The 55,798-nt window shown below is 57.0% G+C and carries 55 protein-coding genes, 4 pseudogenes and 1 riboswitch (2 of these 60 cut by a window edge); of the genes and pseudogenes, 27 read left to right on the forward strand and 32 right to left on the reverse strand.

Annotation, left to right across the window (positions count from 1 at the left end; translation table 11 throughout):
- The 5 genes from AC0JZ1_RS20200 to tssI form a co-directional block, all read right to left on the reverse strand.
- On the reverse strand, positions 1–111 hold the 5' portion of the coding sequence (locus tag AC0JZ1_RS20200; protein WP_471884240.1) for a DUF2169 family type VI secretion system accessory protein. The gene continues 987 nt to the left of window position 1, outside the view; only the first 111 of its 1,098 coding nucleotides appear in the window; it begins with the start codon at positions 109–111; its stop codon lies off the left edge, out of view.
- A gap of 17 nt (positions 112–128) precedes the next feature.
- Positions 129–572, reverse strand: coding sequence for a hypothetical protein (locus AC0JZ1_RS20205; RefSeq protein ID WP_471884241.1), 444 nt, complete (start codon positions 570–572; stop codon positions 129–131).
- 371 nt (positions 573–943) lie between these two features.
- Positions 944–1,996, reverse strand: a complete 1,053-nt coding sequence (locus AC0JZ1_RS20210; protein WP_471884242.1) for a hypothetical protein — start codon at positions 1,994–1,996, stop codon at positions 944–946.
- Between the two features lie 122 nt (positions 1,997–2,118).
- Positions 2,119–3,393: a hypothetical protein gene (locus AC0JZ1_RS20215; protein ID WP_471884243.1), complete on the reverse strand. Its 1,275-nt coding sequence runs from the start codon at positions 3,391–3,393 to the stop codon at positions 2,119–2,121.
- Between the two features lie 5 nt (positions 3,394–3,398).
- Positions 3,399–5,513, reverse strand: a complete 2,115-nt coding sequence (tssI, locus tag AC0JZ1_RS20220; protein ID WP_471884244.1) for a type VI secretion system tip protein TssI/VgrG — start codon at positions 5,511–5,513, stop codon at positions 3,399–3,401.
- A gap of 252 nt (positions 5,514–5,765) precedes the next feature.
- On the opposite strand from tssI, the gene AC0JZ1_RS20225 reads away from it, so the two are divergent.
- Positions 5,766–6,707, forward strand: a complete 942-nt coding sequence (locus tag AC0JZ1_RS20225; RefSeq protein WP_471884245.1) for a hypothetical protein — start codon at positions 5,766–5,768, stop codon at positions 6,705–6,707.
- 73 nt (positions 6,708–6,780) lie between these two features.
- Here the strand turns inward: AC0JZ1_RS20225 and AC0JZ1_RS20230 are convergent, their stop codons facing one another.
- The 5 genes from AC0JZ1_RS20230 to AC0JZ1_RS20250 all read right to left on the reverse strand — a co-directional run bounded on the left by AC0JZ1_RS20230 (position 6,781) and on the right by AC0JZ1_RS20250 (position 10,320).
- The gene (locus AC0JZ1_RS20230; protein ID WP_471884246.1) at positions 6,781–7,911 is read right to left on the reverse strand and encodes a site-specific integrase; all 1,131 of its coding nucleotides are present in this window, start codon (positions 7,909–7,911) and stop codon (positions 6,781–6,783) included.
- A complete protein-coding gene (locus tag AC0JZ1_RS20235) occupies positions 7,908–8,156 on the reverse strand; it encodes a type II toxin-antitoxin system Phd/YefM family antitoxin (RefSeq protein ID WP_471884247.1) in 249 nt (82 codons plus the stop codon). Before AC0JZ1_RS20235 ends, AC0JZ1_RS20230 begins: the two co-directional genes overlap by 4 nt.
- Before the next feature lie 11 nt (positions 8,157–8,167).
- A complete protein-coding gene (locus tag AC0JZ1_RS20240; RefSeq protein ID WP_471884248.1) occupies positions 8,168–8,545 on the reverse strand; it encodes a type II toxin-antitoxin system VapC family toxin in 378 nt (125 codons plus the stop codon).
- The gene (locus AC0JZ1_RS20245) at positions 8,542–8,835 is read right to left on the reverse strand and encodes a type II toxin-antitoxin system Phd/YefM family antitoxin (RefSeq protein WP_471884249.1); all 294 of its coding nucleotides are present in this window, start codon (positions 8,833–8,835) and stop codon (positions 8,542–8,544) included. The genes AC0JZ1_RS20240 and AC0JZ1_RS20245 overlap by 4 nt, the downstream gene beginning before the upstream one ends.
- A 351-nt stretch (positions 8,836–9,186) precedes the next feature.
- Complete coding sequence (locus tag AC0JZ1_RS20250; protein ID WP_471884250.1) at positions 9,187–10,320, reverse strand: site-specific integrase; 1,134 nt, start codon at positions 10,318–10,320, stop codon at positions 9,187–9,189.
- A 124-nt stretch (positions 10,321–10,444) separates the two neighbouring features.
- On the opposite strand from AC0JZ1_RS20250, the gene AC0JZ1_RS20255 reads away from it, so the two are divergent.
- From AC0JZ1_RS20255 to AC0JZ1_RS20305, 11 genes and pseudogenes are all read left to right on the forward strand, one after another.
- A complete protein-coding gene (locus tag AC0JZ1_RS20255; RefSeq protein ID WP_471884251.1) occupies positions 10,445–11,398 on the forward strand; it encodes a DUF1403 family protein in 954 nt (317 codons plus the stop codon).
- A 2-nt stretch (positions 11,399–11,400) separates the two neighbouring features.
- Entirely contained in the window at positions 11,401–12,087 is a 687-nt protein-coding gene (gene scpB / locus AC0JZ1_RS20260; RefSeq protein WP_307159680.1) for an SMC-Scp complex subunit ScpB, read from the forward strand.
- Between the two features lie 31 nt (positions 12,088–12,118).
- Positions 12,119–12,232: pseudogene (locus tag AC0JZ1_RS20265) on the forward strand (cytochrome b); the annotation flags it as partial.
- Positions 12,233–12,304: 72 nt separating this feature from the next.
- A riboswitch (Fluoride riboswitch) is annotated at positions 12,305–12,384 on the forward strand.
- A 95-nt stretch (positions 12,385–12,479) separates the two neighbouring features.
- Positions 12,480–14,297: a DUF190 domain-containing protein gene (locus AC0JZ1_RS20270; RefSeq protein WP_471884420.1), complete on the forward strand. Its 1,818-nt coding sequence runs from the start codon at positions 12,480–12,482 to the stop codon at positions 14,295–14,297.
- Between the two features lie 10 nt (positions 14,298–14,307).
- Positions 14,308–14,697 (forward strand): fluoride efflux transporter CrcB, encoded by a 390-nt coding sequence (crcB, locus tag AC0JZ1_RS20275; protein ID WP_165137468.1) that lies wholly within the window; start codon positions 14,308–14,310, stop codon positions 14,695–14,697.
- Positions 14,694–15,131: an EamA family transporter gene (locus tag AC0JZ1_RS20280; protein ID WP_471884252.1), complete on the forward strand. Its 438-nt coding sequence runs from the start codon at positions 14,694–14,696 to the stop codon at positions 15,129–15,131. The genes crcB and AC0JZ1_RS20280 overlap by 4 nt, the downstream gene beginning before the upstream one ends.
- 217 nt (positions 15,132–15,348) lie before the next feature.
- Positions 15,349–15,624, forward strand: coding sequence for a hypothetical protein (locus AC0JZ1_RS20285; RefSeq protein WP_471884253.1), 276 nt, complete (start codon positions 15,349–15,351; stop codon positions 15,622–15,624).
- Between the two features lie 3 nt (positions 15,625–15,627).
- A complete protein-coding gene (locus AC0JZ1_RS20290; protein ID WP_471884254.1) occupies positions 15,628–16,155 on the forward strand; it encodes a hypothetical protein in 528 nt (175 codons plus the stop codon).
- A gap of 176 nt (positions 16,156–16,331) precedes the next feature.
- Entirely contained in the window at positions 16,332–16,754 is a 423-nt protein-coding gene (locus AC0JZ1_RS20295) for a hypothetical protein (protein WP_075627915.1), read from the forward strand.
- A 57-nt stretch (positions 16,755–16,811) separates the two neighbouring features.
- Positions 16,812–17,318 carry a sigma-70 family RNA polymerase sigma factor gene (locus AC0JZ1_RS20300; protein WP_081177394.1) on the forward strand — a complete coding sequence of 169 codons (507 nt, stop codon included), beginning with the start codon at positions 16,812–16,814 and terminating at the stop codon, positions 17,316–17,318.
- Complete coding sequence (locus AC0JZ1_RS20305; RefSeq protein WP_081177378.1) at positions 17,315–18,094, forward strand: anti-sigma factor family protein; 780 nt, start codon at positions 17,315–17,317, stop codon at positions 18,092–18,094. Before AC0JZ1_RS20300 ends, AC0JZ1_RS20305 begins: the two co-directional genes overlap by 4 nt.
- 95 nt (positions 18,095–18,189) lie before the next feature.
- Here the strand turns inward: AC0JZ1_RS20305 and AC0JZ1_RS20310 are convergent, their stop codons facing one another.
- From AC0JZ1_RS20310 to AC0JZ1_RS20335, 6 genes are all read right to left on the reverse strand, one after another.
- Positions 18,190–19,566, reverse strand: a complete 1,377-nt coding sequence (locus AC0JZ1_RS20310) for a YncE family protein (RefSeq protein WP_165137459.1) — start codon at positions 19,564–19,566, stop codon at positions 18,190–18,192.
- Positions 19,563–19,964, reverse strand: a complete 402-nt coding sequence (locus AC0JZ1_RS20315; protein ID WP_165137456.1) for a DUF305 domain-containing protein — start codon at positions 19,962–19,964, stop codon at positions 19,563–19,565. Before AC0JZ1_RS20315 ends, AC0JZ1_RS20310 begins: the two co-directional genes overlap by 4 nt.
- Before the next feature lie 421 nt (positions 19,965–20,385).
- Positions 20,386–21,006: a DsbA family protein gene (locus AC0JZ1_RS20320; protein WP_471884255.1), complete on the reverse strand. Its 621-nt coding sequence runs from the start codon at positions 21,004–21,006 to the stop codon at positions 20,386–20,388.
- Positions 21,007–21,071: 65 nt separating this feature from the next.
- Complete coding sequence (locus AC0JZ1_RS20325; RefSeq protein ID WP_471884256.1) at positions 21,072–22,214, reverse strand: TDT family transporter; 1,143 nt, start codon at positions 22,212–22,214, stop codon at positions 21,072–21,074.
- 63 nt (positions 22,215–22,277) lie between these two features.
- A complete protein-coding gene (locus AC0JZ1_RS20330; RefSeq protein WP_471884257.1) occupies positions 22,278–22,904 on the reverse strand; it encodes a uracil-DNA glycosylase family protein in 627 nt (208 codons plus the stop codon).
- Entirely contained in the window at positions 22,901–23,788 is an 888-nt protein-coding gene (locus AC0JZ1_RS20335; RefSeq protein WP_165137444.1) for a LysR family transcriptional regulator, read from the reverse strand. Before AC0JZ1_RS20335 ends, AC0JZ1_RS20330 begins: the two co-directional genes overlap by 4 nt.
- A 126-nt stretch (positions 23,789–23,914) precedes the next feature.
- On the opposite strand from AC0JZ1_RS20335, the gene AC0JZ1_RS20340 reads away from it, so the two are divergent.
- Positions 23,915–24,676: a substrate-binding domain-containing protein gene (locus AC0JZ1_RS20340; RefSeq protein WP_471884258.1), complete on the forward strand. Its 762-nt coding sequence runs from the start codon at positions 23,915–23,917 to the stop codon at positions 24,674–24,676.
- Between the two features lie 30 nt (positions 24,677–24,706).
- On the forward strand, positions 24,707–25,678 hold the full coding sequence (locus AC0JZ1_RS20345; protein ID WP_471884259.1) for a malate dehydrogenase: 972 nt from the start codon (positions 24,707–24,709) through the stop codon (positions 25,676–25,678).
- Between the two features lie 114 nt (positions 25,679–25,792).
- On the opposite strand, the gene AC0JZ1_RS20350 is transcribed toward AC0JZ1_RS20345, so the two are convergent.
- From AC0JZ1_RS20350 to AC0JZ1_RS20365, 4 genes and pseudogenes are all read right to left on the reverse strand, one after another.
- Positions 25,793–26,074, reverse strand: coding sequence for a hypothetical protein (locus AC0JZ1_RS20350; RefSeq protein ID WP_236769788.1), 282 nt, complete (start codon positions 26,072–26,074; stop codon positions 25,793–25,795).
- A 171-nt stretch (positions 26,075–26,245) separates the two neighbouring features.
- A pseudogene (locus AC0JZ1_RS20355) lies at positions 26,246–26,629 on the reverse strand (TniQ family protein); the annotation flags it as partial.
- Between the two features lie 20 nt (positions 26,630–26,649).
- On the reverse strand, positions 26,650–27,528 hold the full coding sequence (locus tag AC0JZ1_RS20360) for a TniB family NTP-binding protein (RefSeq protein WP_471884260.1): 879 nt from the start codon (positions 27,526–27,528) through the stop codon (positions 26,650–26,652).
- 6 nt (positions 27,529–27,534) lie between these two features.
- Entirely contained in the window at positions 27,535–29,199 is a 1,665-nt protein-coding gene (locus AC0JZ1_RS20365) for a Mu transposase C-terminal domain-containing protein (protein WP_471884261.1), read from the reverse strand.
- A gap of 94 nt (positions 29,200–29,293) precedes the next feature.
- Between AC0JZ1_RS20365 and AC0JZ1_RS20370 the strand changes: the two are divergent.
- From AC0JZ1_RS20370 to AC0JZ1_RS20385, 4 genes and pseudogenes are all read left to right on the forward strand, one after another.
- Positions 29,294–30,367: pseudogene (locus AC0JZ1_RS20370) on the forward strand (RHE_PE00001 family protein); the annotation flags it as partial.
- Between the two features lie 382 nt (positions 30,368–30,749).
- Positions 30,750–31,640, forward strand: coding sequence for an ABC-three component system protein (locus tag AC0JZ1_RS20375; protein ID WP_471884421.1), 891 nt, complete (start codon positions 30,750–30,752; stop codon positions 31,638–31,640).
- Positions 31,637–31,876 (forward strand): ABC-three component system middle component 8, encoded by a 240-nt coding sequence (locus tag AC0JZ1_RS20380; RefSeq protein ID WP_174066944.1) that lies wholly within the window; start codon positions 31,637–31,639, stop codon positions 31,874–31,876. The genes AC0JZ1_RS20375 and AC0JZ1_RS20380 overlap by 4 nt, the downstream gene beginning before the upstream one ends.
- 184 nt (positions 31,877–32,060) lie before the next feature.
- The gene (locus AC0JZ1_RS20385; protein ID WP_471884262.1) at positions 32,061–33,692 is read left to right on the forward strand and encodes a DUF2326 domain-containing protein; all 1,632 of its coding nucleotides are present in this window, start codon (positions 32,061–32,063) and stop codon (positions 33,690–33,692) included.
- 277 nt (positions 33,693–33,969) lie between these two features.
- Here the strand turns inward: AC0JZ1_RS20385 and AC0JZ1_RS20390 are convergent, their stop codons facing one another.
- The 4 genes from AC0JZ1_RS20390 to AC0JZ1_RS20405 all read right to left on the reverse strand — a co-directional run bounded on the left by AC0JZ1_RS20390 (position 33,970) and on the right by AC0JZ1_RS20405 (position 40,003).
- Positions 33,970–35,802: a hypothetical protein gene (locus AC0JZ1_RS20390; RefSeq protein ID WP_471884263.1), complete on the reverse strand. Its 1,833-nt coding sequence runs from the start codon at positions 35,800–35,802 to the stop codon at positions 33,970–33,972.
- 454 nt (positions 35,803–36,256) lie between these two features.
- Positions 36,257–36,907: a hypothetical protein gene (locus tag AC0JZ1_RS20395; RefSeq protein ID WP_471884264.1), complete on the reverse strand. Its 651-nt coding sequence runs from the start codon at positions 36,905–36,907 to the stop codon at positions 36,257–36,259.
- The gene (locus tag AC0JZ1_RS20400) at positions 36,897–38,549 is read right to left on the reverse strand and encodes a hypothetical protein (protein WP_471884265.1); all 1,653 of its coding nucleotides are present in this window, start codon (positions 38,547–38,549) and stop codon (positions 36,897–36,899) included. Before AC0JZ1_RS20400 ends, AC0JZ1_RS20395 begins: the two co-directional genes overlap by 11 nt.
- Before the next feature lie 74 nt (positions 38,550–38,623).
- Positions 38,624–40,003: a hypothetical protein gene (locus tag AC0JZ1_RS20405; protein WP_471884266.1), complete on the reverse strand. Its 1,380-nt coding sequence runs from the start codon at positions 40,001–40,003 to the stop codon at positions 38,624–38,626.
- A gap of 577 nt (positions 40,004–40,580) precedes the next feature.
- Here AC0JZ1_RS20405 and AC0JZ1_RS20410 point away from each other — a divergent pair.
- Together AC0JZ1_RS20410 and AC0JZ1_RS20415 are read left to right on the forward strand one after the other, a co-directional pair.
- Complete coding sequence (locus AC0JZ1_RS20410) at positions 40,581–42,386, forward strand: ATP-dependent nuclease (protein ID WP_471884267.1); 1,806 nt, start codon at positions 40,581–40,583, stop codon at positions 42,384–42,386.
- Complete coding sequence (locus tag AC0JZ1_RS20415; protein ID WP_471884268.1) at positions 42,383–44,146, forward strand: UvrD-helicase domain-containing protein; 1,764 nt, start codon at positions 42,383–42,385, stop codon at positions 44,144–44,146. Before AC0JZ1_RS20410 ends, AC0JZ1_RS20415 begins: the two co-directional genes overlap by 4 nt.
- A 294-nt stretch (positions 44,147–44,440) precedes the next feature.
- On the opposite strand, the gene AC0JZ1_RS20420 is transcribed toward AC0JZ1_RS20415, so the two are convergent.
- Together AC0JZ1_RS20420 and AC0JZ1_RS20425 are read right to left on the reverse strand one after the other, a co-directional pair.
- Positions 44,441–44,914, reverse strand: a complete 474-nt coding sequence (locus tag AC0JZ1_RS20420; protein WP_471883680.1) for an SRPBCC family protein — start codon at positions 44,912–44,914, stop codon at positions 44,441–44,443.
- 38 nt (positions 44,915–44,952) lie between these two features.
- Positions 44,953–45,822, reverse strand: a complete 870-nt coding sequence (locus AC0JZ1_RS20425) for an NmrA/HSCARG family protein (RefSeq protein WP_471884269.1) — start codon at positions 45,820–45,822, stop codon at positions 44,953–44,955.
- A 105-nt stretch (positions 45,823–45,927) separates the two neighbouring features.
- Between AC0JZ1_RS20425 and AC0JZ1_RS20430 the strand changes: the two genes are divergently transcribed.
- A complete protein-coding gene (locus AC0JZ1_RS20430) occupies positions 45,928–46,818 on the forward strand; it encodes a LysR family transcriptional regulator (RefSeq protein WP_471884270.1) in 891 nt (296 codons plus the stop codon).
- Between the two features lie 263 nt (positions 46,819–47,081).
- Here AC0JZ1_RS20430 and AC0JZ1_RS20435 read toward each other — a convergent pair whose 3' ends face one another.
- Positions 47,082–47,693: a substrate binding domain-containing protein gene (locus tag AC0JZ1_RS20435; RefSeq protein ID WP_471884271.1), complete on the reverse strand. Its 612-nt coding sequence runs from the start codon at positions 47,691–47,693 to the stop codon at positions 47,082–47,084.
- Between AC0JZ1_RS20435 and AC0JZ1_RS20440 the strand changes: the two genes are divergently transcribed.
- The 4 genes from AC0JZ1_RS20440 to AC0JZ1_RS20455 all read left to right on the forward strand — a co-directional run bounded on the left by AC0JZ1_RS20440 (position 47,604) and on the right by AC0JZ1_RS20455 (position 50,478).
- Positions 47,604–48,923 (forward strand): GAF domain-containing sensor histidine kinase, encoded by a 1,320-nt coding sequence (locus tag AC0JZ1_RS20440; protein WP_471884272.1) that lies wholly within the window; start codon positions 47,604–47,606, stop codon positions 48,921–48,923. The two genes, AC0JZ1_RS20435 and AC0JZ1_RS20440, sit on opposite strands and share 90 nt — an antisense overlap.
- Positions 48,924–49,321: 398 nt before the next feature.
- Positions 49,322–49,831 carry a DoxX family protein gene (locus AC0JZ1_RS20445; protein ID WP_471884273.1) on the forward strand — a complete coding sequence of 170 codons (510 nt, stop codon included), beginning with the start codon at positions 49,322–49,324 and terminating at the stop codon, positions 49,829–49,831.
- A gap of 87 nt (positions 49,832–49,918) precedes the next feature.
- Positions 49,919–50,074: a hypothetical protein gene (locus tag AC0JZ1_RS20450; protein ID WP_471884274.1), complete on the forward strand. Its 156-nt coding sequence runs from the start codon at positions 49,919–49,921 to the stop codon at positions 50,072–50,074.
- Entirely contained in the window at positions 50,074–50,478 is a 405-nt protein-coding gene (locus AC0JZ1_RS20455; protein ID WP_471884275.1) for a gamma-glutamylcyclotransferase family protein, read from the forward strand. Before AC0JZ1_RS20450 ends, AC0JZ1_RS20455 begins: the two co-directional genes overlap by 1 nt.
- A 145-nt stretch (positions 50,479–50,623) precedes the next feature.
- On the opposite strand, the gene AC0JZ1_RS20460 is transcribed toward AC0JZ1_RS20455, so the two are convergent.
- Positions 50,624–51,121: a DUF4142 domain-containing protein gene (locus AC0JZ1_RS20460; RefSeq protein WP_471884422.1), complete on the reverse strand. Its 498-nt coding sequence runs from the start codon at positions 51,119–51,121 to the stop codon at positions 50,624–50,626.
- Between the two features lie 157 nt (positions 51,122–51,278).
- On the opposite strand from AC0JZ1_RS20460, the gene AC0JZ1_RS20465 reads away from it, so the two are divergent.
- Positions 51,279–51,896 carry an AraC family transcriptional regulator gene (locus AC0JZ1_RS20465; RefSeq protein ID WP_471884423.1) on the forward strand — a complete coding sequence of 206 codons (618 nt, stop codon included), beginning with the start codon at positions 51,279–51,281 and terminating at the stop codon, positions 51,894–51,896.
- Between the two features lie 6 nt (positions 51,897–51,902).
- Here the strand turns inward: AC0JZ1_RS20465 and AC0JZ1_RS20470 are convergent.
- Together AC0JZ1_RS20470 and AC0JZ1_RS20475 are read right to left on the reverse strand one after the other, a co-directional pair.
- Positions 51,903–52,937: pseudogene (locus tag AC0JZ1_RS20470) on the reverse strand (epoxide hydrolase family protein); the annotation flags it as partial.
- Positions 52,938–53,079: 142 nt separating this feature from the next.
- Entirely contained in the window at positions 53,080–53,973 is an 894-nt protein-coding gene (locus AC0JZ1_RS20475; protein ID WP_471884276.1) for an NmrA family NAD(P)-binding protein, read from the reverse strand.
- A gap of 108 nt (positions 53,974–54,081) precedes the next feature.
- On the opposite strand from AC0JZ1_RS20475, the gene AC0JZ1_RS20480 reads away from it, so the two are divergent.
- Entirely contained in the window at positions 54,082–54,729 is a 648-nt protein-coding gene (locus AC0JZ1_RS20480) for a TetR/AcrR family transcriptional regulator (RefSeq protein ID WP_471884277.1), read from the forward strand.
- A gap of 74 nt (positions 54,730–54,803) precedes the next feature.
- Here AC0JZ1_RS20480 and AC0JZ1_RS20485 read toward each other — a convergent pair whose 3' ends face one another.
- A complete protein-coding gene (locus AC0JZ1_RS20485; protein WP_471884278.1) occupies positions 54,804–55,397 on the reverse strand; it encodes an NAD(P)H-dependent oxidoreductase in 594 nt (197 codons plus the stop codon).
- A gap of 166 nt (positions 55,398–55,563) precedes the next feature.
- Positions 55,564–55,798, reverse strand: the 3' end of a protein-coding gene (locus AC0JZ1_RS20490; RefSeq protein WP_471884279.1) for a glycoside hydrolase family 15 protein. 1,577 nt of this gene lie beyond the right edge of the window; only the last 235 of its 1,812 coding nucleotides appear in the window; the start codon falls outside the window, past its right edge — the gene reads right to left on this strand; it ends in the stop codon at positions 55,564–55,566.

Below are 55,798 nucleotides of genomic sequence, written 5' to 3' on the forward strand. Positions count from 1 at the left end.
ACGCGTGCGAAACGTTGCCTTTGCCCACACCAGCCAATAGCTGCGGCCCTGTTTGTCGCGGTCAAAACCGGAAAAGGTGGCGAATGGCGTACGGTTTATAAGTGTCCACATGGCGCGTCTTCCGACGTTCAGTTGAGATCGACGACGGCGCCCCTCAGAGCCATACGCCCGTACGCTTCGATAGAAATGTCATCGCCCACAATCCGGACCCTCCCATCAGGATGAAGCCGCAGTTCGGAGCGGCCGCATTTGAGTGAAAGAGGTTCCTGAGCGATAGCGGGTGTGACGCTCTCAGTTGCCCGCGAAAACGCACGGGCAACAGCATCAAAGGAAACGTGACCGATCAGAACCATTGCGCCCGTAGTCAGTTTCATCCCGATCGCCAGACATCCAATGGAATCCTGCCCAAAAGAATGGCTCGTCATGACATGGGTCGGATCTACGCCAGCGATCGTTGGAACACCGTCAGGAGATACCGCGGTAATCAAATGAAGGCCGAGCTGCGGTGTGGTCGCCGTTGTAGCGAGCGGATTGGAATGACTCTCAAGCTGCGTAGCAATGTCTTGTTTCATGATCGGATCACTCCACTGGTTCAGCAAGGATAGTTATCGTTTAGCTCGTAAGATATGTTTCCAAATCGTACTGCTGAAGAAACGATGGAACGCGACTAAGTAGGCGATGAGCGCTGCGAACGGGAGGAAGGCCGGGTCGCCTTCGGGCTGGAAACCTGTATTGGTTTTGCCCCAAAAATTGCATCGATGAGGAAACCCAGCGCGACGAAGCAGTGATGAGATCAAGAGTGAGAGCAAGAATGATACGGCAGGTTGATATCTGTTTCTCGGCCATGGCAGTCATGAGTATCTCTCCAAATTCAGGCAATGCCCCTGACGCACTGTAGCAATGAGGATCGGCGCTCCTCGTTTCTCTACTTTGCATCTGAGTGTTAGTTCGCCTGAAGCCTATTAAGGATAGAACGCATCACCAAATCGTAGCCAGTCACGCCGCCGAGCCGGACGAAGAACGGGCCGGTTTCATCTACTTCCGGAGAATAGTGCGTCACCATCAACACAGAATATCGAAGGCCGTTCACAGCAAAAAGGCTGAGGCGGATTTGCGCCTGCCCACTTTCACCGGCTCGCTTGTCAACGACGTAGGCATAGGTTCTACCGATGGCCCCGTTTTCCAAACCGGCAAGATCGCCTTTCGTAGCGAGCATTGGATTGGCAAAGAGCTTCTCATTTTGATCTAGCCAGCCCCCAACCAGTTGGTCCGCGACTGAATCGACCGCATCCGCATTGGGAGGAGGCGCTCCGGCAGAGACCGCAATCATGATGACCGACATTGGATTGTCGTCAGCCCCCTGCTGCAGCTGCAGCGTTCCTGGCAAATCGCCTCGGAACTCGTTGGAGGTTATGGAAAACGCAGATGGATAGTCCAAGGGTAGTTTACCCTTACTTCCTAGCGAAAGATCCAGCCGTTTTATTTGACTCGACGCAAATCCTTCCTCCGGTCCTGCATCGAATTGCAGGGATTTCGCCAGAATAGTCGCCTGATCGGCGAATGCAGAGCCGTGTTCGGCATCGCCCTCCATGAAAAAGCAAACGACATTATCATGGCGAACCTGGCAAAGAGAGCGGGCTACCTTCTGCACCTTGCTGCCGTCTCGCGTTTCGCCTCGAGCGTCGGCAGAGGTGAGAGAGCCGTGGTCGTCATCATGAATGTCGTAACCATTTTCCATCAGCAATTGTTCGCTAGTAGACGGCGCCTCTGCAGCAAAGCCTGGCCTCAGAACCGAGATCGTAACCTCGAAGTGATCTCGATCATCCGGGACAAACACTTTTGCGAGTTCGGCGCGGCCAGGCGCCTGGATCGCATCGGCTTTTGCCAACTGCGTTGTCAGAGAATTCGCTTTTGCCAAGAACGAAACTTTGATGCCGCCACCTAAATCCAAGGGCAGCCTGACATAACCAAGCTGTTTTGCCTCTTGATCGTTCAAGCTTTTTGTCCTTTCATCTTGCTGTTGCTGTGGTCTTGCCTGTCCGGCATCCGCGTAGTCGTACAACGGGAGAACAACAACGAGCGCAAGCAGGCATCCCATTGCCAATCGACGCGGCGACATCACCATACAAGTCCAGCCTTTCCTTTGACAGATCCGCCGAGACCGGGAGCAAATTTGACACCCGCCTCGACCCCTGCTTTCCTATTTTTCTTGGAGATTCCTCCTGAAGCTTCCGCCTCAGCCGACAAACCAACCGTCCCTCCGACGGATCCGCCGAGCATTATTCCCCAATCCCAGCCGTCAATATTGTCAAGCTGCTGGCCATAACCGAACCAACTCGCCGCAGTATTTACGCCGCTGACCACAATACCATTCCAGACGCGTCTAGGTGTTATGCGGATCTCGCCGCCGACTTCGCCCTCCATTAGTACCGCTGACGCCCCGAGAGAGCCGGAGGCCGTAGCTTCTACTTCCTTGAACTTGATTTCGCCTTCTACCTTGGCTTTGGCCTCTGCTGATGCGATACGGCCTTCCGCCTTGCCCGCGAGCAAGCTCTTTCTATCGCCGAGATTGCCTTCTGCCTTAAGCATACCGATTTCGCCGCCAGCACTTGCCTCGCCCTTCGCCCCAGCCCTTGAAATAGACCCTTTTGCGGTGCCTTTCGTGTCGCCGTAGAACACGCGTAGATTCCCGGTGGCGGGACCGGTCTTGTCCTCTATCTTCTTGTATTCTCCACTTTTGTCCCAAGCGCTAAATTCCCCGTTGACGCCAATTTCGTCGATCTTGGGATACTTACTTTCGAACTTTTTGGCGCTTTGACTGAGAGATTCGGATGCAGCCTGTCGCATAGTTCGGCCGCTATCACCACCGAATTTCACCTTGGGTTGGTTAAGTTCGCTTTTTACTTCGGTTTCTGCCCCGAACTTCCAAGCGCTTTTCGCTTCTTCCTCATCCGGCTGTTGCGCCCCCGCAGCTTCGCTCTTGATCGTGAGGTTGGGCGGACGTTTTTCGCCCTCTTGAGCGGCCTGCTTCGCCTCGTTGCCAGAGGTGAGCAGCGACTGATCAGTCTGGCCCGGCTGGGATAGTTGAACCGTCATTTCGTCGGTCACTACAGGCTTGCCCAGAAGTTGACCGAGATTGCCCTGAGATGCGGCGGTAACTGGCGTCCACGGTGAAATGCCTTCGGTGCGGGTTAGGGACTGCGTCAGCCATAAACTGGACAGGCCACCATCACCGGCAGTGGATGCATCAATGTCTTTCCAATGCAGTCTCCGCAGCCATTCTTCCCGAAGCCAATCCCGTTGCTGGGCAGGTGGCAGCATCGGCACACGCCAAGTTGGCTCGCCGAGATCTGTGCCATTATTGACGGCCTTTTTCTGCTGTCCCTCGTCCATGATGATCAGTTCTCGTCTATGCGGTCGGCCTTGAAGCGAATCCGCTTGGCCTGGATGACCATATCACCCTCCTTCGACATCGATATCATAACGTTTTTGCCAACGCGGATGGTAAACTGCTCTCCGACATTGATGTTCTTAATGCGTCCTACGTCTTCATCCGAGCGACCTCGGACGATGACACTCATCTTTTTGCCCACGGTAGTTTGATGAAGGTTGCCAACCACTGTCGACTTAGCGACCCCCACGACTTCCGAGGAGCCTGCCAACACAATCTCGGATTTGCTTTTTTCGACAAATATTTGATAGTTTCCCTTGGCAAAATTAAAGGGGTCAGGAATGCGCATTTTTTCCATGAAATCGGAGAAATTGCCGAACACATTCAAGGTCCGCGATAGCAGATATTCCGTCAGCTTGTTTTGACCCACTGCAATGGAGACATTACCAGTCACCACCTGCTCGTAATCGCCGCCTACAAAGCCGGTCTTGTCGTTCGCGACATGTTGGTGGCGGTCACGCTCGACCCGCTCTCTTGTATCGTTGAGAACGTGTATGTCGTGATCCTTTTGGGCATGCAAAAAGAGCTGTTCCTTGCCTGCCTCATCCTCGAAGCTGATCTCGTTGAATCCTTGGCCCTTGTGGGTGTTGGAGCGAAGCACCATGCGCGTCTTGTTGGCCGGCAAATCATAGGGCACGGCATTTGTGGGGTTCGGCACGACACCGATGACGAGGGGGCGATCCGGATCGCCATCGACGAATGCAACCATCACCTCCATGCCGATGCGCGGGATGACCTGCGCACCCCAGGTGCCGCCGCCCCAGCTTTGCGCCACGCGCACCCAGCAGGTGTCGGAGCCGTCTTTCTTGGCCTTGCGGTCCCAGGGGAACCATAGCTTGATGCGGCCGTATTGATCCGGATGGATCTCTTCGCCTTCGGGACCTGCGACAATCGCTACCTGCGTGCCTTCGATCCGGGGACGTCTGGTCTCACGATGCGGGGTGAGGGGAACGCGGGCGGGCAGGGCCTCGAAGGTGTTCTCGTATTCCGGTGTGTCGGTGGAGGTCTCATAGGAGCGATCCACCACCTCATGGCGGATCGAGACGATCACATGCTCTTCATACTGATGATCGGGATGGGCAACCTCGTAAGGGGTGAACCTGCGGCCTGCTTCCAGAATACGGGAGGTGGAGCCACCATGCACACGCTCATGGTCTGCTTCCGTTGCCTGTACCCGCAGTTTTTGCGCACGCTCCGCCTCTGCGACCGAAGAGATGCGGGATGGATATTCGTAAAGCTCGCGTTTGATCGCATCCGGCATCTGGATAAGCGAAGGCGTCTCGGCCCTTGGCACCATGGAGGGTGTCTCAAAATTCCAGTCACCGCCGGTGCGCTTGCCGGATACGTAGGAGAAGTGACGCTGCCATTCGTTGATATGGTTGCGATCCGAGGAGCCTTGCGCCAGCCGCACCTTGCCTTCGTCTTGTGCTGACGGGGAGGGGGAGAGCCAGCCGGACGCGCTATCGGCCACATGCAGCTTGTGGCGACCGTCTTCATGGCTGAACCAGTAGAAGAGGCCGTCCTCTTCCAGCCGCCGTGTCAGATAGGAGAGATCATCTTCGTTGAACTGCACGCTATAGTGCTGCGGTGGCACGGGTGAGATGACGCCGGACGTATCGGGGGCTGGAATGCCATGCTCGGAAAACAGCGTCTCCAGCACCTCCAGCGATGTCTTGTCCATCCAGATGCGGCAGTCGGAGCGGCGTGACAACAACCACATCTGCGGGCGCAACACCATGGAATAGGCGCGAAGCCCGCGGGTGATTGGCGGGCCTTCGTTCAAGGACGTCACCAGACCGTTGAATGGGCGGCGAATGGCAGAGCCTTCCTCGCCATCTCCTTGAGTAATCTCCAGCGATACGTCGACCAGCTTGCCGATCAGTTCTTCAGGCTTCACCTGCGGCTTCTTGGAACGGGCGGAGAGCTTGATCTCGAACAGACGATTGACGCCTTCCTCGATCACCACCCGCTCGGGCAAGAGCTGATCCTCACCCAGCGGCGAGACAATCGTCAATACACGGCTTGCCTGGATGAAGTCTGCGGATGAAGGCTGGTCGTTCATGCAATGACCTCGCAAATCATGGTCAGTTATCGATCAGTTCTCGAATGGCATGCGTCTTCAAAACACGGCATAGATGTAACAAATGATCAGGAAATCAAGCAAAAAATGTGACAGTGAAACGGAAAAGTGCGCATATGACCGACTGCCATATCGTCCACGGCTGCTTCAGACATTGACTTCCCGGCATGGGGTCACAGGATGAGAAGCTCGATAACCGGTACAGGCAGAAGGGCTTAAATAACAGGGATAGGCATGCAATCAACCGGGACTGAAGACCACAGCGATCCGGACAAGACAAGCGATAGCGATGATCAATATGGACTGAAACGGGAGGCGGCCAATGAGCGCCGTGGTGCTGGCTGGTGGGTGAGCTTGCGCCGACGCGGGCGACGCATCTCCAGGTTGTTCAAGGATTCGGTCTATGGCTCGGCAGAGGCCGCCAAAGCGCAAGCGGTTGCCTATCGCAACGCCGTCATTGAAGCCTTACCACCTCTCACCAATCACGAACAGGCCGTGCGTTTGCGCTCCACCAACCAAAGCGGCATCTCCGGGGTTCGCTTCGTCGACACGGATGAAGGGGGTGCATGGCAGGCAACGCTTTTGACCCGTGAGGGTCAGAAGAAAGAAAACTTTCCCGTGTCGAAGTTCGGCGAGCAGGCGGCAAAATCGATGGCCATCTCCAGGCGCCGTCAATGGCTGGAAGCGCTTCCCGTTCGTCATCTGGCCTATGCTCAACATGCCGAAGAGGTGGCGCGTCAGCATTTTGGCGATCAGCTGCTTCCTGCGCGTGACGTGCTGCCGGAGCTTCATCTGTCGGCCGAGGATGTGGATGCCCGGATCGCCGCCATTGAGGCACGCATCGATGCCGCCAAGCCAAAACGTTTACGGGTGAGGGTCAAGGATTATGGCGGCAGCCGGCTGGCGCTTGCGGTTTCCAATGCCGCCAAGCCTGCCAAACGGCGCTTGATCTATGCCCCGCTGACGAAAGGTGATGTTGCCAGGGCTCGTCACTTACTTCGCCAGCGCACGAAAGCTGTGATTACCGAGTTTTATGATGAAGCCGCTGCAGCCTGGTTCATGGATGCGCATGGCAATGCGCTCTTTGACCCGCAGCAGTTCGAGCTCAGCCAAGGCTTCAATATCCTGGTTCTGCTGCCACCGGACATGCAGGCGCAGACGGAAACACTCGGATAGGTGAGACATTGCCGTTCAGCCGGACATTCATTCCAGCAACGCCAATCCAGCCAGCACTATCAATCCGGCACTATCAATCCAGCATCCTCGCTGCACGGCCACTGCGACGCTGGGCACTGTTGTAGTACTCCGACGCCTGCTGCACCGAGCGATGGCGCGACTGTTCCATGGCTTCCGGGAGTGGAATGCCACGATTAGCCGCTTCCGTCAGATAGCCGGAGCGCAGACCGTGGGCGGAGAACTCTGCCGGATCAAGGCCTGCCAGCTTTGCCCGCTGCTTGACGATATCGTTGATGGCTTTCGGATCAAGCGCGCGGGCAGAGACATTGCCCCAACGATCAATGGCCCGGAATATGCTGCCCTTGTCGATCCTGGCCAGTTCAAGCCATGTGTCGAGTGCCTCCACCGGGCGACCGCTCAGATAGACCACTTCATCCATGTCCGCACCGCTGGTCTTCGTGCGACCGAGATGAATGGAGAGCGAGGGCAGGGGGGCTGAACCCTCCACGGCAATGGGCGTCTCCTCAACAAGCTGTTCCTTGCGAAGGCACGCCACCTCACTGCGACGCCGCCCACCGGAGGCGAAGGCAACCATCAGGATGGCTCGATCGCGAACGTCGCGCAGACTGTTTGTGCGGCAGGTCGAAAGCATTCGGGCCAGAACATCGCCTGTCACGGCCTTGGCGCTCTTTTGTTTCCTGGGACGCGGTGTTGCCCGCACCGCTAATCGAATGGCCGATTTGAGGGCAGGGGAGGCGAAGGCACCGTTCAGCCCGCGCCATTTGGTCAATGTCGACCAACTCGCAAGCCGCCTGCGTACCGTATCTGGCGCATGAGGCCCTGTGGATCGCAGAAAACCTTGAATGCGAAGCTTGTGCTCAACCTCATCCGGCATGCCGTGCTGCGGATCAACCAGACGCTTCTGCGCGTCCCAGAGATGATGAGCGACGAACTTCAACAGGATGGCTTCTGGCGCTGGCCAGATGAGAGATTGTCCTGTGGCTGCCATGGACCAGGCCTGCAGATAAGCAAGATCTGAGGTCAGCGCCCGTAGCGTGTTTGCACCCATGCCTTCATTGACCAGATGACGCAGTGTCTCGACATCCTGATCCGTCAGAAGCTCGGCCAGTTCGTCACGCCGCTCCATGGGAAGAACGGAAGCAATCGTGTCGAGTTCATGGATGCGGCGATCAACGGCACTCATCTGGGTAAGCCGTGCTCATCATAGAAGTCGGAATGGTCGGAGGTTGTGCCTGCCGGTACGTTCTTGCGACCCTCTGCTGCTAAAGCCAGAAAATCCTGAAGAGCGTCCGCGTTTCGAGTGACTGACGTGAGCCTGGCGACGGGTCGCTCGTCGCGGCAGATCAGTATCTCGTCGCCGCGGGTGGCAAGTTCAATAAATTCCTCCAGCCGTTCCGCTGCTTCTGCCACCTCAACCAAAACTTTCATGCCACTTGTCCTTACCAAACTCTCTCATGTAGCACAGTATCAAAGACAAGGTCGGTCGAGATCAGTGCGCAATGCTCCAATCTCGTTTGTGCCGCAAGGATGCGGTCCCAGGGATCACGATGCTCCCAGTCAAACGCTGCTGCAAGTTCTGCATGCAGGTCACTGATGGCCAAGGTTTGCAATCCGCTTTCAGTCACGGCTGCCCGCAACTCCTGCGGTTTGAGATCGAGCTTCTTCAGCCGCATCTTATTATCGAGCTCATAGAAAGAAACGGCGCTGACGAGCACGCTGTTGTTCTTGTCCTCGATGAGGGCGCGTGCATGAGGTGAAAGGCGCGCACTGCCGATCGTCCACCAATAGACGGCATGGCTGTCGAGCAGGAGCTTCACGGGCGCTTCCCGCCATCAGCAGGTTCACCGTGAAAAATCCCGGTGTCATCATTCCAGTCACCGGCGTCGATCGCAGCTTGCTCGGCATCATGCTCATCAAACAAGTTGTCCGGAAGTCCCCGCTGCGCCAGAAGCCCGAAGGGTCGCTTACCGGATAGATCCGCGGGACCCACACGGGCATAGATCTCATTGCCTCGCATGATGATGATCTCTTCACCTTGGTTGGCACGTTCAAGAACCTCGGCAAAGTTCTTGCGCGCCTCGCTGATCTTGTAGTGCGTCTGGGGCATCGTGGGCTCCGATTTGAAGGCTTGACCCTCAAGATAACAGGGCGGAAAACGGTGTACAAGGGCTATGTACACATAACCTCCGATAAGGGTTACTTATCGATGGTTAGAGCATCAACCGGAAGTCATACCATGTGAGGAACGGCAATAACCATATAGAGTTCCTTTAGCAAATCATTTACCATAGTTTCAATGGCTTACGATCTCGCGAAAATCAGCATTTCAGCTCTGATGCGGCCCGCGTTTGACACTGGCTGTGGCTTTTAGCTCCCGATTTCAATTGAAGCGCTAAGCGAGAAATTCGGCGCTGAAATCTCCTCTTACGATTTCACTGTGGAGTAGGGGAGGGGCCAACTAAAGCCCTGATGCCTTAGTCAGATTCACGCGGAAGCGATCCCGCCGGCGCTGATATCTGCGTGTCATCTCCGCTGAAGCATGACCTAGCTGTTTCTGGACGTAACGCTCGTCGACTTCAGCGGAGGAGGCCAAGCCCGCGCGAAGGGAATGGCCGGAAAACTTTAAAGCCCGCTCGACCTCACTGAGATCGCCGCGAACGCCGGCAGCCATTGCGGCCCTTTTCACAAGCCGAGCAACCTCCTTGTCGTTCAGCCGCTCCGAGCCGATAGCTTTCCCTTGCCCGGTGACCCGGCGAAACAGAGGGCCATGAGCTAGCTTGGCGAACTTAATCCAGGTTTCGATTGCGGCGACCGGGCAGGTCGCATCGGCCGAGCCGCGACCGACCTCGACCTCTCGCCATCCGGTTTTACCTCGCAGGGTGAGGAGCATACCCTTGTCGAGGATCTCGATCCAACCGCGACCGTCCTCAGTCTGGTCGGCCTTCAGGTCGAGGCCGACGATCTCGGAGCGCCGAAGGCCGCCAGCGAAGCCGATGAGCAACATGGCCCGATCCCGTAGGCCGCGCAGGGAGCCGCGATCGAACGTTTCGACCATGGCAATGATATCCTCAGCCATGACCGCTTCCTTCTGGACAGGTGGCTTGGCGTGGCTGTTGCGGATGCCGGCCATCACGGTGGCGATATGCCGGTCCTTGCGATCGAGCGAGAGGCCACGCTGGGCATAGTTCCAGGAGAGTGAGGAGAGGCGGCGTTCGATGGTCGAGACAGAGTTCGCTTTTGCACCCCGTTCAGCCGTGCCGGAAGCGCAGGCTGTGATGTAGAGTCCGACGGTTTGCGGATGCGGGGGCACGGGGGCCAGATTGGAGCGCCGGCACCACGCCGAAAAATGCTTCCAGTCGGCCGCGTAGGCCTTGCGCGTGTTGGCGGAACTGGCCGCCTGGACATATTCACGAGCGCGATCGGCGAGGCTGGCAAGATGAGCAGGTGTCTCGCCACCGCCGGCCAGAGAGGGGAGGGGGCTTGCGCCTAACACCTCCGGCGCGGAAACATCACGCCCAGCTGCCGTGCTGAGAGACGGCGCTGAGGTCTCCTCGACGTGATTTTTGGTGTTTTGCTCGATGACTTGGGCCATTCCTCTATAATGAGCATAACGTCCGATAATGCAACATTATCGGACGTTTTATCCACGCGACAAGCGGTGCGGTTTATAACGAAAAAAGTAGCACTAACCGCACATCTGATTTATGCTGCTGCGCATGGATTCGATCACATCTGCGTCCTCTGCCACCTCCACATGGCCCGGCCACCTCCCAAGCTGGGCGCTGGCGCGTGGCCGTGACATTGACGAGCGGGATGCTGCTTTCGCCGCAGGTATCGCGCTGAAATCACTCGACGATTTGATCCGTTCGAATACACCATGGATAGGCTGCTGGCGTGATCGTCTTGCTCTCAAGTCAGCCGCCGTCGCGGCCAGGATGCTCGGTCGCAACGAGGAAGAGCCCGCGCTGCGGGACGCCGTTTTGTTGACGCCCGTGGACGGTGATCCCGGTCCTGCTGGGAAGCTGTTTTTGGCCACACGAATGCTATCCCGCCGGATCGGCATGCCGGGCACATCGTTTATAAAGGAATTGGCCACGCTTCTATCGATCCGGTGGGACGACAATCTTGCCTCGGTCCCTGATCTCATTGATTCTGCCATCCAGTCCGGGCGTTCGGCACCTTTCGCGGTGGCGGACCTTATAATGGCGATTTCTGCGGCTCGCCCGGACGCAGAAGTGTTAGCACTTGGTCTGGGCGAGATGGTGCTGGCTCAGAAGCTGAACTGGTCTCAACCAGTTCCCCTGGTGCTACCCGAGCGCTTTGGCCCAGCTTTCCGCACCATCGGTGGCCGGGGTCGCGTCATGCCGGGTGAGTCAGCCTATTCGAAAGCGATCTGCATGGCGATTGTCGATGGCGCCGAACTGGCACTTCGTTCCGCTGCGGAGATCGATCGCCGCGCTAGCCGTTTGTTGGCCATCGCAGCCAAAGTCAGGACCAGAGGAGCTGAACCGGTCATCCGTCGGCTGTTGAACGAAGACGCTGTATCCGCTTCGGCAGCCGGGGCCAGCCTGTCACGATGGGCGGCAAGCCGGCTGTTCGAGCGGCTCGAAGGCTTTGAGGCGATACGCGAGCTCTCGGGCCGGTCCTCCTTCCGAATATTTGGATTGTGACAATGGCAGGAGCGCGCGCAGCCAAACCCCGCCGTCAAGCCCGGGAACGCAAGCAGGAGCTCCTGTATGATCGGGAGCTCTTGGACTTGCCGTCGGAAATGCGCTGGCGGGAATGGATGATGCGCGTCGAGGCGGTCATCTTTGCGTCCTCCGAGCCGGTCAGCCGCGAGACTCTGGCGCGGGTGGTCGGCAAAGACTGCAGCATCGACCTGCTGATCGACGACCTGGTCGGAGAGCTGCGAGATCGCCCTTATGAACTGGTCTCGGTCGCAGGCGGGTGGCAACACCGGAGCCGACCAAGGTTTGCCGAGACGATCCGTGCTTCGTCCGCGCCTACGCGAGGCGGCGTGGCAGCGTTGTCTGAATCTGAGGCGATGGTGCTGATGGCTGTCGGATATTACCAGCCAATCACGCGCGGTGAGTTGTCAAAGATATTTGGCAAGGACGTCAGCCGCGATACGATCGGCGGTTTGCGTGGAGCAGGTTTTATCGGCTCCGGCCCACGGAGCCCCACGCCGGGCGCCCCATATACCTATGTCACGACGCCATATTTCCTCTCGGCCTTTGGCATGGAGACATTGCGGGACCTGCCAAATATCGAGGCGCTGGAAGACGCTGGTCTTTTAAGTAAGCAGGGTGGCTCGGTGGATACTGACCCGGCCATCGGGGACGACATGTTGGAAGATTGACAGCTTTCGGCTTGGTACCGCATTGCGCACTTCACAGGTATTGAAGGCGATCCTGCGGGCGACGATCGCTGCGCACGCCGTTGGTGCTTTGGCACAGCATTTTTATTTCCGGACAGATGTCCTGCGTCGCATGACAAGCGGCTAGCATCTGATCCGCGCCTTTCCGGCTGCCGCTGCAGCTTCGGCCATGTTGACGCGGCACCAGACTTCATCTACTCAAGTTTCCGGTAATGGATTCTGCCTGGCCATGGTGGCCGAACCGCTTCGCAGGATGAAGCTGATGACTCCTACTCAACTTGCCGCAGCCGGCAGAGGGGTAGAGTTGTGTCAGATTACCAACTATCGAATTCGATCGTCGTTGTGGCGTGCGCTTTTTCTGGAGCGCTCGCGTGATGATCCGTCAGTTTTCTAGCCTGCGCCTTCAGCAAATCCAGAGCATCGGCAAATGGGTTGCGGTCACCGTCCCGATGGCGATGATTGTCGGGTCCCTTGTCGCCTTTTTCCTCTGGAGCCTCGATCTCGCCACGGAACTGCGCTTCGCCTATCCCTGGCTGATCTTTCTGATGCCGATCGCCGGTTTTGCCATGGTCTGGGCCTACGGGCGCTTCGGCGGGACGGCTGAGGCCGGGAACAATCTTATCGTCGACCAGATCCATGAGCCAGGTGGCGGCGTGCCGCTACGCATGGCGCCCTTCGTCCTCGTCTCGACTGTACTCACCCATCTTGTCGGAGGGTCGGCCGGACGCGAAGGAACGGCGGTTCAGCTGGGCGGTAGTATTGCCAGCGCCTTTGCCAAACTGTTCAAGCTATCAACCGCCGACATCCGCATCCTGCTGATGGCAGGTATCGCGGCAGGGTTTGGGGCAGTCTTCGGAACGCCGATCGCCGGCGCGATCTTTGCGCTGGAGGTGCTGACCATCGGGCGCATGCAATATGAGGCCCTTCTGCCTGCTCTGATGGCGGCCATCGTGGCCGACTGGACCTGTCATGCCTGGGGAATCGGTCATATCCAGTATCATATCGCCTATCTGTCCAATTTCGATATCGGCGGCGCCTTCAATCTCGACGGTTGGCTACTGGCGAAAGTCTCTCTGGCAGGGGTGATATTCGGGTTGGTCGCCCATCTCTTTGCCGAGGCCAGCCACTATCTGTCGGCCCTCTTGAAAAAGGTGATCAGGTACGCGCCGCTAAGGCCCGTCCTCGCAGGGCTGGTCCTGATCGGCCTGACCTATCTTCTTGGAACTCGAGCCTATCTCGGCTTGGGGGTCTGGTCGCCTGATCCGGCGGACCCGACCATTCTCGGCTTCTTCCGCCCTGATCACGTCGATTACTGGAGCTGGTTGTGGAAGGCACTGTTCACGATCATCACACTCTCGGCCGGCTTCAAGGGTGGTGAGGTGACGCCGCTGTTTTTCATCGGTGCAGGGCTTGGCAGTGCGCTCGGCGGGCTTCTCGGCGCCCCGGTCGATTTGATGGCGGGACTTGGCTTCGTCGCCGTCTTTGCTGGCGCAACGAACACGCCACTTGCCTGCATGGTCATGGGGATTGAACTCTTCGGGGCTACCCATGGCGTCTATATCGCCACCGCCTGCTTTCTCGCCTACCTCTTCAGCGGCCATTCGAGCATCTATTTGTCTCAGCGTATCGGCGTCGTCAAATCGGCTGGTTCGGACCTGCCGACCGGTGTTCCGGTGCGCGCGATCCGCACGAAGGGCGGCAGAACGCCCGCGCCTGTGGCAACGCATGCAAATTCCCTCTCCATTCACGCCAATCTTACCGAAAGGCCTATCGTCATGACCCACACCGTCTCTTCGCGCGAATTCGGCATGGTGCGCATCTATCTTCGCCCAGGGGAGAAAGTGAAGGCGGCTAAGCGCTGGTTCGGCAGCAAGCCGCTCTATCGTGAACTTGTGATCCAGGCGAAAGCGGCAGGGATCATCAATGCGGTCGCTCATCACACGACGTTCGGATACAGCAATCACGGCAAGCTGCAGTCCGAAGGCGTGGAGATCCAGAACCCCAATCTCACCATGTGCGTCGAACTGATCGCGCCGAAGCAGGATCTCGAGACCTTCTGCCGGACGCACGGTGAGTTGCTATGCCGCAAGGTGGTCATCTACAAGCATATCGAGCAGTGGGAAGTCCTGGGTGAAGAGATTGCGGCGCAAGACGCGCTGTCGGGTCGCTTGTCGTCATCCAGCACGTTCTGAGGAAGCGATCATGGGATTTGTCATCGTATTTCTGGGTGCAGGCGTCGGTGGTGCCGTCCGCCATGGTGTGAACCTTATAGTGGCCCATCTGCTCGGACTTGGTTTTCCATGGGCAACCTTATCGATCAATATCATCGGGTCATTGCTGATGGGTATCCTGACGGAGATTTTTGTCATGCGAACCGGGCTGCCGCAGGAACTGCGGTTGTTTCTGACAACCGGCATTCTTGGGGGTTTTACGACCTTCTCGACGTTTTCGCTGGATGCTGTAGGGCTTTGGGAAAGGGGAGAGACTAGCGCCGCCATCCTCTACGCCAGCGCTTCTGTCATCCTGGCATTCATTGCAGTGTTCGCTGGCATGGCGCTGGTGCGTGGTATGGTTGGAGGTCAAACGGCATGAAAAGTATTCTTCTTGGCTGGCCCTTCTGGGCGCTATTGTCGGCTGGCTTTGCGGCAATGACGGCTATCTTCGCAAAAGTCGGGGTCGAAAACGTCAATTCCGATTTCGCGACTTTCATTCGCACGATCGTCATTCTGGCCGCCGCCGGGATGATGGTCTATGTCACCGGAAACTGGCAATCGCCGGTTACGGTGTCCGGCCGTAGCTGGAGTTTCCTTGTTCTATCGGGCCTGGCAACCGGCGCGTCGTGGATCTGCTATTTCCGGGCGTTGAAACTCGGTGATGCCGCACGCGTTGCGCCGATCGACAAGCTCAGTGTCGTCTTTGTCGCAATCTTTGCCGTACTCTTTCTGGGGGAGCGTCTGTCGCTCCCCAATTGGCTTGGCGTCTGCCTGATTGCCTGCGGCGCTGTCCTCGTCGCTTACCGCGCCTAGAGCAGACCAGATGTCGAACCCACTCCGTCTCCCCATCTGGCAGGTCTGGTACGCGTGGCACGCAGTTCTACCAGAGGATGATCGTATATTCTGGCTGGAAGTCGTGTGGAGGCGATGGGAGCCGACGGATGGGCGATGGCGGTATCGCTCATTTCGAACACGAGACGAACGGGACGCAGAAGCTGCGTCGCAGGAAATCTGAATCAGGAGGAACACCATGCACGTTGTTGCGCTCATCCCACATCCTAAAACAGCCCTTTCCAGCCTGCTGATCGCCGACGCTGCATCAGCGGTCGAACCGGGATCAACAATCACGGCGCTCCATGTTTGCGTCGATCCCGCCAAGATCGGAGGCAGTGTAGAGGAAGTCGACATGCAGGAAATGCGGATCCGCGATGAGGGCACGGCCTTTCAGCGACGGAACGAGGTCAGAAAGATCTTCGAGGAGTGGTCGGCAGGGCGTGAACCGTCGCCGGCTGGCGCCAAGGTCTAGTGGGTGGAAGCTGATGGTGGAGAAGAAGACGGTGTCCGCAATCATCTCGGATCGGCCGATCTGGTGACCATCGCCCGCCCGCAATCGATGGACGGCGGCGACGCCCTGCATGCGGCGCTCTTCGATCATCATAGGCTGGTGGTTTTTACGCCGGATACTAACGGAACTGCGGTTTCTTTCGGCCGCTCGATTGCCATTTTCTGGAGGGACGATGACGAAATACGTTCTTGCCTTCAAAAGGCCAGAGCTTGGCTCCGCGCTGCTGATACATTGGTAATTCTCGCAGCACACGAGAACGAAGTCCCAGAGGCGGTTGGGTTCATTCAGTCACTGCATGTCAGCGGGACAGGGCGGCTGCAGACCTCCGTGGCGAAAAACGCCGACGAATTTCTGGAAAAGGCCAATAGGGGCGGTGCCGATACACTTTTGATGGGCGCCTACCGTCATGGCGCATTTCTTGAGGCCGTCTTTGGCGGGGCCACGAAGACAGTGATGGACCACACAAGTTTGCCCGCTTTTCTTAGCCATTAGGCCCAAATAGGACGCATCTTCATGTGGAACTGCCCCCAAGGAATCCGTTCTACAAGCAAAAAAGAGTTCCATATCCTTGAGCGCAGTGAAAGAGTGAAAAATTATTTTGCTGCCGGGTGGAATAACGCGTGATTGCCAGCGTCTCTCTGCTGTCATTTCAACAAGGAGATCACACTATGCGCAAAACAGTTCTGATGGCTCTGCCGCTCGCTTTTCTCATGTCTACCGGTGCAGCCCTTGCTGGCCCTGCCATGGACATGGCCAAGACCCGTATCGAAGCGATTGCCAAGGGCGATGTCGCGACAATCACCAAAGACTACGGCAAGGATCCTTCCCTTGCCTGGATTGGTGGTCCGCTCGACGGCAGTTATGCGTCGGAAAAGGCGATTGCGGAAGTCTGGGCCAAATTCTCGACGGCACAGGGCGAACAGACCGCCACAGTCGGTGAACTCTGGGAGGCAGCCAATCCCAAGGGCGCGACCGTTGCCGCGAATGTTGTCTTTGCCGGCAAGAACAAGGTTCCCGTTCTTTACATCATGACCTATCGTGACGGAAAACTTGTCGACGAAATCTGGCAGGTCAACCCGCCTGCAAAGTAAGGCGACGGGTGGCCATGCCGGCTTCGCCGGTGTGGCCACCGATCCGAAGGGCTGATGATGTCGACAATGGCGATGCGACTGGAGGCTGAAATACCGGCATTGCGACGCTATGCCTTCGCGCTTCTGCGTGATCACAACCGTGCCGACGATCTCGTACAGGATTGCCTTGAGCGTGCGATATCACGCTGGTATCTGCGCCGGACTGATGGTGACCTGCGGGCATGGCTGTTTACCATCATGCGAAACCTGCACATCTCGGCTGGACGCCAATCCCAGCGCCGGGGTCCACACCACGACCTCGATACCGTCACGCTCCCCGGATCGCCAGCCGATCAGGATCATGGCATTGCCGTTCGCGATATACTCGAAGCGCTCGATAGGCTTTCCGACGATCAAAAATCGCTTTTGCTTCTGGTTGGCGTCGAGGATCTGTCCTATGAGCAAGCTGCTGCCGTCATTGGTGTGCCGGTAGGAACCGTGATGTCGCGGCTGTCGCGCGCCAGGCAGAAATTCCGATCTATCCTAGACAACAAGACGCCCGTGACCTTGCGAAGGGTAAAATGATGAACACCGGTTCGCCGATCGGCGAAGATGATCTTCAGGCTTACATCGACGGAAAGCTGACGCCTGACCGTCAGGCGCTTGTCGACGCCTATCTTGCTGGTCATCCTGAAGTGAGCGCAAGGGTCACGCAACAGCTTGCGGACCGGGAAGCCTTGCGAGTGCGGCTATCTGAAAAATTCGCAGAGCCCATTCCAGCGCGGCTGCGCATCGCCAACCTTCAGTCCAACGCAGCTTTGCGAAGACGAGGCTGGTATCGCTCCGCCATGACCGCTTGCATCTTCCTGGGAATAGGCCTGGCCGGTGGCTGGTGGCTAAAGCCTGAAGGCGTGCAAATCAACGCAGCGCGATTGTCCGAGGCGGGTTTTGCCGCGAATGCATCTGACGCCTATCGGACCTTCGTGGTCGAAGTAGCCCATCCGGTCGAAGTTGGAGCGGATGACGAGGCACATCTGGTCACATGGCTGTCGAAGCGATCCGGCCGGGCACTGACGCCACCGAACCTTTCGGCATTCGGGTATAAGCTGCTCGGCGGACGCGTCCTTCCGGGCGGTGGCGCTGCGGCTGCACAACTCATGTACGAGGATGACAAAGGCGAGAGGCTGGCCGTTTATCTACGCGCCGGCCAATCAGCGCAGACAGCGTTCACGTTTGAAGAGAAAAACGGCGTGTCCAGCTTTGTCTGGGTGGATCAGGGGTTCGATTTCGCGGTATCCGCCTCGGTCGATCGGGCAAAGCTCCTTCCGATCGCAACTGCGATTTATCAAGGAATGATTTGAAACCGGGTCAATCTCAATGTCAAAAATGACTGCGGCATTGTACGAACGCCGCAGTCAACTTGTTTCGGGGTTGCCTTTAACAGGCAGCCAAACTGTTAGTTGCTCTGCAAGACCGTAGTTGCTGACGGTTCTGTTCCCTCAACGAGGATAACCTTAGGTGTCTTGGAGGCTTCGCCCGGTTTAACGATGGAGCGGGTCGGACTGGTGGCCGATGCCATCGCGGCACCTTTGGCATCCGTCTTGAACGCCACGATCGGTTCCGGCTGACCTTCGAACAACAGCGCATAAGCCGTGTCCGGCTTCAATTTCGATACGCTGAGATCTACGATATCGATCAGACCAAGATTGCGCGAGACGACCATGCCGCCGCCTTGCGCATCTGCGGCAGGCTTCAGCATAAGTGTGATGTTCTCCGGCATGTCCTTGCGTGGTTCAAGGTTTTGGCGGCCATCGCCTGTCGGGACCGCATCCGGAACGTAGATCAGCGCTTGTGGGGCCTGGCCTGAGGGGATATGGGCGATCTTCTCATTCTTCTGCGTGTCGATCACGTCCACCGCGTCGCCGTTTTCAAGGCCAACAAAGACGCGGCTGCCGTCGCCAGAACCCCAGACACCGTGCGGCAGGGCGCCGACGGGAATGGTGGCTATCAGCTTGGCCTCGTCGTCAAGCGTGTAGACTTTTACGACGTTCTCGCCGCCGATGGTCACATAAGCCAATGTTCCGGTGGATGTTTTGGCGAACGCCAGATGGTTGGTGATCGGACCGCTATCGATCACGCCCTTGACTTTCAATGTCTTGGTATCAATCCGCGTCACCTTGCCGACATCCTTGTGGGTTAGCCAAGCTTCCTTTCCATCTGGCGTCACCTGAATGAAAGGCGAGAATGGCGAGACCACCGGAATGGATGCAAGCAGCTTTTTCGACGCTACATCGAACACCTGAACGACCGGATTGAAGCTGTTGGCCACAAAGGCGCGCTTGCCGTCTGGCGTAAAGATCGTCATGCCGGGACCGCTTTCGGTCTTGATGCGATCGGTCTCCTTGAATGTCTTCGCATCGATGACCGAAAGGTAATCCTCGCCCCGCACTGTTGCCCAGACGTGTTTGCCATCCGGCGTGAAGAAGGCCTCGTGCGGGTTGCGGCCGATATAGGCGACGCCTTTGATCTTGTTTGTCTCGGTATCGATGAAGGTCACGGAATTGGTCACGGTCGAGACGGCGACGATAGTGCGGTGATCCGGCGAGAAGCCAAGGCCGTGGACGTTGACCTCACCCTTGTAGAGCGGGCTCAAGACATTCGGGCGTGGGTCGCCGAGCTTGATCAGGCCGAGAAGCGTGTTGGTCGATGGATCGATGACAGATACGGTGTTGCTGTTCTGGTCAGCAGCATAGACCCGGTCCTTGGATTCGGGCAGGGCAAAGGCTGGGGTGCTCGCCATCAGGGCGATCAGCAGGGCTGCGGAACGTTTCATTTCGAAGTCTCCGGGTTGGCGGCGACGGAGCCGCGCTGTTGTGTGAGCATCGAATTCATCAACTGAATTTCGTAAGCCTGCTCTGTGATGATCGACTGGGCGAGGTTTCGGATCTGCGGATCTTTGGTGGTGAGCAACATAGCCTTGGCCATGTCGATGGCGCCCTGGTGATGTGGGATCATCTGCGCCAGAAAATCGTGGTCTGGATTGCCTGTTTCGGGTACCGCCATCATGCCGGCATGCATTTTGTCCATGGCGACCTTCATGCTTTTGGAGAACGCAGTGGAAGTGCCGCTATCTTCCATGCTCATCGCCGGATGGTGGTCGTGGGACTGCTCAGCAGTTGCACTTCCCACAATGGCAAAACTGGCAACAAGTATGAAACTGTAGACGCGCATGGCGGAATCCTTTTGGCTTGAGTGGATAAGAACGCTGTGGGTCGCCGTTTATTCCATTGCTCATCCGTATTTTTCCTCACGTCGGCGTGAGCGGTTGGCACGCGCGGCACTATGCCGGTCTGCGCTAAGAATTATGGAAGGCGGATCTTGACTCGAAGCGTGCCCAAATACTGCTTGCTCATATGCCGCCAAGAGGATCACGCGCGTTGCATCTAATCTGCATGTGAACGATGTCTGAGGGCGATACCCGCAGCGGATTGCGGTATGGAGAATGAACGGCCGGTTGGAACAGGGCGAAAAAGCAGACATTCTAAGCCGTTCGACGACGGCGCCCAGTCGTCCGTCTTTTCAGAGGAAAACCAGCCTGGTCGATCGTAGGAAAACTTCCCTCAGAGAATTCCGCCACTCTCAGATTTTGGTTTCACTCCAGGCTGGCGGTGGCTTTCATGACTGCTTTAGCGACCTCGTTGAAACTCATTTCAATCCGAACCTGTTGGCCGTTGACGAAAAACGATGGCGTGCCGGCCACGCCGAATTTTTTGTTCGCTTCGGTCGTCGCAGCATTGAGCTTGTCGAGATAGGCCTGATCGGCGACAGCGCGATCGAAACCCGCGCGGTTGATGCCCATGCTAGCGGCGATCTCGCGCAATGCACCCTCGGCATTGGCGGCGCCGGCAATCTCATCGAATTTCGTCATGAAGGACGATACCGTCTCGTCGAATTTGTCTCGGCCCCGCGCATTCGCCAGCATGAAGATAACGGCATCCACCGAGTTTCGCACGAAGGGCCGGTAAGCGATCTTCAACTTACCCGATGCGACATATGTATCCTGCAGTTTCGGCAGGTCTCGTTCATGGAAGTCGATGCAGTGGCTGCAGGTTGGGGAGGAATAGACGACAAGCGTCACTGGAGCGGTCTTCTCGCCAACGAAGCTGTCTTGGAATACGGCCGGGTTCATCAAATCCTGCAAGGGTTCGGCCTTGGCCGATGTCACGCATCCCAAAGCAATGCCGACGATCACGGCCATCATACGAAACGTCATGTCTTCTCCTGTTCGGTTACGAGAAAAAACACTCCGGCATGAGCAATGCCGGAGTGTTTCGATCATCAGTCGGCCTTGAGGCAGGGCGAGACGAAGAGCGAGCGGTCAAGAGTGCCCTTGATCGTCTTGGCCGCGACCAGCAGCCACATGCAGACAAGTGCAATAACAAGAACCGCGCCAAAGATTGCGATAGACGACATCGGCACCATCGTTGAGAGACGAAGCGTGGCGACGGCAAACACGCCAAGCGGGAAGGTATAGCCCCACCAGCCGATATTGAATGGCAGGCCCTCGCGAAGGTAGCGCAGTGTGATCAGGACAGCAGTCGCCAGCCACCAGATGCCGTAGCCCCACAGGAGGATCGCGCCGAGGAAGCTGGCGCCACCGAAGGCCGGAGCAACGCTCGCCAATCCATTCGCCGACAACACGGCGGGTCCGGTCTGGCTCATGACGAGAAGACCAAGGGCACCGGTTCCGATCGGGCCGAGAGCCAGCCAACTCGAGGCGGCCATGTTGACATGCGGAAGCTTGTGGACCGCCATGCGCAGGAAAAGGATCACGAGCACGCTCATGGCCAGCGGAACCGAGCAGGCCCATAGCACCAGGCTGGTCATCAGCACCGTCAACTGCGTTTGAGCGTCGGCGATGTGGGGCAAAAGCAGGCCACCGCTGACGGCCGCCACCTCGCTCGCCACGATCGGCAGCAGCCAGACCGCCGTCATTTGGTCGATCGAGTGCGATTGGCGCGTAAACATCATGAACGGGATTGCAAGACCGCAGGCCAGCGACAGTGTGACGTCGATCCACCAGAGCGTCGTTGCGATTGCCACCGCCGTGTCGCCGATATGCGGGATGCCGTAGATCAGAAAGCCGTTGATGATGGTGGCCAGTCCCATCGGGATGCAGCCAAAAAACATCGACACGACAGAATGCGAGAAGACGCGGCTTGCCTCATGAAAATAGAGCAGCCAGCGTGCCGTGTAGAGCGTTGTGCAGGTGGCAAACCACAGGATATTGAAGAGCCAAAGCGCCTGACCGATCGCGAAAAGCCACGGATGCCCAGGAAATTGTGCGAGAGCGACCGAAAGAATGCCGGTGCCCATCGTGGTCGCGAACCAATTTGGCGTAAAGTTCCGTATGACATAGCCCTGCATGGGAACGTCCGGGGCTGGCGTGACCGGCCTCTTGAAGGCAACAACCTTGTGCATCGAATTTCTCCTGATCGTTGAGGAGAAAATACGTGGGTACATCGATCAGTTCCAACGCATAGTTCAGGATATTTCGATCGCCGTTTTCGATTGATCGAGTTTTGCGGCGGCAGCTTCGAAAACCGCGTGAAGGCGGTCGCGCAGCGTCGGCGAGGTATTGATCAGCGTCGGGCTCGGATGGGGGCAGAGGATCACCTCAATGCCGGCATCCACCAGTACCCCTTCAGCACCGCTCGCCACCGCGCCCGCCAGGATGGCGACACGTAGGTTCGGCAGCAGCGGCAGAAGGCCTGCAAGTCCCATGATGCCCTCGCGCCGCTCGCTGGCCACGATCGAGCCTCGGGTTGCGCGGACCCACGGGACCGTATTCCACAGAACGATGTCTCGGCGCGATATCCCTGCGCCAGTCAGCGCCGTGCGCAGGTTCTTCGCCGTGCCGGTCGGGTTATCGATCGAAACGAAACGCCGGCCGCGTTCGACCGGACTTGGTCCAGGCGTCTCCAAAATGATCAGCAGTCTTGCGCTGATACCGCCATCGTATGGATCGAAGTTCGGCATATCCCGGTCGGAGTTAAGCTGAAGGTGCTCCCGGAAGGCGTTCAATGGCTGCATATGCGCGCTGTCAAGCGCGGCCAACCGCTCCTCGCGTCGATGCTCGTGCCAGAGCGTATCAGGTCCGCGATAGGTCATCGTGTCTGTTCCGACAACAGGGCTTCGAACGCATCGGCCGCCTTGGAGCGATACCGCTCCTTATGCCGGAGCAGGAAGAATGGGCGCGGAAGCGGAGAAGCATTGGCCTCGACCAGCAGGCCGCTGTTGAGTTCGGTCTGGGCAGCACTTCGCGATGTCAGTGTTGCCCCCATGCCGGCCTCGACTGCGCCGAGCACGGCCTCGTTTCCGGGCAGGACAATTGCAACGTTCAACGCCTGCAGCTTCAATTTCTCTTTCGTCATCATCGTCTCGAAGGCGAGCCGTGTTCCCGATCCGGGCTCGCGAAGAACCCATGTCGCGTCTTCAAAATCGGCCTTTCCGAGCTTTTTGCCTTTGGCCCATGGATGAGTTGGCGACACGACGAGGATCATCTCATCCGTGGCGATCATGCGCGACAACAAGGCCGGTCTGTCGACCGCGCCCTCTACAACGCCGAGCTCAACCCGCCCTGCCTCAACCGCGTCGCCTACCGCCTCGGTATTGCCGATCCTGACGTCGAGACCGAGACCAGGATAGCGTGCGTGGAACGTCGCAAGCCTGGAGGGCAGCCAATAGGCGCCAACAGTCTGGCTCGCCATAACAGACAATTCCCCGCGCAAAAGTCCGGCAAGGTCGCTTAGCGCAGACTCGGCGGCTTTCGCTTCAGCCAAGACCTGAAGTGCATGCTCGAGAAAGATCGTTCCGGTTTGGTTTAGGACGATAGAACGACCGATCCGGTCGAACAAAGCCACGCCGTGCCGTTCCTCAAGCGCGATGACCGCAGCACTGACGGCCGACTGCGTCATGTTCATCGCTTTGGCAGCCTTGGTGATGTGCTGTTGGCGGGCGACTTCGGCGAAGATGCGCAACTGGTCGAGGGTCATGAAGATAGCAACCTTGAATCTGCTGCGAGTTATAATCGATTTTTCCGAATGTTCGTAGCAAAATTATGCGATGGAACTGATGCAGAATGGCGCTAGTTTTCTCCTACCAGACACGGAGGAAATACCATGCTGAAATCCATCATCACCGGCGCGGCGATTCTTGTCGCCACGACAGCACCAACGCTTGCCGCCGATATCCACGTCTATGGTCCCGGTGGACCACTCCCTGCCATGAAGGAGGCGGCAGCCGCCTTCGAGAAAAGCTCCGACAACAAGGTTATCGTTACCGCCGGCCCGACGCCGCAATGGATCGGCAAGGCTAAAGACAATGCCGACCTGATCTTCAGCGGCTCCGAGACGATGATGTCGGATTTCGTCAAGGCGATGGACGGCCAGATCAAGGACGCTGATGTCGTACCGCTCTACTTGCGTCCTTCCGCTATCCTGGTGCGTCCGGGGAACCCGGAGAAGATCACCGGCCTCGCTGATCTGTTCAAGCCCGGCCACAAAGTGCTTGTCGTCAATGGTGCCGGGCAGAACGGTCTTTGGGAAGACATGGCCGGACGAACCGGCGACATTGAAAAGGTGAAAGCTCTTCGCGCCAATATCAAGACGTTTGCCGCCAACAGTGCCGAAGCCAAAAAAGCCTGGACCGAGGACAAGTCTTACGACGCGTGGATCATTTGGAACATCTGGCAGGTCGCCAATCCAAAACTCGCAGATGTCGTCGAGGTCGAACCGGACTATCGCATCTATCGAGACACCGGGATCGTGCTGACTGAGCGCGGAGGCAAGAGTGCCGACGCCAAAGCGTTTTCGCAATTCCTTCAGGGCCCTGAGGCCAAGGCGATCTTTGCCAAGGCCGGCTGGACCACGCCCTCGAAATAACCCTATACCGTCTCAGGAAAGATAACGACAATGCAATCCACTCCCAAAAAGATCGCTGTGACCGGTGCTGCCGGTCAGATCTGCTATTCCCTGCTGTTTCGGCTGGCGAATGGTGACCTTTATGGCAAGTCGCAGCCGATCGAACTTCGACTTCTCGATCTGCCTCAAGCCCAGGACGCCGTACGCGGCGTTGTCATGGAGCTGGAAGACTGCGCCTTTCCGCTGCTGCACAACATCGTCATGACGGATGATCCCCGCCAGGCGTTCGAAGGTGTCGATGCGGCGTTCCTCGTCGGCTCCAGGCCGCGATCAAAGGGTATGGAACGGCGGGACCTGCTTGCTGCGAATGCAGAGATCTTCAAGGTGCAGGGCAGGGCGATCAACGAAGTCGCCGGACGCCGGGCCAAAATTTTGGTGGTTGGCAACCCTGCCAACACCAACGCTTCCATCCTGATCGCCAATGCTCCGGACTTTAACCCAAGGCAGGTCAGCTCGATGATCCGGCTTGATCACAACAGGGCGTTGACCCAACTGGCGCGCAAGGCCGCCTGTGGCGTCGGCGACATCGACAAGCTCGTTGTGTGGGGCAATCACTCGCCGACCATGTTTGCCGACTGGACCTACGCAACGGCTACCGGCAGGCCCTTATCCGAGACCATCGCCGACGACCATTGGTACAAAGAGGTGCTGATCCCTGAAATCGCAAGGCGTGGCACCGCCATCATAGAGGCGCGCGGCGCGTCGTCCGCGGCATCCGCCGCCAATGCAGCGATCGATCAGATGCGTGATTGGATGCATGGCACGGATGGGCGCTGGACATCGATGGCTGTTATATCGCAGGGGCAGTATGGCATACCGGAGGGTCTGGTGTGTGGCGTACCTGTGATGTGCGAGGACGGTGATTATAGCGTCGTTGAAGGTCTCGATCTGGACGGGTTTCAGAAGAGTAAGCTGGACAAAACGATAGAAGAGCTTGTCGGAGAGCGCGACGCCTTATCCTGATATAGTGGGATGGGGAGGCTGGCACAGAACCTGTGCGGAGATTGCACGCCTGTTCTCCGCAAAATTTCTGAGAATAGGCGCCAGCCTCCGAAGAGGCGAATGCCGCCACGACGATCAGCGAGCTGCAGCTTGACGGGCTGGTTCAATTTTATCTTTCATAATCCGCTTCGACCGCCGAATGGGAAGGACGAAGCCCTCATCCAGATAGGCGTCGTCGGGGATGAAACGCTCGAACAAGCGTATCCGGCTGGAAACCGACATAGTCGGTAGCACTGCGATCAAATCTTGTCGCCAAGGCCATTTCGGCGGATTGTTCGTCGCCAGGATGTTCGCCACTGTACCGATAGAACGATTGATTATCTGTTCAAAGTATTGCGCTTCAATGGTCACCGGCACCTTAGATGCCCGCCGCAGGTCATAAGCGCAAGAGGTGCAGACATGCTGGCCGACAAGCCGTGGCTGAGCGAAGGCATTAATTCCGCGGTGGCACGATGGGCAACGGTCGCGTAATCCGCACCCGTGGATAAAGCAGGAGATTCTAGTCGAGTGTCGCCATCGCCTCCGAAAATATGGGGGCTGATCAGCATCGAGGCACGCAGGACAGAATTGCAGCCACGTCGAAGCAGCACGACGGGCTTTGATGACCAGTGGTAGCGGCATGTGTCTGTAATCACATGGCTGCAAGGCCATTGACGACAATCGGTCTCTCGGAATTCCAGATCCCTCCGAGAGCTGGTCCAAGACATCGTCCTGAAGTTTTAAATCGAACCTGGCAGACCACATTCTGTGGCGCAGTCCAAGAACGCGCGCAAAATCTCGCGGTGCTACGCCATTGGCAGAAGCGATCCGATGTAACCAGCTCGACAGGAGTTCGTCGGCGTGTGGTTCTACTTTAACCGGCCACCGTTCATACACAACGTCCCGGTAGCGCTCCTGCGGAATGACCACCATCAGTGACGGCCCAAGCAGGCTCAAAGAAGCGCCTCACGAATGGGCCCATGCCGTCTTTTGGACAGCGGAATGTACCGCAGGTTATCGATGGAGGATTTGGTGATACGTTCGTCTCCCTCCTGGATTGCTGCAATCGCGGCCTTGGTCAGGATCGCGACGATCTCTCCGATCAGCCCCTCGGAAAGACCAAGAATGTGTCGGGCCTTTCGCTCCGCCGACAGATCCGAGCTGCGTGCGAGGGGCAAGGCGGCCTCGAGACTGTCCAACAATGACAGGTAGGCCTCATCGTACGACCAGCGCGGAATCGGAAAGAGTTCGAACCGACTCGCCATCTCGCTGGTTGCACATATGTAGTCGTAAACCGTGACCTCTCCGACCAGAACCGGCGAGATATCGTATTGCCGACCAATGCGACGCAGAAATGCGAAGACTGCTTCAACGTCACGCGGCCGGCCCCTAAGCGCGTTGTGGAATTCGTCAAAGATTAGGACCTTCGGTCTGAGCGCCGCAAGGAGATGGTCGAGTTGCTCCGCTTTGCGTCCGAGAGTCCACACATCGCCGCCCGGCGCGTTGAGCGCGTGGAGAATGCTGGCGTAAAAATGGCCAAGTCCTGCACCTTCCCGGGTCTGGACGATCCAGACCTTCTGGTCTGCGGAGGCCTTCAGGCAATCCACGGCAAATCGTTCGACGATCATCGTCTTGCCATTGGCGTAAGGCCCGACAATCATCAGCCCTTGCGTGCGCAGTGAAGGAGGGCGTGACAAAAAATCCGATAGCCGCTGATGGCTTTCGATCGCAGCTTGATGCCCGATCCACCTCGGAGCTCGGATATACGCGATCCGCTCCTCAATGGCGCGGTCGAGATAGGGGCGAACATGTTCGAAGAGGTGATCTTCCATAGCCGACTACCAGTCTTCGACCTGTAGTCGGGCCTTTGGCCGCTCTTGCTGGATCGTTTTTATCGGAACTGATTCCGATGTTTCAGCCATTCGTTTTTCCGCGGTCGCGGCATAAATGCCCCGCGCCGCATTGCGCAGCCGGCGCTTTGAAAGCCTGGCGGTGTTTGCAATCGTGGTCATTTCCCGGCGCAGCGAGACGATCTCGACGCTGGATCGGCCGCTCAAGTCGCGCCTTCGTGCCCTTTCGGCCCGATGCTCCCACAGTGTGATACTGGCGACCACGCCATCTCGCCGCTCCACTGCCCGAAACACTTGTGTTTCGGGGTCGCGAACAAAGATCTGGCTTATATTGCGGGGATCGTATCGCACTTCGAGCTTACTGAGCCGATCTCGTTCCGGCACCAGCCTGCCAATCCAACTCGAATAGTAGTGCAGCGCGAACAGACTGATCCCTTGAGGCGACAATTGCCTCTGACCGGCCGGCAAGAAGGAGAGCAGCACATGGTGCTGGTCGTCGATGATATGAGGGTGGCCTGACGCACGCTGCTCCCACTCCTTGATGGGAATGTTCAGCGTTTTCGGATTTTGATGGCGATTATGATCCAGGATCGCCAGGACCACGCACCGCTCCAGTTCGGAAAATGAGAGGCGGGCACGGTGTTCGGCAGGATATTCGTCACGAGCTGCCACGGAACGTTTCGTGGTGCCCGGTAATGTTGCCAACACACCGTTCAGCTTTCCGAGAAGCCGTTCCACGACGCCGCCGTGGTGAACCCGAGCGCGATCCCGATATCGAATGCGGATCCCGTATTCGTCGCAGCCTCGCTGAAAAGCATGCCCCTTGAACTCCATCGCCGAGTCGGCCACAAGCAGCCGGGGCCTTCCATACATTGGCCAGTCATGGCGAATATCGCGCGATGCGAGCCAGCCATCCTTGGGGCAAATCGCCTGCGCAAGGCAAAGCGCCACCGACAGCACCGAGGGTTTTTCCAGCGATAGGCAAAAGCCCAGGATGGCACGGGTGGCAACGTCGGTCACCAGTGTCAGATACGCCCGCCCGACGAAAACCCCGGCCCCATCGATGACCTCGACGAAATTTACATCCGTCGGCGTGTGGTCGATCTGGCAGACATCCAATGGGTTTGTTGCATGGATGTATCCAGGCTGTGGCTTCAGCCGAAACAAATGTTTCGGATTGGCCGAGCGCTTCCTCGCGATCGTTTCGGCTGAAAACAATTCAGGGATCCTGCGCGCGACAGTGACATACGATGGCTGGGACAGGCCTGCCTCCTCGCAGCGCGCGCGGATTTCGGCGACGACCGGAGCCAATGGCGGCGCTTCGAGGGTGAGCCACTGCTCCTGCAAAGTTCTCGCAACGATAGCTTCGACGTCCGCCGAGATCCGCTTTCGCCGGGGGCCGGATGTGCGCGGCAGGAGCGCGGTCACCGTTCTGTCGGTTCGATATCGGGCCAAGAGATTGTATATTTGTCGGGACGACAGCCTCAATTCCGCAGCAGCGCGGTCAATGGCCGATTTGCGCGAACCGTATCCTTCCAGGATGCGATCCAGTTGGTCCGCGAGCCTGCGCGCAGCCGCCCAATCGGCTTCAGTAGATTCACGGGCAGGTATCGATCGGCGATATTGAAATGGATTTGGCACAACTGGCCTCATCGAAATCGTTAGCGATAATCGTTGCAACCAATAACGTCTAACTCTAACAGCCTAATGACGATTTCCAGTTTGAAACCTCAAAGTAAAAGCCACAGCCGGCGTCGCCCTGACCCGTCTGGACGAGCGTATAGCTCGCTCGGACGTTGGCGCAGGGTGGATCGAGCGCACCCACTTCACCGATGCCTGCGCATCGCTGTGGATCGACGGCGAACTCGTCCATCTCGAAGATCTAGTCCTCCACGACCATGTCAGAGATATTCGCACACCCACCCACGAGCTGACCATTGCTCGCGACGTGCTGCGAACCCGCCGGCGCATTGCTGCCCAGTTGCCTGACTGGGCCCTATCGGCCGACGGACTTCGCACACTCCGAAAAGCCTCGGAGATCACATCGGTCGACGCTGACGAGGCGACGTCCGCCAATGCCACCCGGCGCGCAGTCGCGAACGATCCGGAAGGCGAGGGGGAGACCGCCGACGACATCGAACATCTCCCCCGCATCGATTATGCCGCAATCGATGAGGTACTCGCCCGATCGGAAGCGGCGATCGAGAACGCGACACGGACCGGCCGGAGGGGCGACCCAGAGAAAGATCCGATGATCTACGATCTCGATTGGGACGAGGATGCCAGGCTCGACGAGTGGCGCGGCGTGCTGCGCCAGGCCGAAAACCTGCCGACGATACTGCAGGCCATCGTCGCCCTCGATGCCTGGAATGAGTCGTCCGTCCTTCAGCACGCCCCCTGGCTCGGTCGTCTGTTTTGCGCGTCCATCCTGCGCCAGGCCGGGATTACCTCAGGGGTGCATCTCGCCGCCATCAACCTCGGCCTGAAAACCATCCCGGTCGATCGACGCCGGCATCGTGACCGGGAGACCCGGTTGCTCGCCGTTGCTCACGGCCTGATCGCGGCCGCCGAGATCGGTCTGAAAGAGTTTGACCGGCTGTCGTTGGCGCGCACGATGTTCGAGCGAAAGCTGGACGGACGCCGGACGTCTTCAAAGCTGCCGGAGTTGGTCGAACTGGTCATGGCAAAGCCGCTCGTGTCGGCCGGGATGGTGGCGAAGACGCTCGATGTGACGCCGCAGGCGGCGCGGAGGATTGTTTTGGAGCTGGGGTTGAGGGAGATGACCGGGAGGGGGAGATTTCGGGCGTGGGGCGTGATCTAATGATGGACGACGCATACTGTTGGACGCGCCAAAGTGGCGCGAACATATTATTTAGTGCACAGTGCTTGGCCCCAGCATGGTGGTTGATAGCAAGCAGGGGTCGCGACCGCAGTCCGTGAGACAATTTTTATCAGCGCTCGCCCTTTTTCAACAAGTTCAGAGCAATGGAGCCTTACAAAACGGCCTTGTATTGGGCTATTGATACTATCTCGGATGCTTGTTCTGCCGCGCTGTCCACGATCACGCTAACCGAATTGATACGGTTTTGGGTGCTATAACCGACATCCCAAAATGACTTGAATGCAATCAAGAGGCGAAGTTGGTCAGAGACTTTTTCCTATATCACCTGAATGACCGAGAGTTCGAATACCTCGTCGTGACCATGTGCAAGAAGTGGTTGGGTGAAGGCACGACTGCGTTCGCCGAAGGAAGAGACGGCGGCCGTGATGCGCGTTTCTTCGGTACGGCACAGACCTATCCGAGCACTGAGAGCCAATGGTCCGGCCATGTTGTCATTCAAGCCAAGCATACGGCCACACCGAACGCATCCTGTTCCGACAGCGATTTCAAGCGCTACTTCGAGCCCGGTGACAAAAGCGAGCTGCCGAAGGTTGCAAAACTGATCGAAGAGGGCGTGCTGCATTATTACCTGGTCTTCACCAACCGGAAATTGCCCGCAGGTGCCGACTTGAAGATCCTGAAAAAGGTTCGGGGCCTACAATTGACCGATGCAGCAGTTATTGGCCTTGAAGAGATCAATCGCTTTCTTCACGAGACGCCGACCGTTGCACGGGCCTTGCCAGTCAATGAGTATGCACGGCCGTTCGAATTCAATTCCGAAGACATGGTCGATGTCATCGTTGCACTGAAAGACGCGATCGACATGGAAGGATCTGGCTACGAAAGCGCTGTTGACTTCACCTTGGTGAATAAGAAGAAAGTGAAGAATAAAGTCAATCGAATGTCTGATGAATACTATCAGATGGTCATCGTCAATAAGTATATGCCTCTTTTCGACAAAATGAGGTCGTTTCTGAGGAATGAGAGGAACTCAGAATACCGTGACATATACCACGATATTGCTGACGAGTTGCGCCAGAAGATTGTCCGTTATCGTGACCGGTTCGATAATTTCGAGGAGATTATCGGATATCTGTTTGATGTCATCAAAGAAGCAAGACCAGAATTCATAGGGAAACGCCGCTATGTGACGTTCCTCCTGTGCTATATGTACGATGATTGCGATATTGGTGAGAGGGAGCCAGCGGTATGATCACAGCGCAAAAGCACCTCGATCTCGACAATTCGGTCCTGCGCGTCGCTGCGGTGATGCTGCATGAGCTGAAGAAGCGTCGCGTACTTGAGTTTTCCGCCCTGCGGAGAAAAGTTTTAAAGGCGGTCGGCTCTGAATCCGAGATCGCGTTCCAGCCGGCATTGAGCTTTCTGTTTGTCGTCGGAAAACTCGAATACCACGTCAAGAACGACAGCTTCGAGTATAAGGAAGGCTAATTTTATGCAGCTCAGCCGTCTTTATACCAATTTCGATAACCTGTTCACTCCGATCGACTTCAATTGCGAGACTGACGCCGACGTTTTGAACGTCGTCTATGGCGATGTCTCGCGGGCGAAGGATGGTGGGCCCAGAGATTCTCATAATCTCGGTAAGACAACGCTTATCCACCTGATCGACTTCATGTTCCTGAAGGACATCACCGGGTCGCGCCATTTTCTGGAGACCCATGCCGAACGGTTTTCCAAGTTTCAATTCTTCCTGGAGATTGGCCTAAACGATGGGACCTTTCTTACCGTCAAGCGTGAGGTAGTCGATAGCAACAAGATCGCTCTAAAAAAACATGAGGATAGGGGCCAGAATCTTGCTTCGCTCGCAAGCAAGGACTGGGACCACGACGGCGTCAGCCGTACGGCGGCACGCGAACTCCTCGACGGGATACTCGATCTTCGCATCATCAGCCCATACGACTACCGCAAGGCACTTTCCTACTTCCTCCGCACACAGGAGGATTACAACGACGTCCTGCAGTTGCAGAAGTTTTTGGCAGGTGCGCACTTGGGGTGGAAGCCGTTTGTAATGACGCTGCTCGGTTTCAATGAAGAGCCGGTCGAACGGAAATACAGACTAGATCAAGACATCGAGGAGAAGGAGAACGATAAAAAGAAGAAAGAGGCCGAGCTCCAAGTTGACGAAACTGATCTTCTCAGACTTTCAGCGGAAATCAGAAATAAGAAGGTGGAGTTGGAGGAAACTGAAGCAGATCTCGATAGATTTGAGTTCAGCTCCGAGGAGCGGCGGCTGATGCATGAGCTCGTGGACGTCATTGAGGCGCGTATCGCTGAAACCAATGATGCGCTCTACAATGTCCGCGTCGATATCCGCAACATCGACACCTCGTTGAAAAACAAGATGTCATTCAATCTGTCTGAAGTAGAAACCATTTTCAAAGAAAGTGAGCTCAACTTTCCCGGGCAATTGAAGAAATCGTACGAGGCTCTAGTAGAGTTTAACCGTCAGATCACCAATGAGCGCAACCGCACGCTTCGGGCGCGGAAGAAGGAGCTTGAGGAAGAACAAGAGCGTCTGCGAGCCCAACGAAAGGTGGATGATCTCAAGCGCCAGGATTACAACAACATCCTGCAAGGCACCGACACCCTTGAAAAATTCAAAAGGCTCCAGCGAAACCTGGCCGAGCAGAGAGCCGATATCGCCTATCTCGAAGGCCAGGAACAACGGCTCAGCGCGATTGCGAGCCTTGAGAGCGAGATCAACAAGCTAAAGCGCGACCGCAGCCAGGTTGTGGACGAGATCAAAGCCCTCATTTCCCAAGGCACTCCGGCGCGGGATCGTATCGCCGCGAACTTCAATCTCTATTGCCGCCGTGTACTCGATCATGAGGGACTCTTTTACGTCCGTCAGAACGGCATGGGGAATGTCGAATTTCCGATCGAACTGCTGGAGAAGGGGTCAAAGCGAGCGTCGCGACAGTCCGAAGGGAAAAGCTACAAGCAGATGCTTTGCGCTCTGTTCGACCTGAGCGTCCTCAAGGCTTACGAAGATCTGCCTTTCTACCACTTCGTATATCATGACGGCATCCTCGAAGGACTCGACAATCGGGTGAAGGTTCGCTTCCTGGAGCTTGTCCGCGAGCTAATTGCAGACGGCAAGATCCAGTACATCATGTCGATTATCAATTCGGATCTACCTCGCGATGAGGATGACAAGCCGATCGCATTCTCTTCCGAAGAGGTGATTTTGCGCCTTGATGATAGTGGTGATCAGGGGCGTCTCTTCAAGATGCCAGAATTTTAGCCGTACTGCACTTGAGTGTTACGGCTGCTTTTTTTAATTGAATTGACATGCCCTGCAGTTGGTTTACGCAGGACGTTGACACCGATCGCTGACGCTGCGACTCCGACCTGTCCCTGGCGCGCATCAACAGACCTATGAGCGTGGCGGTCCCGAAGTGGGACCGTTGGTCAGCTTCAACCCGTCGCACAGATAATGGCCTGTGGTGACGCCGGGCGTCAGCGCGTGCCATCATCACGCTCGACCGCACTCGTGCCTTCGTCAGTCGGCGGAGGTTTCGCTAGGTTGGCCGGATGCGCGTGACACGCCGCCTGCGCGTGGCCTTTGATCCTGCCTCACCGGTCGAGGTCTCGACCGGTGTTGCGGCGGGTTCTGTGAGCGGTGCGCCGTCGACGCGCGCGACGCTGATGACAATCGGCTCTACATCGTCTTCGGGGCCGCCAATTACCGGAACCGCGCGCGACAGGCGGAACCGAGCGAGACCATCAAGCTTCGAGTTCTCGGCTCGCAATAGTCTCACAACCTCACGGGCCCATGGCCGCTCCCGCTTTAGGGGATCGCTATGAAAGGACGCCTTGTAGCGCTCGCTGATCGTATTACCGATCCAGTACCAGCTCGCTTTTGGCGCGGCCAACCAAGCTTTGATAAAGGTTTCCGGCTCAATCTTGTCGAGGATCGCGACATGGGCATACGGGTTGTCGCCTGTATAGGTGGAAACAAGCATTTCAAAAAATTTCTCGCCTCTGCCGAGGGCCACAAGCAAATCCGGTATGGCTGCCTCAAGCTTCAGATTAAGTGCAGCCTCCTGTTTCTCCCTCAGATGATCGACTATCTGTTTAAAGTTGGCTTCCATTGGCCTCGAAACCCAGTACCCGATCCCGTCATGGGAAGAGTACCGCTCATGCTTCCAGTCGTAGCGCAGCGGCCGCGGCGGTATTTTACACCGCTCATGCATTCCATCGATATAGGCTTTGGCTTCCGCCACGGACTCGGCGGGTGTCAGTCCTGAAATTCCTTGCTCCGCCATCATCAGGCGAAGTGCAAGGATATGGAGCATTTCGCCTGTCTCGATCGCAGCGAATGTTTCGATCTGCGCATTCATTCGCGCAAGGCCGATGGCCACCTGCTCATCAGCGAGCTTGTCGAAGTTGATGACGGTGCGCCATGGCGGATCTTCCTTAGGAACAAGGAAATGTACGCTTTCGTCAAGATTTCGGCGGATGTCGTCGGCGCTGTAAATGCCTTTCACGAACATGTCCGACAGTAGCCCGTCCTGAAGCGTGTTGCTGTGCAGCTGGATTGTACCATAGCGGGTATTTGCACTGCCAATTTTCGAGGCGGCTTCTATAGCTTGCCTGCTTCGATTGGCAAGATCGTCGGGTGTCATAACATTGTCGCGGATCTCGGTTGCGAAGACACTGATCATCTTGACGACCTCGGTCATAGCAGCCTTGTTGCTCCGATGCCGATCGTCGAGGGCTTCGTGGAAGCGGCGAAGATCCTCGATCAGGTATTTAAGAAGGCGCAGTGACGGTCGTTTCGACCTGATATAGATATCGAGGACATCCTGTTCATAGGGCGCAAGAAAATCGCCGAATGCTGTGCCGCGGTGTGGCTTCATGAACTCTTCGAATGCCTGACTGGTCTGCGGCAGTGCGTTGAGCGTCTGGCCAAACACCTTCTCCTTAGCATCCTTGAGGTAGGAATCCACCACTTTGGTGTCGTGAACGATGACGATGACACGGCATCCGGCATGCTCGACATAGGAGTTGATCACCCCGAGCAGGATCTTCAATGGAATCCGGCAGCGTTCGAGGTCGTCGAAAACAAGAACTCGTTCGGTGCTGACCGCCTTGTCGAGAAAGGCGCCGAGCAGCGTGGGCGTCAATCCGCCCAATGCTGCGAGCCCGCTGACCGCGTGCATGCTCTGCTGTGCGTCCTTGAGCAGCATCTTGATGCGGGCACGCGACGGATACATCTGCGCAAAGACGGCCGAGCGTAGCTCTTCAGCGCTGTGCATGCCGAAAAGGCTGACAAGGTGAAATTCGTCTTCATCGAGTGAATGAAGGACCTGGTGGGTCTTGCCTATGCCCCAGGCGCCGGTGACCAGCACCGCAAATCCAGGAGCATCAAGTTTCCGATAATAATCGATGTAGCTGCGAAGTGCCGAAGGTGGACCATCTGCCCGGCGTTTTTCCTGGGGGAAGTCGCTTGGAAAGATGAGCTTATGAGCTGCCCGGAAGATCCAGTTCAGCTTCGAGGATTTGGCAAGCACTGGCGGCATCGCTGGCGTGATTCTCCATCATGTAACCGCACGGAACGCGCCCGCCCCATGGATATATGAAATAGGCTTGCAATTGGTAGATACCAGCCCGAAATTACTCCGTGGGAACTAAAATGGTAATACCAAAGTATCAAATTTCATATCGCCCAAATTTGTGGTATACTGACAATGACTTCCGACAGCTTTCCCACAGGGATTTGACGTATCCCCACCATTTCAAGCATCAGCTAGTCGCGTTGAGAGCCGGACATCGGTTCGACTCTCTTCGAGGCGAAGACGCTGATCAGGCATCTTGCGCGATGCCGAAGTTCGCGGCAATAAGCTTGTTTATGTGGCTTGCGGATGCTTTGAAGAAGGCATCGATCTTGGCAACGCTCGGGAGGTTGAGCGAAACTATTTGGTGCGCCAGATCAGATTTCTTTTGATCGCGCTCGTAAAGTTTCAGTGTGTCCCAACTTGCCAAGAATGCACAGTCGATTTCAATCGCGGGCGGGTCGAACGTCATTCCCGTTGAAGACAGGCATCTATGGGCAAATACGTATTCACTAGGATGCTTGAGAAAGCCCGCCCAGCGCCTTACCATCCTGTCGGCCTCGGTTTCAGAATAGGTGCCTTTGTGCGCCGTTTCGATAGCGGCGCGAATGTATTCCCTCAGAACATCCAGGCGTAGCAACAAGACTTCGGACATCTCCTCGCACGCGATATTGGATCGAGGCAAGCTCAGGATGCGGCCGATCGAAGAGATTACGGCGGCTATGTTGCAGGCTTCCGCGACGTGATGATCCTGGTCACCATTATCGTAGTCGACGGTTATTGACCCGTGCGAGAACGGCGTGGCGTAGAGCTCGCATGATAACGGCTCACCGTTTTGGGCGACCAACGATTGATGGAGCTGTTGCGTCAGTGTGCGGAAGTCGGCTTTGCTATAGGCCATGCTTGCCACTATCCTTTATGGGTTGATCGCTCCACCGTCCGCGGTTGGTGATTGCCCACAGTGGCATCAGCTCGCCCGGGTCGAAAGGGTAGGGTTTGGCCGGTAGCCTTGGGCCTATATCATCCCGCTTCTGACGGACGTTCCAACTGAAGCTGTCTATGTCGGTCATCCTACGGAATGTTGCTAATATCTGGTCGGCGTCGGAAACCGACAGGATGTCGTCCAGCTCCTGAATCGGGCAGAAGACCGGCGTCCGCATGTCGGCTTCGGTGATACTGCTGTCCTTATTGACCGAATAGACCTTCGCTTCCGCGACCAGCTTATCCCGTAGCTTGCCACCCATCTGCGTCCACGAGTCGAGCGTCAAAATCACGCCGGTCACGTCGTCCGCCAAGTTGTGCTTCAGAATTCCTTGCCGGACATGGGCGAAATACCGCCATAGCTGGAATATCGCCTTGACGATCTGGTCATACCCGTCGCTAGCGTCCTCTCGGGGATTTTCTCCGTATTGGGCGGCATAGGTGAGCTTGGTCGCCTTGCACTCCATGACGCTGACGATCTTGCTGTCCAGCTTCAGGAGGATGTCCGGCGTCTCGACTGGATTCTTCTTGTACCGGTACCTTTCTGCAGGGAGCGGATCAAACTCCGGAATGAACGCCTTGATGATCTTCCGCGAGTATTCCTCAAACCGAGTGTTGGCATCGCTGATGACAGCGTTCTTACCAGAAGCCAGGTCGTAAAATAGACCGGCCGTCACCCGCAAAAGGATCAGGTCGGGCAGGGGGGACGTGTAGAGGGTCGTGTCCGCACGGTCGTAGCGGATGATTGGTTTCAGCCGCAGATAGCTCGGCTGGTAGGCGATGGGTATGGGCGCTGATGCCTCGGCCTCGAACTTTTTGACCAGAGCGGCGGCTTCGCGATGTGCCGTCGATGTACTGCTCGACAGCAGTTTGGTGGTTTTGTGGATCGCCTCCAGCGACACCGGCAGCTCTTCCTGCGTATCCAGCAGCGGCATCCAAGTCCGGCCAACATGCTGGGTGAAGAGGACGAAAGCCGCCGACACGTAGTCGATGATGTCGAGCCCGTACTTTTCCTTGAAATAATCCGCGCAAACGCCTTGGCAATAGATGTACAGGTATTTGTAAAGCTCGCCCGACCTCACCCAAGTCCGCTGCCACGGGAACTGCCGGTGGCCGATCCTGTGAAGCTCGTCGATGATGTTTTCATTGTTGATGCGAAGCGGGGTCTCGTCATCCTCGGCGCTTCTGAGAAGATTTGTCAGCACGCGGATGGTCTCAAAATCCCGAGTGTCCATCGTCGGCTCCCATGCGAAGCCCGGCGTTTTCGGCGTCGTGAGCAGTAGGTTCGCAAGGGTTTCAATCTCCCAAGCCTGAACGGAGTGGCCCTCCAGGATACTATCGCTCGCGGCCTCCTTGGGATACCGGAAAATCCCCTTCCTGATGCTGTCCTTCCGCCCTGTCTGCAGGGCATGGGTTGACCACACCATGGTCAAGAAACCGAAGTCGTTGATATGGGAAAGTCTGGCAACAAGCTCTCGAAGTTTCGGCGTGATGTATCCGGCCAACGGTTCTGCGGGACGCCGCTTTCTCAAAAGGAGCGGCGGCGCCGAAATATTGGTCATTAGTAGTTGGCGGTGCCAATAAGAAAGGCGAATGACACGCTCCTATCCGGATTACCTAGAGGGATGGAACTTCGTTATTCGGCGTCATTGGCGGCTTTTTTCACCGCCTTCGGTGGCAGTTTAAGTGTTGCCCCGTTCGGGCCGACGCTCACTTCCGGCCCTAGTCCCATGACAGCGCCGAGGGCGGCAAGCGAGCTAACCTCTCCGTCGCCTTTCGCGCCCATTTGGAAAAGTCCAGCACAGGCGCCTTCGACCCATTTTTCCGGAAGCTGTGCGCCTTCCTTGTTGGTCATCTCCATTGCAGTCTCAATAACCCAGCTCGCGCGGTTGATGTCCATTCCATACCGCTGGAGTTCCTGCATGGTACGCAGCTCGGTGTCGTATGAACGGCGTAGAAATGACACGAGGTATGCAATGAAGCCTACAGCGACCGCTGACAGAAGCAGTCCACGGAGGGCCAACATCCAGAGCAATATCGTGTTGTCGGGCAATTTGGGGGCCAATGTCTCCGTGGCCGTACTAGGAGCTAAAGCCTGAGTGTCGGCCGGATGCTGAGTTTGGCTCGTCTGCGCCGGTTCCTTTAGGGCAGAACGTTCGATTACCGCCAGCAGATCGGAGGCGAGTTGGCTCCTTTCCTGTGTCAGGGAAACAAAAGACTGGAACGTGTAAAATGCAGCACCACCGGCTAATACTGCGCCGCCGATGCAGATCCAGATGAGGAACGTCAGCTTCATCAGCGACTGTCGGGAACTTGGCGGGCGGGCGAGGAAGCCCTGCACCTGTGTGGTTATGTCCTCGCGCAATTTGCGGCGTGCGAACATGTGGTCCGACTGGTCAAATTCCTTAATCTTCTCATCCAGTGCAGCTTTTTCATTGCTGATGCGCTCCCGCGATTCCGCTTCCCGCTTCCGGATTTCTTCCTCAGCCTGAAGCTGCTGCTCCTCGAACTTCTTCCGGCGCTCGGCGGCATCTTCTTCGTAGCTGATGCGCAAGTTTTCTGCGTTTTCCAGCATTGTATGATGCAGTTGGGCAAGCGATGCCGTTTCGCGATCGATTATGCCAAGCGTGTTTTCAGCCAGTCCCTTTGCGTCACCAGCTTTCGGGAATGTCAGGTAGCGGCGGATGATTTCCTCTACCTCCAAAAGCTTCTCAGCATTTATCCGCCCGTTCGCGGGGTCGAACTTTATGATGTCGTAATAAGCGGGGTTGAGACTCGCCAGTACGTTGCCACGGTTCATATTCACATTGAATGTGGTGTCGCCTGGATTGAAAGAAAATGACTGAATGAGAAAGGAAGGCCCCTTCTTTTTCCGTATTAATTCGAATTCGTTTTCCGGTAGTGGGACGCCGCCTAGATCGATGCCCATATGATTCGAGCCGTATTTTTCCTTCAGCTCGATCAGCATATCGAGAATGGTTTTGTCCGTTACTTTGGCTACATAAAGGTCGGTCACGTGCAATATCCCCCGCAGATGAAAGAAGATATAGTTGTTGCTTTGGGGTTGGTAATTGCATCGCGCGCTAAATCGAGCGTTGTGCACAGTATGTTGGAAGGGATTCGAGGTCGTCCGATGATTCTGGCCTGTTTTCGGAGCGGATGGGCGGCAGCCGCGACCATAGCAGTCGTTCAGTCGCGCAGGTTGTCATCACGCTAGCCAATATAGTTCGCTGCAGGGTCACGTCTGCAATGCGCCGCCATTGCCATCGTTCAAGTGTTCGTCGCTTCAAACTAAAAGCGAATGTCTGTTAACGTAGCGGCGCTTGACATGGATAGTGGAAACCAGGGCGGCTGCCTGGGAACGCTTTACCTACCGATGCATCTGTCCGTTCAGGCCCAGGCGCGGGGACAGCGGGCACCGACTCGATGGCTTTCGTTCTTCGAACTGTGGTCGATAAACGCTTTTGAATGGGTAGTCAGAGGATCCCTGCAATATTCTGAGGCTGTGCGAGATTGATCACACGCTTGTCTTGGCCATCCCCTTAATGCAACCATGAATCGCGGTGTTTGGCCGCGCGACAGCCGGGGGGGTGATGCGAGTAGCTCGAATAGTGATCCAGAATTTTCGCACGTTCGCGTCACTCGACGTGAATGTCGCGGATGATCTGTGCTGTATCATCGGAGAAAACAATACTGGCAAGACCGCGATCCTTCGCGCAATCCAAATTTGTCTAGACAACATGCTGCCGTCGAGTTTCCGGGCGCTGATGCGCGAGGACATCCACTCCGCGATCGATATCGCCCAGCCCAGCCAGGTTCTGATAGGAATTGAACTGGCTGGGTTCGAGGGACGTGTGAATGAAGAGGCGCTAGTTAGTACCTGGAAGACGGCTGCGGACCGCGCGCGTATATTCTACCGCTTCCGTCCGCGGCCAGCTGTCCGGGAGCAGCTTGTAAGTGGCGACATCTTACCCGGGGCGCTGACCCTCGAAGATTATCAGTGGGAAATCCGCGGTGGCGGTGACCCTGCCATCGACCTCACGGAGATTGCCTGGGATGACGACGGGATCGGCGAGTCGGTGCGCTTTGCAGATCTGCAATCTTACCTTCTTGTTCATCTGCCTGCGCTCCGCGATGTCGAGAGCGACCTGCGTAATCCCCGCCAGTCGCCACTCATCCGTCTGATCGAGGCGTTCGAGATTGATGCGGCCGAGCAGGATGCCCTAATTGCCATCCTCGACGAGGCCAATCAGGCGATCGCGAACTCGGCGACTATTGCCGAAATAGCAGGGGCAATTGACGCACGGTTCAAGGAAGTCTCTGGCCCCGCGTTCGAGATGGACGCCACTCTCGGCCTCTCCGCTGCGACCTTCCGCGCGATCATACGCAACCTGAAAGTCATTCTATCGGACCTTTCGCTCACCTCGTTCGAACCTGGCCGCAACGGTCTTGGGATGAACAACATTCTCTATATCGCGATCCTGATGGAATACCTGCAGCGGCGGATCGCGCTCAACCGCTCGGCCGGCCAATTGATACTGATCGAGGAGCCAGAAGCGCATCTTCATCCTCAATTGCAGTTCTCTTTGATCGCGGCACTACGCGCGATCAACGTGCAGACCATCCTGACCAGTCACAGCACCCAGGTGACCTCTCAGGTTCCATTGAGCAGTATTGTATCTCTCACCAAGCGCGAGGACGCGACCATCGCTGCCGGCAATCTCGCGCTTAATGCCGCGCTGACTGCGCCAGAAATTGCCGATCTCGAACGATACCTAGACGCAACCAAGAGCGCCTTGCTCTACGCTCGCAAGGTTATGCTGGTCGAAGGTCCAGCCGAGATGTTCCTGATCCCGGCGATGATTGAGCAAGTGTATGGCGTGAGGCTTGAGCGGCTCGGCATCTCCGTTATTGCGATTCATGGCGTCCACTTTGACGTCTATGCCAAACTGTTCCGCGCCGGATCGCTCGAGAAGAAATGCGCCATCGTGGCCGATGCTGACATGAAGCCGTTCGACGCCGAGGACTTCGATCCGGAAGCCCACGCGCCCGATTTGGTGGCACTAGAAAACGACTTTGTATCCACTTTTGAGGGCGCCACCACCTTCGAACGCGAGTTGGTATCGCTCGGACGCATGCCAATGCTGATCGAGACCGTCCGCGCTCTCGGCGCGCCGCAGATCCTTGCGCAGATGGAGCAAGGGTTCGCAACGCTCGCGCTCGGGGGACTAAGCCCCGCCGACGAGACAGCGCTACGCATTGAGCTTGGCCGTATCACGCTCAATACCGCCAAACGCTTTGGTAAGGCGCGTTTCGCGCAGATAGCTGCGCGCTACGCTCACCTCGCGACCGATCTGCCGACCTATATCGAGGAGGCGTATGAGTGGCTCACCGAATGATCCGGCTGACATCGGAACAGCGCGAGGCCGTCGAATACGACGGCAATCTGCTTCTCACTGCGTGCCCAGGAAGCGGCAAGACGCGGGTCATTCTCGCCAAGTTGCTGACGCTGGCCGATCAGGTTGTCGGTACGCCACAGTTCATCGGCTGTATTACCTACACCAATGCTGCAGTCGACGAGATCGAGACCAGATTGCGCACCTACGGCAATAACGCGATCGCAGACCGCTGTGAAATCTCCACGATCCACGCTTTCTGCCTACAGTTCATTCTGCGTCCCTATAGCTGGCTGTTACCCGAAGTGCCGGCGTCGTTTCAGGTGCTCTCCCGGGAGAACAGTCAGTTTGAGCAGATCGTGACGGCAGTCGAGGACGCTTTCGGTCGCATGCCCGCCGGGCAGGTGTTCGAGGACTATGAATCGCTTCGCATCGACGTGAACGGCGACCCCTGCGGCCAAGGGATCGAGACAGGCATTGTCACTGAGGATTCCGCCACGCTCTATTGGGAGCGGGTCCGCGCCCACGGATATCTCGATTTCGCGATGATCCTCTATTATTCATGGAAGATCCTCGAACAGCACCCGTTCGTCGCACGAGGCATCGCGAGCCGCTTTGCCTGGCTACTTATCGACGAATTTCAGGATACCACTGATATCCAGATCGCCATCTTCGGAGCACTCCGAAATTTCCTCCACACGCGCTTCTTTCTGGTCGGTGACCAAAATCAGTCGATCATGCGCTTCGCAGGTGCTCGTCCCGAACTCGCTGATCAGTTTGGAGATCAGATTGACGCGCACCGCGACACAACCTTGACCGGCAACTTCCGATGCGGGCCGGCGATTGTCGGCACTGCATCAACACTGATCCGGACCGTCCCGGGGATGCAGTCGGCGGGCGATGCTGCCCAAGTCGCGGCGCAAGTGAACTACGTTCATGTCGCCCGGCCGATTGACGCCATCACTGACTATTTTCTGCCCGCCCTGCAGGATGCCGGCATCCCGCTCGGTAAGGCAGCAATTCTAGCGCCATGGTGGACGCATCTTATCCCCGTCGCCCGCGCCCTCCGGGAATTGGACGTGCCAGTCTTCGGTCCGGGCGCACGGCCCTATCGACGTCGGCGACTGCTTGCCGGACTCGCCGAGCAGCTCGGAGCCTGTGCCGAGGCTGGCAACTACCTCGGGCTCCCAGGTGTCGAGCGGGCTCTGTTTCGGCTCATCGGCGACCTCACAGGAGAGTCGCGCTACGACATGTTCAGCTATCAGGGGCGTCGTGTGGCGCTCGGCCTGATCTATCTCGCTCGTGGACTTGCTGACCAACATCCCGGCGGCGTCGCCTGGCTGCGCGCCATGGCCCACGAGGCAGGTCACTATCTCGAAAACGAGGAATTGTTGCCGGGCAGTGCCAAACAAACGCTGATCGATTCCGCGGAAGAAATGTTGTCCGACATGCAGGCCAGCAAGGTCGATCTCGCGAATCTGCTGATCTCAGATATGGGTCTTTTCGCCAATCCTGAGCATGCGCTCAAGCTAATAACGCTGCACAATTCTAAGGGACGCGAATTCGATGGCGTTGCCCTGATCTGTATGAACAATGGTAGTATCCCGCATTTTTCGACCTCGACGCAGGAGGAGTATGACGAATCTCGGCGATTGTTCTATGTCGGCCTTACCCGTGCCAAGCGCATCTTACTCGTCGCGTCCGATCAGTCCCATTGGAGAAACAAGCCGACCCCCTTCATCGCGGAGGCTGGCCTTCGATGAGACTATTTATGATACGCGACGTTCGATAGTTAGTTGCGTTCGGCCGCTTACTTAAAAGTAAATAGCCGATAACGGACGAGCTTCCACCGGCGCTATATCGGCCGTCGGCGTGAGACAACCTGACGGCCCTCGATGAGTAATTTCAGCGTGTTAGCTCTATTCCAATGACACGGTCGCCGGTTCGATTCCTTTCAAGGCGAGCGGGACTCACACCTGAGATGAGGATAGGACTGGCCCTGTAAAAGGCTAGACGCCTTTCGCGAGGCCTCCCGACTGGTTTGGTGATGGCGGAAATCAGAGCTTGCCCTCTGCAACGAGTTCGCGGGTCCGCTTCAGCGTCGACAGCAGGGCCGATCTGTATCCCCTGTCGCTGTCGAACTGCGCCTGTTCAGCCTGCTCTTCTAGGCCGCCAGGTTGCTTGCCGCGCATTCCAAGGTAGCAGTAGAATTTCAGCTGCAGCGTGCCGGCTTCATCCTCGAACAGTTCATTGATGATGGCGCCCTCGCGTGGACCGGTGGCCTGGAAGAACGTGACCTTGCTCTGCGGCTCCAGGGTGATGATCTCCTTGATGTCAGAGCCCGCAATCGTCGCTTCACGAACGAAATGGGTTGCACTGTCCTCGACGACGTCGCAGCGGGTGCAGAGGCCTGGCGGCAAAAACAGGCGCGCGTCGCGCGCTTTCAGTACAAGGCCTTTCCAGACCTGCTCTCGGGTGAGCGTGGTTTCGCCTTCAGGATTTACGGGAACGGTTGCGGTCGAATAGATCATGACGATGGTCCTTGTTGTGAGATGTGGGGCGGCCTGCCTCAGGCGGAGGCCACGGTTTCCAAGGCGAAGTCGCGATAGGAGCGAAGCGGGCGGCCAAGCAGCGTCGTCAGGCGCTCGACATCGCCCTCGTGAGGCAGCATGCCGTCGGTCAGGAACCGCTCACCCATCATGCGCATGTCGTAGGCCATCCATGGCGGCATGAACTGCTTGAGGTTATGCTCGAAGGCGGCTGTATCGCCACCGCCATAGTTGATGGGGCGTCCCAGGACGTCCGACCAGATAGCTGCAATGTCAGCTTCGGTCAGCGTCTGGGGTCCGACGAGGTTGATGCGTTCCAGCGGAAGGGGGGCTACCGCTTGTTCTCGCCGCAGCAGTTCATGGGCAGCAATCTCCGCTATGTCGCGCACGTCGATCATCGCGAGGCCCTTATCGCCGACCGGCATCGGGTAGACGCCATAGCCAGTGACGACCTCCTTGATCGTCTGATCGTTCTGCATGAAGTAGGCCGGACGTAGGATCGTGGCGGCCATACCCATCTGTTCAATCATTCGCTCTACGGCAAACTTGCCCGCAAAGTGCGGGACGTTGACGTAGACGTCGGCGTGGATCACCGACAGGTAAACGATCCGCTCAATGCCCGCCGAACGCGCCAGGTTGAGAGCGATCAGTGCCTGGGTAAATTCGTCAGGTACGACGGCGTTGAGAAGGAAGAGCGTAGAGACGCCGTCGAAGGCGCTGCGTAGCGAGTCCACGTCAAGGAGGTCGCCTTTCACAACGACAACGCCGGCCGGAAAGTCTGCCTTGGAGGGATCGCGGACCAGGGCACGCACATCGGCGCCGCGGTTGACGAGGTGCTGAACGACTAGCGCGCCAATATTGCCGGTGGCGCCGGTAACGAGGATGGTCATGGGAATGTCTCCGGGTTTGTTTGCTTGACACCCCAAATATGGATGGTTCACTGATGACCCGATAGACCGCTAATCTAGACGTTGCGTCTCACAGGTGGAACATCCATGGACCTGCTTGCACTTGCCGATTTTAACCTCGTTGCTCGCCATGGTGGCTTTGGCAAAGCCGCCCGCGCGACCGGTCGACCAAAGGCAACGCTGTCGCGGCGTGTTACGGAACTTGAGGCGGTACTTCAGCTTCGACTATTCGAGCGCGGCGCGCGCGCCCTCAAGCTGACGGAGGAAGGGCGGGCGCTCTACGAGCGAACAGCCGTGCTGCTGACAGAACTGGACGAGACTACGGCGGCAATCGCGTCCGGTGCGAAAAAGCCTCGCGGTCGATTGCGCATCAGTACGCCGCTTCTGTTGTCCCAGACAGCCATGGGCAAGATCTCCGCTGGTTTTGCGCTAAAATACCCGGATGTCAGACTTGAGATCACCACGGAAGATCGCGCCGTCGACATGATTGAGGAGGGCTATGACCTTGTCATCCGCGTCAACCCAGCTCCGGATGAAAGTCTCGTCGGTCGAGCTTTTCTGCATGATCGTTTGGTTGTCGTGGCACGTCCCGATCTTGCGCGACCCGCTGGCGATCAACCGGTTCCGGGCGTAGTTCGGGGAGAGGCAGGTCCTGAGACCTGGAACGTCATAACCACCAATGGGCCCACGAAGATCAGGATCGATCCCGTCCTCGTTCTGTCGTCCCTCATTATGGTTCGCGACGCGGTGAGGGCAGGCGTCGGGGCTGCGCGCCTTCCGATCTCGCTGGTCAGCCACGATCTAGCTGCCGGCTCCTTGATGCACTGGGGAGACGTCGAGAATTCCGAAATCGCGCTCTGGGCGCTTTACCCGTCCCGGCGTCTCTTGAGTGCTCGGGTCTCCGCCTTCCTGGATTTCCTGAAGCAGGCTTTTCCCAGGGGAACACCAGAAGAACTGGCCGCCTATATCGGTGGATAAGAGGCGGGCGTGTCAAGTCGCAGCGTTAACTGCGCGCGAATACGGCCCAGGCGGCATGTGTCTCGGCATGAATATTCAACACGATGGCGTAGTTGCTTGCCGCGCTTCCTAGTCTCTAGGTTGGCGGTGAACTAGCTCGTGAACCCATAAAGGGGAAAAACCGGCATGGCGTGGTTCCGACAGACAGCACTTAGCAATTCGCAACTGGAGTCGACATCCAATAGATTGCACCAGCTAAGGGTGGCGACACCCATTCCCTGTCACTACGCATCTCCATCGACTTCGTCCCTGACCCAAGCCGCGATCGCATCGATGAAGGCTCTCACTTGTGGCTTCATGTAGGTGCGCTCGGGATAAACGAGCGCGATCTGCATCTCTGAACCGATTGCGCCGTCGAGCACCTGCACCAATGCGCTGCTCCTAAGGTGCCCTGAAACCAACCCGTGCGGCAGGAGCGCGATACCGAGGCCGCGCAGGGCTGCGTCACACAAAAGGTCGATGTCATTCGCGAAGAATGCGTCCTCGACCTTAAACTTGCCTCCAGACGTGAGAGGCCAGTGCGTTTCAGCCAATTCTCCTCTGGCAAATCCAAGAAGACATCGATGGTGTTTCAGATCGAGATGCGACCGGGGCCTGCCACGAGCTATGAGATACTTGGGTGAGGCAACAGTAATCATCGGATCGCGCAAGAGAGTGCGCGCGACAAGGCCCGGCTCGATTTGACTGCTAGCACGTAGTGCAACGTCGTAGCTGCCGTTGAGAAGATCTGCTCTCTGGTTGGATGTGTGGATGTGGACAAGCCGTACGAACCGACGCGGTGGGAAGTCGAGACGCTGGAGGCGCTGGCGGAGGCCGCTGCCACCGCGGTGGAACATATTGGCTTTGCGGCACCACAGGAGCTGGCGGAGGGCGCCGCTTCCGTCGACCAAAATGCCTGTGACTACCAGTCTGACATCGACGCCGTATCAGGGATAGCGGCGGTTCCGACTATGCTTGACGTCGCTCTGCGAATGACCGGAATGGGGTTTGCCGCTATTGCTCGGGTAACCGAGATGCGCTGGATCACCTGCAGCTCCCTCGACCACGTCGGGTTCGGACTGAAGCCGGGCGACGAGCTTCCAATTGAAAGCACGCTTTGCAACGAAATTCGGGACCATCGTCAGGCGATCGTGTTTGACGATGCCCAGACCTACGACCAGTACCGGGACCACCACACGCCCCGCATCTACGATCTGCGCAGCTATATCTCGATGCCGATTATCCGGGCGGATGGCTCCTTCTGGGGAACTCTCTGCGCCATCCATACGAAGCCGGCGAAGGTCGACAACCCGCAGGTCATCGGCACGTTCAAGCTCTTCGCGGAGTTGATCGCGCATCATCTGGACGCCGGTGACCGGCTACGTGAGACGGAGGCGTCGCTGCAACGCGAGCGCGAGCTATCGAAACTGCGCGAGCAGTTCATCGCCGTACTTGGTCACGACCTTCGCAATCCGCTGGCAGCCCTCGATGCTGGGACGAGCCGCCTGCTGAAGGAAGGCTGGACGGCTCGAAGCCCACTGGTGCTAAACCTGATGAAGGCTAGCATTTCCCGCATGACCGGGCTCGTCGACAACATCATGGATCTAGCACGGGCGCGGCTTGGCGGTGGCATCTCCCTTGATCTGAATGAAACCGACCTGGTAGAAACGTTGCAGGTGGTAGCCGACGAGATCCGTTCGGCACATCCGCACCGTGACATCCGTCTCCATCTCGAACTTCCAAAGGCGGCACTTATCGACCGGCTTCGGATCGCGCAGCTGTTCTCCAACCTCGTCTCGAACGCGGTTAGCCACGGCGCCGACAACCAACCGGTGGAGATCACCGGTCGGCAGAGCGAGGAAGGTATCGAGATCTCTGTGCGCAACGGAGGCACTCCGATCCCCGCGGACTACATTCAGAAGCTTTTCCTTCCCTTCAAGCGCGGAGATGCCTCCCGCGGCGGACAGGGGCTGGGTCTCGGCCGTTATATCGCACTGGAGATCGCCAAAGCACACGGTGGGACGATTGATGTCTCCTCCGATAATGCGGGAACCTGCTTTACTTTCAGGATGCCGCTTTTGGTATAGGTTTCTTCCACTGACTACCCGCTGGGATGAGAATTCTGATCGCATCACGCAGCCTTGGCAACGCGCGCATGGCTGACCTGTCATGGTCGGTGGTGAATAGAAACGGCCCGCTCCGGTCCGTGAGAACGTCGGTTGCAGAATAATATTTCACCGCCAACATTGATGTCCAACAGGCGTCGATCTTCCTGCCTCCTCTATCAGCTACAGAGCTGTTCAAGAGTGGGCACAGGGCCGATGACAGTGGCACCGAGGGACGAAGGTGCACATCTCATCAAGGCGTAGGTTACGAAAAGCTCCAGCTAGGAACGTAAGACTTACCCCCGGGGGTTGGAGGCTCACAAGCTAGCCGCGCATACTTCGTAAGTGAACCGAATTGGTTGCTAGACGTATAGTTCGTTATGAGGTCAATTTATCGCCGACCGCTCCGCATCGGTCTCTCCATCGTCTACTTCGCAGCTGGCTTTGCCCATATCGCATTCCCGACACCGTTTCTGATGATAACCCCGAACTGGGTTCCAGATGCTCCGACCATCATACTTGTTACCGGTCTCTGCGAACTGGCGGGAGCTGTCGGCCTGCAACTACCTTCGGTGCGGCCTCTTGCTGCGATCGGGCTTGCGCTCTACGCCGTGTGCGTGTTCCCGGCGAACATCAAACATGCCATCGACAGTCTCGCTGCACCATCGCCATCGGCGCTGCAGTGGTCCTACCACGTGATCCGTCTTCCACTCCAGCCTTTACTTGTATGGCTTACTCTGTATACGGGAGAGGTGACTTCGTGGCCCTGCCGACGAGTGAAGATTGCATCATCGGCCATGACGGCAGCGCAGGTGTCGGGCGATCGCTTGTTCAAGCAGCAGGAGAAAGACATTCCTTGCCGACGATTTCGCCGAGATTCAGCGAGCTGACACAGCCTGAACGACAAGCTGTTCTTCACGCTCTAAAGAGCAGCCCGCTGGGCGCGGGACGAAGGCGACGGCGCCCTCGAGATGGTCATGACTTCCATTGCACAGGCGCTTATGTCTGTTGCCTATGATATTTTGTTTCGCGACCTTGATCTCGCTGAGGGCGTAGCGGTTCGCGCCCTTACTCTGATCACAACCTTCCACTGCCGTTACCCTGAATATCCTGTCGGCCCGGTGTTGCACTGATGAGAATCTTCATTTACGGCACGCTCAAGAGGGGCTTCCCACTTTTCGAAAAGGGGCTTCAAGGCGCTCGTTACATCGGCGACGTCGAAACCATCGAAAGCTATCCCCTCTACATTGCCGGATCGTTCTACGGCCCGATGATGCTCGACCGGCCGGGTGAAGGATTGCGTGTCCGGGGGGAACTGTTCGAAATCGAAGAAGATCGGCTCTCCGTTCTGGACGAACTTGAGGACATCGGAGAAGAGGGGAGCTTCCGCACGACGCTGGACGTTGCGCCAGTGGGCGGGGGTGTATCGACGGTCGCGATCGGCTTCATGAAGACGGCGAAGTGGCTTGACCCTCTGCACTCGGATTGCCTGTCAGAATACCAGGACAGGCGTTTCGTGCCGCCGTGGAAGCGCTAATCCATTCCCGATCGACCTCGCGAAAACCTGAAGAGTGTAATCGTATCCCGTGTTGGCAAAAGGCCGGCATCAGGTGCCGGCCTCCGAGACGTCGGTGCCAGTACATCCGTGGTCACCGATCAGTGTGGCTCGAATAACACCAGAGTTACTTGTTCATGTCCTTCGCCATCATCAGATGATGCTCAAGGGCGGGACGGGTCTTCGCAGCCCACGCCTTGAGGTCAGCGTTTTCACCTTCTTTGCCGTATCGCTTGAAAAGGTCGACAGCGTCTTCGTGGGCATCTTCCTGATCGGAATGGTACTGCTTGGTGAAGTCGTCGCCCTTGAGCTTCTTGAGATCGTCAAGCATGCTTTGCTGGGCCGAACTCATTGCCGTCGGAATGGTGGCTTTCACCTTGCCACCCGAGACCAGGGCTTTCAACTCCTCGGACGTCTTTGTGTGATCCGTGATCATCTGCTGGGCGAAGGTCTTCGTCGCCGGGTCCTGTGACTGTGCAAGAGCAAGCTTGCTGGACTCGATCTCGAACATGTCCGATGAGGCTGCCTCAGTCACGAAGTCTTCGGTTTTAGGGGCGACACCCATGACGGAATTGACGCCGGTCTTTTCCGCGGCGGATTGCGCCAGGGCAGGTGACGCGAGCATAACGGTAAGGCTGGCGAGTACGAGGACGGTTTTCAAGATAAGTGCTCCTTTATGTGGAATATCGTCACTCCAAACTCGTGCGCGTCCTTAACGTTCCGCAGAGACCTGCGACGATATAATTGCCTCGAACCAGCTCTCCAAATCTGCGCCACCTTATCTGGCGGTCCGTCTCACTTTGGATATCTCATCGGTGGCCGAGCTCTGCGGTGAGGTTTTGCAACCCTCTTCGACAGCGGGGGAGCGGGGCTTCGGCGTATATGCAGCAGGTGATGATCTGCTTGATGCTTGGTGTCGGATGTTGCGCCTTCTGGATCATCCCGATGAAATCCCCATTATGGCGCCTTTGCTGGAGCGCGAGATCCTGTTTCGTCTGTTGCGCGGGCGCCAGGCGGGTGTCTTATGTCAGGTCGCAGAAATGGAGGGTCCAGTGTCCGGAGTAAGAAGGGCAGTCAACTGGATCAAGATGAACTTTCGCAAGCCCTTCCGTATCGAGGACCTTGCTGCCGATGCAAACATGAGCATGTCTGCCTTTCACCGGAGCTTCAAAGCAAGCATCGGTTTCTCACCTCTGCAATATCAAAAACGCTTCAGACTCTATGAGGCGCGCAGATTGCTGTTGACGAGGCGACTGAACGTCGCCTCTGTCGCCTTCGAAGTCGGCTATGAAAGCCTGTCACAGTTCACGCGGGAATACGCACGTATGTTCGGATCCCCGCCAGCTCGCGATGCTAAGACTGTCATGCGCGCTGAACGTGGTGACATGACGACCGCGTAAATAGCACTAGCGAAGTGGACGGAATGTCGCGCGCAGATCCCTGACCAGCAGCTCGGGCGCTTCAAGAGCTGCAAAGTGTCCCCCATTTGCATGTTCACCAAAGTGAGTGATGCTTTCGAAGCGGCTTTTCGCCCAGTTTCGTGACAGGCGTACCTGTTCTTTCGCGAACATGCTGATCCCGGTCGGGACCGGAACCTTCCCGGAAGGCATTCCACCTTGGCGCATGGCCTGAGTCGCTTCCCAATAAAGCCGTGATGAGCTCGCGCCGGCGTTGGGCAGCCAGTACATCATGATGTCGTCGATAATCTCATCGTAGGAGAATACCCCTTCCGGATTGCCGTCGCTGTCAGACACGTCCTGAAAGAGCGCGTAGATAAACGCGGCAAGGCCAACAGGCGAGTCTGACAAGCCGAATGCGACGGATTGTGGTCGAGTACTCATCAGCCTCATATAGGCTGAGTATTCAGCATTGTATCGCTTCGCAGCCTGCAGCATCTCCCTTTCTTCAGATGTGGCTTTCGCGATTTCCTCTTCGGTCGGCTGGAAAGGCACAAAATTAAGGTGGATACCAATCAGTCCTGGCACCCGCATATAAGCGAGCGCCATTGTCACCATTGCGCCCCAATCCCCGCCTTGGGCAGCCCATCGCCGATAGCCCAATCGGTTCATCAATTGGCCCCAAGCGGAAGCAATGCGGGATGGATCCCACCCGGCATTCTGCGGTTTTCCGGAAAAGGCAAACCCTGGCATGGAGGGGATAACCACGTCGAATGCATCTTCAGGCGAGCCGCCATGGGCGGTTGGGTTCACCAGCGGATCAATCACGCGTCGAAACTCTAGGACGGACCCCGGCCATCCATGTGTCATGATTAGCGGCATAGCGCCGTTATGGCTGGACCGGATGTGCAGGAAGTGGATGCTGACGCCATCAATCTCGGTGCGAGCCTGCCCCAATGAATTCAAGAGTGCCTCACAGCGCCTCCAATCGTAGAAATTTTGCCAGTAGTCCACGAGCCTCCTGATCTTCTCAAGGGGCGGGCCTTGCCGACCATCTTCTACCGGTGAGGGATCCGGTCAGCGCGTGCGTTTAAGCCGCTCGGCAAGATCGTCCAGCTCAGATTGCGGAAGCTTCAACACGAAGGGATGAATGATCTGGTTCATAGTGTCTTCAAACATGTCTGCCTCAAATCACTTCAGCAACGAGTGCTTCAATGGTCGTCCAATTAGGCTTGCCGTAGCGTTGATTGTCGAGCGGCCAAAGTTCGCCTCGGCCGCTCATCATGTCGCGGAGGTATTGCATTCCCTGCCAGGCCGGGAAAACCTGTCCAGGAGACGGGGCCAATCGGCGTGTTAAGCCAATTACAAAGCCCAGACGCTTGATGCTTCCAGCGCGCAGGAGACGATAGGGCTTCCCTGAGAGGTTGCTCGCAAGGGTCGAGAGCTCCCGGGGGGAGGCGCTTGCCCCTGCAATACGCAAATCACGCGGCGGATCGTCATCAAGAGCCACGTCTGCGGTATAATCGGCCACATCATCCTTACTGGTGAAGTTGAGCGTTTGGTCAGCGCGTCCCCAGTAAAGTACGCGTTGAAGCCTAGGTAGGATGATCGGAGCGTCCTGTGTGAGGACCGTCGAGAATGCCCCATTGAGGATGGACGTTGCCTTGATCGGCGCGCCATCTACCCGGTTGCGGAACCTGCGCCGTAAATCCATGTTCCTGTTCTCGCCAGGTACAGTCTTAGTGTAGTCGAGTGAGAAATCCGAGGGGATAAATCTCGGAACGCCTGCTGCAATTGCCGCATCCACGAGCGCTCCCTGTTGGCCAAGGATTACGTCCTCTAACCCGTTTAGCACGGAAACGACACAGTCCGCTCCTTGGCAGATCGTCTTTAGCGACACTGGATCATAGTCGCTTTCCAATACGAGGACTCCGTCAGCCGCTAGCCTCGCCCGGACAATTGACGAACTCCCTTTGCGCACGACAGCACGCACAATTGCACCCTTCCGCGATAGCGCCTTGGCCACCCGAGTACCCAGATCGCCCGTCGCACCGGCTACAATGATCGTCTTTTTCTGCATCGCTCCTGCCTCATTTTTGGTTGGCACCACTCATATAGAACAACAAAACCAAAAATAGAACGATACGGTTCAGTTTTATTTTTCTGTGATGTGTCGTATGGTGAACCCATGAGAACTTCGAAGATAGATTTGTCCCCGCGTGTGGGGCGACCGCGCCGTGAGAACGTCGGAGACGTTGACGTTAGGATAGTTGCGGCGGCTACCAAGTTGTTTCTGGCCAAGGGGGTGGCAGGAACAAGCCTTGACGCCATTGCCGCAGAAGCCCGTGTGGGCAAAGCGAGTCTTTATGCGCGATATGCGGGAAAGGACGCGCTGTTTGAAGCGGTAGTGAAGCAGGCAGTCGAGAGCTCGGTTTTTGCTCCCGCACCTGCTGATCAGCACGAAACGAGTTTCCGAGTGAGACTTCAACACGCGGGAACCTCGGTTCTTCTGCAGGCACTCTCGCCCGTCCCGCTCGAATTGATGCGTCTGATCCTTACAGAGGCACGCCGCCATCCCTCGTTGACTGCTGAGATCAATTTGAGAGCCAGAACCGAGATCGTTGACAGTCTGGTGGGTTGGGTAGAGGCAAATGACAGCGACAAGTCGCGCTGTCAGGACAGAACCAGGGACGTTGTCGAACGTTTTCTGGATCTGACATTCCCGGTTTTGATGCTTGGCGCGCTGTCAGGCGATACAGCCAAAGCGACTCCAGCTTTCGTTGATCAACAGGTGAACCTGGCTCTCGACATAATGGAGAAGACAGGGCACCTCTAGGCGATCAATGTTTGACGGCGGTTCGACTGCGCAAAGCCGATTATGTTTTACATCTGCTGGCGGAGAAGCATGCCTCACGACACAGCTCGGGCAGTGCTGCGCCCGATTTCGAAAGCTTTCTGCAGGTGCTCTGTACGTTCATGGTCATCGGACGGTAGGAATAGGTTAAAGCCTAAAGTTTCCATACCACAGTAGCCGAAGATCCCCTGAACAATCTGAGCGCGCATGGCATCAAGATAGCCGCGGCGCTCATACGTGCCCTGATCGGCCCCGCCAATGGCGATGACCTGACCTTTGAGCCGGCCTAACAGTCGAGTGATACCCTTGTCAGGATCCTCAGTGAAGGCCCAGCCTGAGATAAACACCCGGTCGATCCAGCCTTTCATGATGGCGGGCATTGACCACCAATAAACTGGAAAGACCAGCACAATCACGTCTGCTCGGTCGATACGTCGTTGTTCGGCGCGTACATCGTCCGATACCTGTCCTTGGCCATGGAACAGGTCATTGTCGCTTGATGAAAACCTGGGGTCAAATTCAGCGTCCACTAGATCCAGAATGTCATGTGTCACGCCCGGTACCGACTGGATGCCAGCCGCCAGACTGGAGACGACAGCACGCGTGTAGGAGTTCCTATCAGGATGAGCTGTAACAATGAGGATATGCATAATGTTCTCTCAGTTTTCATATGTCTGCACGGACGACCAAAGTGACGTGGGCCTAGACGCTGCCTGCAAAGACCTCAAAAACTCATCCATGTGCGAGATCCTCGCTTAGCTAGTGTGAGCTCGCTATGGCTGGTGGCGGGTGCGACAGAGATCCAGTAAGGAGACCTCAAGGCTGCCAACTCGGCCTATAGGTGGGATCAAGCCGACGGTCGAGGAAATAGGCGGCACTGATGAACGCGAGATGACTCAGCGCTTGCGGAAAATTGCCGAGTGGAAGGCCGCGTACATCTATCTCCTCTGCGAATAAACCGAGGTGATTGGCATAGGCGAGGCCCTTCGCCAAGTTCATTTGAGCCTCTTCAAGACGCCCCGCACGGGCGAGACATTCCGCATACCAGAAT

It is taken from the genome of Affinirhizobium capsici (assembly GCF_977018625.1).

What these genes read in the sequence shown, in the direction of transcription:
- AC0JZ1_RS20480 (WP_471884277.1), top strand. Translation starts at nt 54,082, where the DNA reads ATGAGAACTTCGAAGATAGATTTGTCCCCGCGTGTGGGGCGACCGCGC.
- AC0JZ1_RS20460 (WP_471884422.1), bottom strand. Translation starts at nt 51,121, where the DNA reads ATGCTCGCGTCACCTGCCCTGGCGCAATCCGCCGCGGAAAAGACCGGC.
- AC0JZ1_RS20255 (WP_471884251.1), top strand. Translation starts at nt 10,445, where the DNA reads ATGGATTCGATCACATCTGCGTCCTCTGCCACCTCCACATGGCCCGGC.
- AC0JZ1_RS20430 (WP_471884270.1), top strand. Translation starts at nt 45,928, where the DNA reads ATGGACCTGCTTGCACTTGCCGATTTTAACCTCGTTGCTCGCCATGGT.
- AC0JZ1_RS20410 (WP_471884267.1), top strand. Translation starts at nt 40,581, where the DNA reads ATGCGAGTAGCTCGAATAGTGATCCAGAATTTTCGCACGTTCGCGTCA.
- AC0JZ1_RS20250 (WP_471884250.1), bottom strand. Translation starts at nt 10,320, where the DNA reads ATGGCCCAAGTCATCGAGCAAAACACCAAAAATCACGTCGAGGAGACC.
- AC0JZ1_RS20365 (WP_471884261.1), bottom strand. Translation starts at nt 29,199, where the DNA reads ATGAGGCCAGTTGTGCCAAATCCATTTCAATATCGCCGATCGATACCT.
- AC0JZ1_RS20330 (WP_471884257.1), bottom strand. Translation starts at nt 22,904, where the DNA reads ATGACCTATCGCGGACCTGATACGCTCTGGCACGAGCATCGACGCGAG.
- AC0JZ1_RS20310 (WP_165137459.1), bottom strand. Translation starts at nt 19,566, where the DNA reads ATGAAACGTTCCGCAGCCCTGCTGATCGCCCTGATGGCGAGCACCCCA.
- AC0JZ1_RS20270 (WP_471884420.1), top strand. Translation starts at nt 12,480, where the DNA reads ATGATCCGTCAGTTTTCTAGCCTGCGCCTTCAGCAAATCCAGAGCATC.
- AC0JZ1_RS20420 (WP_471883680.1), bottom strand. Translation starts at nt 44,914, where the DNA reads ATGATCTATTCGACCGCAACCGTTCCCGTAAATCCTGAAGGCGAAACC.
- AC0JZ1_RS20395 (WP_471884264.1), bottom strand. Translation starts at nt 36,907, where the DNA reads ATGGCCTATAGCAAAGCCGACTTCCGCACACTGACGCAACAGCTCCAT.
- AC0JZ1_RS20450 (WP_471884274.1), top strand. Translation starts at nt 49,919, where the DNA reads ATGACTTCCATTGCACAGGCGCTTATGTCTGTTGCCTATGATATTTTG.
- AC0JZ1_RS20245 (WP_471884249.1), bottom strand. Translation starts at nt 8,835, where the DNA reads ATGCCCCAGACGCACTACAAGATCAGCGAGGCGCGCAAGAACTTTGCC.
- AC0JZ1_RS20335 (WP_165137444.1), bottom strand. Translation starts at nt 23,788, where the DNA reads ATGACCCTCGACCAGTTGCGCATCTTCGCCGAAGTCGCCCGCCAACAG.
- AC0JZ1_RS20425 (WP_471884269.1), bottom strand. Translation starts at nt 45,822, where the DNA reads ATGACCATCCTCGTTACCGGCGCCACCGGCAATATTGGCGCGCTAGTC.
- tssI (WP_471884244.1), bottom strand. Translation starts at nt 5,513, where the DNA reads ATGAACGACCAGCCTTCATCCGCAGACTTCATCCAGGCAAGCCGTGTA.
- AC0JZ1_RS20415 (WP_471884268.1), top strand. Translation starts at nt 42,383, where the DNA reads ATGATCCGGCTGACATCGGAACAGCGCGAGGCCGTCGAATACGACGGC.
- AC0JZ1_RS20340 (WP_471884258.1), top strand. Translation starts at nt 23,915, where the DNA reads ATGCTGAAATCCATCATCACCGGCGCGGCGATTCTTGTCGCCACGACA.
- AC0JZ1_RS20230 (WP_471884246.1), bottom strand. Translation starts at nt 7,911, where the DNA reads ATGAGTGCCGTTGATCGCCGCATCCATGAACTCGACACGATTGCTTCC.
- AC0JZ1_RS20215 (WP_471884243.1), bottom strand. Translation starts at nt 3,393, where the DNA reads ATGGACGAGGGACAGCAGAAAAAGGCCGTCAATAATGGCACAGATCTC.
- AC0JZ1_RS20235 (WP_471884247.1), bottom strand. Translation starts at nt 8,156, where the DNA reads ATGAAAGTTTTGGTTGAGGTGGCAGAAGCAGCGGAACGGCTGGAGGAA.
- AC0JZ1_RS20455 (WP_471884275.1), top strand. Translation starts at nt 50,074, where the DNA reads ATGAGAATCTTCATTTACGGCACGCTCAAGAGGGGCTTCCCACTTTTC.
- AC0JZ1_RS20435 (WP_471884271.1), bottom strand. Translation starts at nt 47,693, where the DNA reads ATGTTCCACCGCGGTGGCAGCGGCCTCCGCCAGCGCCTCCAGCGTCTC.
- AC0JZ1_RS20345 (WP_471884259.1), top strand. Translation starts at nt 24,707, where the DNA reads ATGCAATCCACTCCCAAAAAGATCGCTGTGACCGGTGCTGCCGGTCAG.
- AC0JZ1_RS20285 (WP_471884253.1), top strand. Translation starts at nt 15,349, where the DNA reads ATGCACGTTGTTGCGCTCATCCCACATCCTAAAACAGCCCTTTCCAGC.
- scpB (WP_307159680.1), top strand. Translation starts at nt 11,401, where the DNA reads ATGGCAGGAGCGCGCGCAGCCAAACCCCGCCGTCAAGCCCGGGAACGC.
- AC0JZ1_RS20445 (WP_471884273.1), top strand. Translation starts at nt 49,322, where the DNA reads ATGAGGTCAATTTATCGCCGACCGCTCCGCATCGGTCTCTCCATCGTC.
- AC0JZ1_RS20385 (WP_471884262.1), top strand. Translation starts at nt 32,061, where the DNA reads ATGTTCCTGAAGGACATCACCGGGTCGCGCCATTTTCTGGAGACCCAT.
- AC0JZ1_RS20315 (WP_165137456.1), bottom strand. Translation starts at nt 19,964, where the DNA reads ATGCGCGTCTACAGTTTCATACTTGTTGCCAGTTTTGCCATTGTGGGA.
- AC0JZ1_RS20305 (WP_081177378.1), top strand. Translation starts at nt 17,315, where the DNA reads ATGATGAACACCGGTTCGCCGATCGGCGAAGATGATCTTCAGGCTTAC.
- crcB (WP_165137468.1), top strand. Translation starts at nt 14,308, where the DNA reads ATGGGATTTGTCATCGTATTTCTGGGTGCAGGCGTCGGTGGTGCCGTC.
- AC0JZ1_RS20475 (WP_471884276.1), bottom strand. Translation starts at nt 53,973, where the DNA reads ATGCAGAAAAAGACGATCATTGTAGCCGGTGCGACGGGCGATCTGGGT.
- AC0JZ1_RS20280 (WP_471884252.1), top strand. Translation starts at nt 14,694, where the DNA reads ATGAAAAGTATTCTTCTTGGCTGGCCCTTCTGGGCGCTATTGTCGGCT.
- AC0JZ1_RS20295 (WP_075627915.1), top strand. Translation starts at nt 16,332, where the DNA reads ATGCGCAAAACAGTTCTGATGGCTCTGCCGCTCGCTTTTCTCATGTCT.
- AC0JZ1_RS20375 (WP_471884421.1), top strand. Translation starts at nt 30,750, where the DNA reads ATGTGCAAGAAGTGGTTGGGTGAAGGCACGACTGCGTTCGCCGAAGGA.
- AC0JZ1_RS20225 (WP_471884245.1), top strand. Translation starts at nt 5,766, where the DNA reads ATGCAATCAACCGGGACTGAAGACCACAGCGATCCGGACAAGACAAGC.
- AC0JZ1_RS20485 (WP_471884278.1), bottom strand. Translation starts at nt 55,397, where the DNA reads ATGCATATCCTCATTGTTACAGCTCATCCTGATAGGAACTCCTACACG.
- AC0JZ1_RS20380 (WP_174066944.1), top strand. Translation starts at nt 31,637, where the DNA reads ATGATCACAGCGCAAAAGCACCTCGATCTCGACAATTCGGTCCTGCGC.
- AC0JZ1_RS20205 (WP_471884241.1), bottom strand. Translation starts at nt 572, where the DNA reads ATGAAACAAGACATTGCTACGCAGCTTGAGAGTCATTCCAATCCGCTC.
- AC0JZ1_RS20325 (WP_471884256.1), bottom strand. Translation starts at nt 22,214, where the DNA reads ATGCACAAGGTTGTTGCCTTCAAGAGGCCGGTCACGCCAGCCCCGGAC.
- AC0JZ1_RS20300 (WP_081177394.1), top strand. Translation starts at nt 16,812, where the DNA reads ATGTCGACAATGGCGATGCGACTGGAGGCTGAAATACCGGCATTGCGA.
- AC0JZ1_RS20320 (WP_471884255.1), bottom strand. Translation starts at nt 21,006, where the DNA reads ATGACGTTTCGTATGATGGCCGTGATCGTCGGCATTGCTTTGGGATGC.
- AC0JZ1_RS20360 (WP_471884260.1), bottom strand. Translation starts at nt 27,528, where the DNA reads ATGGAAGATCACCTCTTCGAACATGTTCGCCCCTATCTCGACCGCGCC.
- AC0JZ1_RS20400 (WP_471884265.1), bottom strand. Translation starts at nt 38,549, where the DNA reads ATGACCAATATTTCGGCGCCGCCGCTCCTTTTGAGAAAGCGGCGTCCC.